The following is a 57,671-nucleotide window of genomic DNA, read 5'->3' as shown; positions in this document are numbered from 1 at the left end:
TCAGCGGCGTGGTGACACCAAAGAATGACATGGCCTGATCGATATTTTTACCCGTCAGCTTCCCTTTCAGACCGGTATTTTCGCCTTCGGCGTTCTGCTTCCAGTCGCCCTGAACATTAAGCCGCGCGACGCCGGTGTCGATGAGGCCATTGCGCAGCATCAGCTGATCGCCCTCAGGCGTGAGATCGGCATTCACTTTGCGGAAGTTTTGTCCGAGGAACCAGCAGGCTTCGCAACGCAGTTGCAGCGCAGGCCAGTTAGCAAAGGAAATCTTACTGGTGGCAAACGGGTTTCCGCCCGACTGACCGCTGCTGGCGACATCGGCCACGGTCCATTGCGGATTGAAATACACATATTTCACGTTCGCCAGCCACGGACCGTTGTCATTCATATTCAACTGGCCGTCAATTTCTTTGCCTTTGGCGATGATTTCCATCCCCTGATGTCCCTGTACCGACGTCAGGGTCAGGTCATTCCATACCTGTCCGCCCAGTGTCAGCGCAGGCGTGGTGAGGGTTATCTGATGCGGGAAGCTGAAACCTGCCAGTTTGCTGCCGGTGCTCTGCGTCGCTTTATCCGGCGAAAGCAAGCCCAGCCAGTTTTCACCATCCAGCGGCGGCAAGTTTAACGTCAGGCTGCTGTCTGCCGGTAATGGCGGCGTTTTCTTCGCATTGGCTTGCCATGAAGCGCGATCCAGCTTCAGCTGTTTGCCCAGCAGCCAGCGGCTGTTAAAGCGGTCTTTCCCGGCCAGCACGCCTTCCAGATTGAAGCTGTGCAGATCGCCTTTCACATTGACCACCAGCGGCATGGTATGTCCGGACTTTTTGCTAAGCGGGTCCGGTAAGTGACTGCTCACATCTTTCAGATCGGCGTTCACATCGACGGTATAAGTCGGGGTGCCTTTGTGGGGCAGTGTAATATTTACATCGCCTTTCCATGGTGTGCCGCCAGAAATTTTGCTGGCTGCCGCTGCCGGCATACCAGGGATTTTCGCCAGCTGCCAGTTGGCATCCAGACCGACCTGAACTTTAAAGTCATTCGCCAGTTCCTGCGTACTGAACATCACGTTCACCGGCTGACCGAACCATTCACCGGTAAGACGGTTACTTTGCAGATTGCCGTTGTCATAACTGAACTGACCACTGAGATGGCTGATTTTGCTGTCCAGCGGTTTAATAAACAGACTGTTGTCATTCAACGTCACACCGCCTGAAGCGCGAACCCTCTCTCCATCCAGTGGAATATCCAGATGTAAGCGACCATTCACTTCGCCGCCAATCTGCAATTCCTGTAGCGCCGAGCCCAGCGAATCATGCAACGGTGTCCCCATGAAGTAATCGCCGATTTCTTTGCCCTGCCCACGCAAATCTGAATCGATAAACAAGCGTTCCTTCAGGTAATCAGGAATATTGGCGACCACATTATTGCCATCAACATTACCCAGTTTGGTATGCGCGGCTTTCATAAACAGGCCGTCATTGAGGAAGTCGAGGTCGATATCCAGATTGGTGAGCGCTGGCCAGCCCGGCTGGAATTCGAATGTTGAGTGGCGCAGTGGAACCCACACTTCAAACTGCCCTTCGTTCTTTTTGAACGGGAAATCATGCGGATTACCGTTGAACGTCAGCGTAGCGTTATCGACCTGACCGGCCTGAATAGCACCACTCAGATAATCCACCAGATGCTTGCCCATCAGCGGCTCAGGGAAATAGCGCCACGCCTGACCGGCGTCATATAAACGGATACCTGCAAGAATATTCAGCCACGGCTGGCCTTCTGTTGGCTGGTGGTAACGGAAATCCCCCTTCGCCCACAGCGCGTTGGCTTTAACATCGACATCTTTACCGGACAGTGCCCAGCCGTCCTTACCGTTAGTCCAGTTAAAGGTGCCGGTTGCTGCACCGATTTCCAGCGGAGCACGGAACATTTCGCCATAAGGTAAAACGCTGTCTTTGAGATTGACTGCCAGCTGACCGCCGGCCACGCTACCTTTAAGGCTGCCGCTAAAATGGTTTACGCCCGGAAGGAGTTCCCAGCGCTGCCAGCTGACATCGTGCCAGCTGGCATCGAAACGGGTCTGGTCCAGCTGCTTGAGCGGAATATCCAGCGCGAGGCGATCGACATTCCCGGCAGGTTTTAAATCCTGCCAGCGTTCCAGCAAGGCCGGTGTCAGGAATGAAATCGCCGGGATCACCGGCCCTAAGCGCTCCAGTTGCAGATTTGTACCGCGGATGCGCAACTCTTCGCTCTGCGAGGGGCCGAGGAAATCAGTATTTTCAGGAAGATAAAGCGCTTCGAGGCGACCTTTTGGCCACGCCACACCGTCAGTTTTCAGGTTCAGTTGCTGCGTTCCAATCTGCCAGCCACTTCCCTGACGGCTGCCGTGCAACGCCAGATTATCAACATCGAGACGGTGTTCATCGGCACCGGTTTTCCAGGTGGCGAACCCGGTTTTCAACAGCGCATCACCAGCATAAATATCGCCGTTGTGCACTGTCAGCCAGGCGGCAAGGCTGAAGTTAGCACTTTCCAGACCGGTGTTGCTGCGCAGCCAACGGCTGAACCAAGGTTTCATATCTATATCATCGGCTTGCAGATATATTTTGCCGTTATTGAGCAAACCGTTTGAGTCATTGAGATCCATACGTAGCTGGACAACGCCGTGCTGGCCGTTAAAGCTCGAAAGGCTGAGCTGCCCTTCGGCGCGGTGGCGATTGCGGGTGTTCAGCCAGGTCAGCTGGGGAATATCGAATTCCGCACGCGGACCGGAAGGCGTAGGGAAGGTAATGCGGCTGTTGCGCAGGTCAAAATGGTCGACCTGACGCAGAAAAATATCGCTGGCACGACCGGGCTTGATGCCGCTGCCTTTATTAGCATGGCCACCGAGGGGGGTATTTAAATCCAGTTGCAGGTTATAGAAGGTGAGATCGCGAAACTGCCAGCGAAAATGCAGGAGTGATTGCCAGACGTCCAGCGCCATGGTGATGCGCTGAACCCGCCATCTGGCATCCGGCATTGTGACCTCAAGGCCACGGACTTCCATGATCGGGCCAAACGTTTTCCAGCTGGCGCTGATTTGCGACAGTTCGATGGGTACGCCGGTGACCGCCTCTACTTTCCCGACCAGTTGATCCTGAAAGCGGCTAAGCTGCGGCAATGCCAGCCGCAAGCCACTGATCACCAAAGCCACTATCACGACAAGGGTTGCGCTGGTGGTTAATAAAATACCGGGCAGTCGCCTCAAACCTCTCTCCTTGTTTTCCATTCCATGCTGGTTTTCAACCGCACAGACGGCAATGGAAACCCTGAACAACCAGATGCTTTAAGCCAGTCATCCGCAGATCACATCATAACGACGTCGAACTGTTCCTGACTGTAGAGCGGCTCAATTTGCACTTTTACCTGTTTGCCGACGAAGATTTCTACTTCAGCCAGTGCATGGGATTCTTCTCCCTTGAGGGCTTCACCCACGGCAGCAGACGCGTAAACCAGGAAACGGTCAGAATCGTAAGCATGATGCACGCGTACAATTTCACGCAAAATTTCATAGCAGACGGTTTCAACGGTTTTTACCGTACCGCGTGCATGACAGGTCGGACAATCGCTGCACAGTACATGCTCGACGCTTTCACGCGTGCGCTTACGGGTCATTTCCACCAGTCCGAGCGCTGAGAAACCGTGAATACCAGTCTTCACACGGTCTTTCGACAATGCCTGCTCCAGGCTGTGCAACACGCGACGGCGGTGATCTTCATTCGACATATCAATGAAGTCGATGATGATAATGCCGCCGAGATTACGCAGACGCAACTGACGGGCAATGGCCTGTGTCGCTTCAGTATTGGTGTTGAAAATAGTGTCTTCAAGATTACGATGGCCGACAAATGCGCCGGTGTTAATGTCCACCGTCGTCATCGCTTCGGTCTGATCGATAATCAGGTAGCCACCGGATTTGAGTTCCACCTTGCGCTCAAGCGCCCGCTGGATTTCATTCTCGACATCGAACAAATCGAAAATAGGCTGCTTGCCGCTGTAATGTTCCAGCTTGCTGGTCATTTCAGGCATGTATTCGCCGGTGAACTCCACCAGCAATTCGTACGTCAGACGGGAATCAACGCGGATCCTGTCCAGCGCTTCACCGGCAAAATCTCGTAAAACACGGTGCGCCAGCGCCAGCTCACCATATAACTTGCACTTGGTTTTGTTGCGACGCTTGCGCTCCATCACCTTGGTCCACAAGCGTTTCAGGTAGGCAGCATCCTGCTTGAGTTCTTCTTCGCCCACGCCTTCGGCGGCGGTACGAATAATGTAACCGCCGTGCTCGTCACAATACTCTGAGACGATGCGCTTGAGACGATCACGTTCCGCTTCACTTTCAATACGCTGCGATACGCCAACGTGCGAAGCTCCGGGCATGAACACCAGATAGCGGGAAGGCAAGGTAATATCGGTCGTCAGCCGCGCGCCTTTGGTACCCAGCGGATCTTTCACCACCTGCACCATCAGATCCTGACCCTGATGCACCAGTTCTGCGATATCACGAACATGGAAATTTTTCTGCTCATCACGCGCGACACACTCGGTGTGAGGCATGATGTCTGAAGCATGCAAAAATGCTGCTTTTTCAAGGCCGATATCGACAAATGCTGCCTGCATACCCGGCAGAACACGGCTGATACGTCCTTTATAAATGTTGCCGGCAATCCCGCGTTTGGTCTCACGCTCAATATGGATTTCCTGCAGAATGCCACCGTCAATGTAGGCCACGCGGGTTTCAGACGGGGTGACATTGACCAGTAATTCAGCTGTCATGTTTTCTCCTAAGCTCGCGTAATGCAGAAAATTCATTTAGCAGTTCCTGAGTTTCCACCAGAGGAAGACCCACAACTGCATAGTAACTGCCGCGAATTTCTCGGACGAAACAACCGCCCTTTCCCTGAATACCATAAGCGCCCGCTTTATCCATGGGCTCACCGCTCAGAATATAGTGTGCAATGTCGTCGGAGGATAGTGAACGGAAGGTGACATCGGTCACAACCAACGTATTGAGGCAATCCCGCCGGTCGGCAAACGCAATCGCGGTCATCACCTGATGCTGTTTTCCAGACAATGCTTTAAGCATAACAGCGGCTTGCGCTTCGTCACGTGGCTTTTCCAACACTTTACCGTCAAGTACCACAATGGTATCTGCGCCTAGCACCGGCAAATCCTCTGCTGCTACCGCCACACCGGCCTGCGCCTTCTCTTTCGCCAGCCGCAGAACATAGTCTTGCGGTACTTCATCGGGCTGACGCTCTTCGGCCACATCCGTAGACAGGCGCTCGAAAGGCAGTTCCAGCAAAGTGAGTAATTCACGGCGGCGCGGCGACCCGGAGGCCAGATAAAGTGCGGTCATAACATCCTCATTGCACGGCAAACTGACGACGAATTTTACGCATCAGCAGGAACAGCCATGGCCACAGAATACCGTCAACCACACTACTCCAGAAAACTTCAGGCCGGAACGAAACGTTAACCACCAGGAATTCACCCCAGAACACCATCACGTCCACGGCCAGTGAAAGCACCATGACAATTAGCGCCTGTTGCCAGAGCGCCAGATTACGGAATAACTGGAATTTGAACGCGACCAGATAGGCGGTGATGGCAAATGCCAGCGCACGGATACCCAGCGTTGAGCCCAGGATAAGATCCATGATGAAGCCAACAACAAAACCGGTACCCACGTTGACGCGATGCGGTAACGCCATCACCCAGTAAATCAGGATCAGCATCAGCCATGATGGCCTGAACATGTAAATCTGTTCTGGCCACGGCATTACCTGCAGCAGCATGGCTATTAAGAAGGATAGCCAAATAATCCAACGCCCGTGGCTCCGGTAACTGTTCATCGTGTCGCTCCCTGAACAGCAGGCGTGCTGACAGGCGCGGTCACCGTGCCGGTAGCCGGTGGCGGAACCGGTGCCGGAGGCCCCATATCACCCGGAGGTGGCAGAACTTGTGGCATCATCTGCATCAGACGTTCATTAGCAACGCGATGGACTTCATCCGGCGGCAGCGGGTGTTCGCCATTACGGTCAGACCCCCACAGGAGCAGTAGATAGCGCAGACGTTGCAGACCAGCGGTCGGGCGCGCCTGAATCACGGTATAAGCACGCTGGTTATCCACTTTGACAGAAGACACCACACCCACCGGATACCCTTCAGGGAATCTTCCACCAAGACCGGATGTGACCAGCACATCGCCGACACGAATATCGGTATTGCTTGGCAGATGCTCAAGCTGTAAGTCATCGGCACATCCGCTACCGGCAGCAATCACGCGGATGTCGTTACGCAGTACCTGGATGGGTAATGCGTGCGAAGCATCACAAATCAGTAATACGCGGCTGGTCAGTGCGGCAACGGCAACAACCTGGCCAACAACGCCTTTGTCGCTGATGACCGGCTGACCAATATACACACCGCTGTTGCTGCCTTTGTCGATCACCACCTGATCACTGTAAGGATCATTACTGGTAGACAGAACCTGCGTCACCATTTTGTGCTCGTCCTGACGCAACGGTGATCCCAGCAGTTCGCGCAGACGGGCGTTTTCTTGTTTGTATTGGCCAAGCATCATCAGATCGCTATTTTTCAGCAACAGTTCCTGACGAAGAGCGCGGTTTTCGAGCTCCATCTGACCACGAGTGGCAAATGTAGAAGAGACCTGATCTAAGAATTCACGCGGGGCATTGGACAAAAAATAGAAGGGACTGACGGCAGTATCCATATAGGTGCGAATTTTAACAAACGTACCTATTTTACTGTCGGCAACAATCAAGACAATGGCCGTGAGAATAGCCAAAAAAAGTCGCAGTTGCAGGGAAGGTCCCCTGCTAAAAATTGGCTTCATAAAATATGCGAGTTCCTCGGCAACAGAAGGTTTCAGCCAGTCGAAGTAAAGACTTCCCCTGACAGAAAAGGCGGCAATCTCATGGGATAGACAAAACACCGGCAAAGCGTTTATCGCTCGGCCAGTGTTTGCACGGATCCACATTGAACACTGCACACTTCACGTTGCAGGTTTTACCTGACGGACAACCACCTTCCTGGGCAGACTGATTTTGTTAACTACGACAAAGCCTGCTTACAGCAAGCCCTGTCCAAAACCACAAGTCTTCGCTCAGATTACTCTTCGCTGAATAAGTCGCCGCCGTGCATGTCGATCATTTCTAATGCTTTACCACCGCCGCGGGCTACACAAGTCAGCGGGTCTTCTGCGACGACAACCGGAATACCGGTTTCTTCCATCAGCAGACGATCAAGGTTACGCAGTAATGCGCCACCGCCGGTCAACACCATGCCGCGTTCGGAAATATCAGAGGCCAGCTCTGGCGGACACTGTTCCAGTGCAACCATCACCGCGCTGACGATACCAGTCAGTGGCTCCTGCAAGGCTTCCAGAATTTCGTTGGAGTTCAGCGTGAAACCACGTGGAACACCTTCAGCCAGATTACGGCCACGAACTTCGATTTCGTGCACTTCATCGCCCGGATACGCAGAACCGATGCTGTGCTTGATACGTTCGGCAGTCGCTTCACCAATCAGTGAACCGTAGTTACGACGCACGTAGTTAATGATAGCTTCGTCGAAACGGTCACCACCAATACGAACAGAAGAAGAGTAGACGACACCGTTCAGGGAGATCACCGCAACTTCAGTCGTACCACCACCGATATCCACCACCATTGAACCGGTCGCTTCAGATACTGGCAGGCCTGCACCGATTGCCGCAGCCATCGGTTCTTCAATCAGGAACACTTCACGAGCGCCTGCGCCTTGCGCAGATTCACGGATAGCGCGGCGTTCAACTTGCGTTGCACCGACTGGCACACACACCAGCACGCGCGGACTTGGGCGCATGAAGCTGTTGCTGTGAACTTGCTTAATAAAGTGTTGCAGCATTTTCTCAGTCACGAAGAAGTCAGCGATAACGCCGTCTTTCATTGGACGAATAGCTGCGATATTGCCGGGAGTACGCCCCAGCATCTGTTTTGCGTCGTGACCAACAGCAGCGACGCTTTTAGGTGAACCAGCACGATCCTGACGAATAGCCACTACAGATGGCTCATTCAGCACGATGCCTTGTCCTTTTACATAGATAAGGGTATTGGCGGTACCCAGGTCGATGGACAAGTCGTTGGAAAACATGCCACGAAATTTCTTAAACATAACGAAAGGATAATCCTGCAAGCTGGGGGCGAAAAATAAAATCCGCCTACTTTACCAACCACGCGAAGCAGCGACAAGGCGCAAAAACGTCCTGCTTCCGTGAAAATTGTCAGCGATGTCGCCATTCACTTGTTGTTACTTTTTGAGGCTGATGGCACTGCGATATAATTCTGTATCGCAGGCTCGGTTTACCTCGGGCAGGCACCCAGGCGAAGTAGCAACACCGCACATAAATTCTTACACTTTTACCGAAATTTTCCGCTTATCTGCGGCCTGATAACAAGCACCGGAGGCCAGGCAAGGGAGTCGGTCAAAAGCTGGCTCATTCTACGTTAAATAATCCCATAACGGTCACTTAAACATCGCGGTTATGTGAATATTTTTTACCGACCGGTTCAACAGGCTCCGGTACAGCAAATAAATCGCCCTGACCGCCGTGGATCCCGCTTTTCAACAGGACTGCCCATTCCTCTTTTGTCCTCACTCCGGAGGCAAAAACCAGGGCCTGAGTTCCTTCACACGCACTGAGCAAACTTTGTACAAAAAGCTGATTTTCAACCCTTTTATCAATATCACGCACTAACCCTGGGTGAAGCTTGACTCTCTCCACCGGGAAAGTTTTCAGATAAGAGGTACTGACGACCGACAAACCCGCCTGCGTAACGGCCAAACGACAACCTAAACCCTGCAATAATCTGATCGCCGGACGCAGTCGGTCGGTATGTTGACAGAGATCTGCCTCTGCAAGTTCAATCAAAATTCGATTTCGTTGTGTTCTTTCGCACTGAAGCAACGTATCGCGCAGCCAGCGAACAAACGAGCGCTGCAATAATGAATCAACCGTCAGGTGAAATGCCAACGTTTCATTCGGCCAGCGGTTAAGTAACGGAATAATCTGACTTAACATCACCCGATCAAAGCTTTGTGACAGGCCAAACTGCACCACCAGAGGAATAAATTCGGCAGCCAGCAGCTCCTGTTCTCCGTCAAAGACGCGGCGCTGTATTTCCCGATGGTCGGGTTTGCCGCCTTTTGAGAATGAAGGTTTCTGATATAAACGCGGGCCACCGCGCGCCAGGGTATTTTCCAGCAAAGTACGCCAGCGAACGCTTCCCCGGCCCTTTTCCGGCACATTTTTATCGTAGATAAACCAGCTGTTACTTCCCTGAAAAGCCGCATGACGTGTAGCCTGCTCGACCATATCCATCACCTGATCCGGCGTTTGTCCGAAACGGTAGGCGCTGATGCCAATGTACATCAACGCGTCGCGGTCGATCAGCGAAGACGTCGGCAACACGCCCAGTGCATTAACCAGCTGTGCCGCCATGACTTCCGCTTCTTTCAGGGTACGGTGCGGTAGCAGTACGGCAAAATCACTATGGAAATAGCGCGCCAGCAAGGCATCAACATGGCGCATGACAAACGTCGACAATAAATTCACCATCGCCGAGCGTAATTCATCCACCACCGCCTGACCGTGGGTTTCGCGCATCAGATCGAAATCAGGTAAACGCAGCAGCATCACCACGCCATGCGCACCCTTTTCTTCCAGCTGCGTGGCGAGCTGGTTATCAAAGAACAGACGGTTACTCAGCCCGGTTTGTGCATCCTGCTGGGCATACGCGCGGATCAGCGTGTCCACGCGGCTACGTTGTTCACGGGCTTCATTAAGGTCCGTCAGCAAAACATCGATGGCACTACTGGCAGAATGCGGCCATTCGCCAACATCACCGGTCAGTCCCTCGCGTTCACCGCGTAAAATCCGCACCGCGCGGTCTTCCAGTTTTTCCACGCCGTCAGTCTCCTGACGCAGCCAGCGGAAACTGAGCAGCAGCATGACTAGCATCACCACAATGGCGAGTCCGATAGCAAACGTAGAGCGCAGGGAACGGATATAAGTGCTGACGGGATCGATATACGACATTTGCAGAGACATCGAATGGTTCTGCATCAGCGGATAAGTTGCCGTGTAATACTCAGGCATTACGCTGTCCCAGGAGCGGTGCATATTGGGACTTTCGTGATACTCATAAACGGTGGTGTTATTGAGTTTAACTTCAATATCAGTGATATCGAGCATGCGCATCGCCTGCGGCAACCAGCGCTGGGCTTCTGCGGGGGTATGAGTCAGAAGCGCCTGATCATACGTCGTCGCCAGAGCCTTAAGATGCTGCTCGGTACTTTGTTTATTGAGATAAAGAAAACTGAAAGTGACGCCCAGCAACATCAACAGCATTGCCAGCGCGACTAACATCGAAATCAGTGCCGATAGTCTGGTAGTAAATCGCATCCCTGTGCCTTACTCGCTACGGTTAGATGAACACAAACCCGTTGACTGAGCCTGCTGCGTAAAAACGCCGCTACTATAAAACAGAACAAGGGGGCGGCTGGAGAAATTTACGAAACAGACTTAATCGGATGTTTCTTCATTTCTGTCGCATCAGGCACCCTTTCATTCCTTTATCTGACTGAAAAATGCCCTTTGCATACATTGATAGCATAGCAACGCAAAAAACAATCAATTCAGAATTCTTATAGAAATGGTCAAAATGAGCCAAAGGCATTTTTTTTTAAATTCGGTATTTGAAGAGTTCATCTCGCAAAACCCCCCGTTTCACGCCATGCTCTGTCTATAACCATAAAAATGAATCATATAAAACAGAATGCCGGAGAATGCTATGTTCAAACCCCGCAAACTCACTGAAGCCGATGTCACACCCGAAGATATTTTCCATGACCGGCGCAAAGTCTTACAGGCACTGGGGATCAGTGCAGCGGCGCTTGCCATCCCGCAAAACGCCAGGGCTGACCTGCTTTCCTGGTTTAAAGGCCACGACCGGCCACCTGCGCCTGCAGGCAAACCGCTCGATTTCACTAAACCTGCTGCCTACCAGAATGATCTGCCGCTGACGCCGGAAGATAAAGTTTCCGGCTATAACAATTTCTATGAATTCGGGCTCGATAAAGCCGATCCGGCAGCCAATGCCGGGCAACTGGTCACATCACCGTGGAAAATCACCATTGATGGCGAGGTCGGCAAGCCGATGACGCTGGATATGGATGACATCATGAAGCGCTTCCCGCTTGAGCAGCGTATCTACAGGATGCGTTGCGTCGAAGCCTGGTCGATGGTGGTGCCCTGGGTCGGCTTCCAGCTCAGTGAAATCCTCAAACTCGCCGAACCGACCAGCAATGCGCGTTATGTCGCGTTTACGACCTTATATGACCCGGAACATATGCCCGGTCAGAAAGACCGGTTTATCGGCGGCGGGCTCAATTACCCCTATGTCGAAGGGTTACGTATAGATGAAGCGATGAACCCGCTGGCGATGATGACGGTCGGAGTTTATGGCAAAGCCCTTCCCCCTCAGAACGGGGCACCCATCCGTCTGACCATTCCCTGGAAGTATGGCTTCAAGGGGATTAAATCCATTGTGAATATCAAATTCACCAAAGATGAACCGCCGACGACCTGGAACCAGATTGCCTCAAATGAATACGGATTTTACGCCAACGTGAACCCGCATGTTGACCACCCACGCTGGTCGCAGGCAACGGAGCGATTTATCGGTTCGGGCGGATTGCTCGACGTGCAGCGCCAGCCAACCCTGCTGTTCAATGGTTATGCCGAGCAGGTGGCGTCGATGTATCACGGTATGGATTTGCGTAAGTTCTATTAAGGAAGGGGAAGTTTCATCTATGCGTCGTTTAAGCCCTGCAAACATTACCTGGCTGAAGGTGATCATCTACCTTTGCGCCGTTTTACCCTTTCTCTGGATTATTCTTTCGATTAATCAGGGCTGGTTTAGTGCCGATCCGGCCAAGGATATTCAGCACTTTACCGGTAGGATGACTCTGAAATTTTTACTGGTCACTCTGCTGGTCACGCCTGTCGCGCGTTACGGTAAACAGCCACTGCTGATCCGCACCCGCCGTTTGCTGGGTTTATGGTGTTTCGCATGGGGTACGCTGCATCTTCTCAGCTATTCTTTCCTCGAACTAGGCATCAATAATCTGCGTCTGCTGGGCAGTGAACTGATTTCACGCCCGTATCTCACGCTGGGGATCATCTGTTGGATTCTCCTGCTGGCACTGGCCTGTACTTCAACACTGTGGGCACAGCGTAAAATGGGGGCAAAATGGCAGAAGTTGCACAACTTCATTTATCTGATCGCGGTTCTTGCACCGATCCATTACCTTTGGTCGGTAAAAGTGTTATCCCCGCAACCCGTCATTTACGCGTTACTGGCACTCATCTTGCTGGCATTTCGCTATAAAAAATTCCGCCAGTGGCTGCGTTAAGCTGCGGAACTTTTATGTGTTCTGCCCCTCAAAATTTCGGCAATCACCCTCACATTCACCTGGCGAGGGTTGATTATCTTCGCTGATAAGACCAGTATTTAGCTGCGAATTGCCACGATATCATTATAATGCCCGACCTCATGCCGAAGAGACGGGACGATTTGCCGCGAAATAGGTGACAAATCGGTGACATCAGGGTATTTTCTACAATCTTTGTCTAATTGCCGGAGATAGGCTCACAATGGCGCATAAGTTTGACATTTTGCTACTAAACGGTCCTAACCTGAATTTGCTAGGGACCCGTGAGCCTGAGACGTACGGACACACCACGCTCAACGATATTGTTAAAGGTTTGGAAATTCAGGCTGCTGCTGCTGATGTAGCACTCAGCCATCTGCAATCCAACGCAGAACATGTCCTGATTGAACGCATTCATCAGGCACGCGGAAACGTCGATTTTATTCTGATCAATCCCGCGGCCTTTACCCATACCAGCGTGGCGCTGCGCGATGCATTACTGGGGGTTTCGATTCCGTTTATCGAGATCCATCTGTCGAATGTACATGCCCGTGAAGCGTTCCGGCATCATTCCTATCTTTCCGACATCGCAGTGGGCGTTATTTGCGGACTTGGCGCAGATGGCTACCACTTTGCATTACAGGCAGCGGTTAACCGCTTGTCAAAAACCCACTAATTTCTACGCAAAAAGAGTACGGAATCACACCCATGGATATTCGTAAAATCAAAAAACTGATCGAACTGGTTGAAGAATCAGGCATTTCTGAACTGGAAATTTCTGAAGGCGAAGAATCAGTACGTATCAGCCGTGCTGCACCTGCGCAGGCTTATCCTATGATGCAACAGGCTTATGCGATGCCTGTACAACAGCCAGGTCTGGCTGCTGCGGTCGCGCCAGCTGCTGCACCAGCAGAAGCGGCTCCAGCTGCAATCAGTGGCCATATCGTTCGCTCACCGATGGTAGGTACCTTCTACCGTACGCCAAGCCCGGACGCTAAAGCCTTCATCGAAGTGGGTCAGAAAGTGAACGCCGGCGATACTCTGTGTATCGTTGAAGCGATGAAAATGATGAACCAAATCGAAGCAGACAAATCCGGTGTTGTTAAAGCAATTCTGGTAGAAAGCGGCCAACCGGTTGAATTCGACGAGCCGCTGGTCGTCATCGAATAACGAGGCGTACCATGGTAGATAAAATTGTTATCGCGAACCGCGGCGAAATTGCCCTGCGTATTTTGCGTGCCTGTAAAGAAATGGGCATCAAAACCGTTGCTGTGCACTCCACCGCTGATCGTGACCTGAAACACGTGCTGCTGGCAGACGAAACCGTCTGTATCGGTCCTGCACCTTCAGTAAAAAGCTATCTGAACATCCCTGCCATTATCGCTGCGGCAGAAATCACTGGCGCGGTGGCTATTCATCCGGGCTATGGTTTCCTGTCCGAGAATGCCGATTTTGCAGAGCAGGTTGAGCGTTCTGGTTTTATCTTCATCGGCCCGAAAGCTGAAACTATCCGCCTGATGGGTGACAAAGTTTCTGCGATCCAGGCGATGAAAGCGGCTGGCGTACCTTGCGTACCTGGCTCAGACGGCCCGCTGGGCGACGACATGGATCAAAACCGTGGCTTCGCTAAACGCATCGGCTATCCGGTCATCATCAAAGCCTCTGGCGGCGGCGGTGGTCGTGGTATGCGCGTTGTACGCAGCGACAAAGACCTCGAGCAGTCCATCAACATGACCCGTGCGGAAGCCAAAGCGGCTTTCAACAACGACATGGTTTACATGGAAAAATACCTGGAAAATCCACGTCACGTGGAAATTCAGGTACTGGCTGACGGTCAGGGCAACGCAGTTTATCTGGCAGAACGTGACTGCTCCATGCAGCGTCGTCACCAGAAAGTCGTGGAAGAAGCGCCGGCACCAGGCATCACTGAAGAACTGCGTCGTTTCATCGGCGAACGTTGTTCAAAAGCCTGTGTGGATATCGGCTACCGTGGCGCCGGGACTTTTGAGTTCCTGTACGAAAACGGTGAGTTCTTCTTCATCGAAATGAACACCCGTATCCAGGTTGAGCATCCGGTTACCGAGATGATCACGGGTGTGGATTTGATCAAAGAGCAGCTGCGCATTGCGTCCGGCCAGCCATTGTCGATCAAACAGAGCGAAGTGAAAGTCAAAGGCCATGCGGTGGAATGCCGTATTAACGCGGAAGACCCTAACACCTTCCTGCCGAGCCCAGGCAAAATCACTCGTTTCCACGCACCTGGCGGCTTCGGTGTTCGTTGGGAATCGCACATTTACGCAGGCTACACTGTGCCTCCGTACTACGATTCCATGATTGGTAAACTGATCACTTACGGCGAAACCCGTGAAGTGGCCATTGCCCGCATGAAAAATGCGCTGGCAGAACTGATCATCGACGGCATCAAAACCAACATTGAACTGCAAATGCGTATTATGGACGACGAGAACTTCCAGCATGGTGGGACCAACATCCACTATCTGGAGAAAAAACTCGGTTTGCAGGAAAAATAATAAGACCGTACCGTCGCGTACATTCTTATCAAGGCCGGATATTCCGGCCTTTTTTTCATTTATGGGGAGGGGGAAATGGATAAACGTTTCTTACAAGCCAACCGTGAAGCCCGCTGGGCGTTTGGGCTGACGATTGCTTATCTGCTGGCATGGAGTGTTGCCGCTTATATTCCTGATGATAAACAGGGCATTACCGGGTTGCCGCATTGGTTTGAAATGGCGTGCCTGCTGGTTCCACTGATTTTCGTGCTTTTAAGCTGGCTGATGGTCCGTGTGATTTTCCGCGATATTCCGCTGGAGGACAGTGATGAAGACTGAAGTTCTGCTGCCACTTATCGCCTATCTGCTGCTGGTATTCGGCCTGTCTGTGTATGCCTACACACGCCGCCAACAGGGCAACTTCCTCACCGAGTATTTTCTTGGCAATCGCTCAATGGGCGGCTTCGTGCTGGCCATGACCCTGACCGCCACCTATATCAGCGCCAGTTCTTTTATCGGCGGTCCAGGCGCGGCCTATAAATTTGGCCTCGGCTGGGTATTGCTGGCGATGATCCAGCTGCCTGCGGTCTGGTTGTCGCTGGGGGTTCTGGGTAAGAAATTTGCCATTCTGGCCCGGCGCTACAACGCCGTCACACTCAACGATATGTTGTTTGCCCGCTATCAGAGCCGTCTGCTGGTCTGGCTGGCAAGCCTGAGCCTTCTGGTCGCATTTCTGGGCGCTATGACCGTCCAGTTCATCGGCGGCGCACGCCTGCTGGAAACGGCTGCCGGAATTCCTTACGACACCGGTCTGCTGATTTTCGGCATCAGTATCGCGTTGTATACGGCGTTTGGCGGTTTTCGTGCCAGCGTACTCAACGATGCCATGCAAGGGCTGGTAATGCTGCTGGGTACCATTTTGCTGCTGGTGGGCGTCATTCATGCCGCGGGCGGTCTGCACAGCGCAGTCGATAAGCTTCAGCAGATTGATCCGAAACTGGTGTCGGTTCACGGCGGAGGTGACGTTCTTTCTCTGCCGTTTATGGCTTCTTTCTGGATTCTGGTGTGCTTTGGCGTAATTGGTCTGCCGCATACTGCCGTGCGTTGTATCTCTTATAAAGACAGCAAAGCGGTGCATCGCGGCATTGTGCTGGGTACGATTGTAGTTGCCATTCTGATGTTCGGTATGCATCTGGCCGGTGCGCTCGGGCGCGCTGTTTTACCGGATCTTAAAATACCCGATCAGGTGATCCCGACGCTGATGATCACCGTGCTGCCTCCTTATGCCGCCGGTATTTTCCTTGCCGCGCCAATGGCCGCGATTATGTCGACCATCAACGCGCAGCTTTTGCAGTCATCAGCGACTATCGTTAAAGACTTATACCTGGGCGTTAAACCGGAACAGCTTAGCAATGAACGCAAATTAAAACGCTTCTCAAGCTGGGCCACGTTTGTGCTCGGATTACTGGTTCTGCTGGCCGCCTGGCGTCCGCCGGAAATGATTATCTGGCTGAATTTGCTGGCCTTTGGTGGACTGGAAGCGGTATTCCTGTGGCCACTGGTGCTCGGATTGTATTGGGAGCGCGCTAACGCTACCGGGGCGCTGAGCTCCATGATTGTTGGCGGCGTTTGTTATACCCTGCTCGCCAGTATCGACCTGCATATTGGCGGTCTGCATCCGATTGTGCCGTCGCTGTCGCTGAGCCTGCTGGCGTTTTATGTAGGCAATAAATTTGGCAGACAGCCACAAGAAACCGTACTCAAGCCGTCCTGATCGGGCGGCACTGATTTTACAGATTGTTAAGAAGAGAATGGCTATGCCTTGGATCCAACTGAAAATTAATACTACCGGTAACGACGCGGAAACGCTGAGCGACGCGCTTATCGAAAGTGGCGCTGTGTCTGTGACTTTCCAGGACACGCACGATAATCCGGTCTTCGAACCCCTGCCGGGCGAAACTCTGTTGTGGGGCGATACCGACGCCATCGGCCTGTATGATGCAGAAACCGACATGGAAGAAGTGATCGCCATACTGGAAAACGAACCGCTGCTGGGCAAAGGTTTCGTGCACAAAATCGAACAACTGGAAGACAAAGACTGGGAACGCGAATGGATGGATAACTTCCACCCGATGCGTTTTGGCGAGCGTCTGTGGATTTGCCCAAGCTGGCGCGATGTCCCGGACCCAACTGCGGTCAATGTGATGCTCGATCCGGGTCTGGCGTTTGGTACCGGCACCCACCCGACCACCGCGATGTGCCTGCAATGGCTCGACAGCCTGGATCTGACGGATAAGACCGTGATCGACTTCGGTTGCGGTTCGGGCATTCTGGCGATCGCAGCATTGAAACTTGGTGCAAAACACGTGGTCGGGATCGACATCGATCCGCAAGCGATCCAGGCCAGCCGTGATAATGCCGAGCGTAACGGCGTTTCAGAGCGTCTGTCACTGTATCTGCCGAAAGATCAGCCCGAGAACCTGTCAGCCGACGTGGTCGTCGCTAACATCCTTGCCGGCCCTCTGCGCGAGCTGGCGCCGCTGATTGGCGTCCTGCCTGTCGCGGGTGGTCATCTGGGTCTGTCCGGCGTACTGGCAAGCCAGGCGCAAAGCGTCGCGGATGCATACAAAGATAAATTCGAGCTGGACCCGGTTGCCGAAAAAGAAGAATGGTGTCGCATAACGGGCGTTAAAAAGGCCTGATTTGCAGCCTCCCGCTTTTTCTGTTTTTGCAGAAAGAGCGGGATCTCCACCCAAAATCCATTTCTGGCCCTCTCACACATTTCACCTGCCCCAAAAAACCCTTACACTTCGCGAGGTTTTTATCACTCCATAAATGAAAGGGATATCTCGTGAAAGGAACAATACTGTTTGCCGCAATGGCCGCACTGATGCTGTCAGTTTCCGCACATACCGCCTTAGCCAACGAAGCGCCACACTGGTCCTACGATGGCGATGCCGCTCCGCAAAACTGGTCGAAACTCAGCCCTGATTTCCACCTGTGTGAGCAAGGCAAAAATCAGTCTCCGATTGATATTAAAGATGCGTTGCAGGTGCACCCCCATCCTCTCAAGGTCAGCTATGAGTTACCGCCGGTGAATGTCATCAACAATGGCCACAGCGTGCAGGTGAATGTTCAGCAGGGTGATTTTGTCACGCTGGACGGGGAGAAATTCGTCCTCCAGCAATTCCATTTCCATTCCCCGAGCGAAAATACCCTCAATGGAAAATCCTTCCCGATGGAAGCGCATTTTGTTCATCTGAATAAAAGCGGAGAAATCGCGGTCGTTGCTGTGATGTTTGAAACCGGCAAAGCCAATCCTGAAGTGGAAAAAATCTGGCAGCAGATGCCAGAACATATTGGAGAAACCCTCGCGCTGAAAGATAAGGTCAGTCTCAAAGGTCTGCTGCCCAAAGATATGACGCATTACCGATTCAGCGGTTCTCTGACCACTCCGCCATGTTCTGAAGGCGTTCGCTGGCTGGTGTTAAAACAACCTGTGACCCTCTCTGAAGCGCAACTGGAAAAATTCCAGCACTCGATGCAACATGCAAACAATCGTCCCGTACAGGACCTTCACGGCCGCACGATTGTCGCTGAGTAATCCTTCCTGACATCAGAGGCACGGAATTTAACGCCGCTGCCTCTTTTCCATTGTTTCTGAAACTGACCTACGCTTACTAAAAATAAGTCACTTTTTAACCAAAAGACGATCTGCGTCACGGAATTTTGTGGTTGTTGCTGCTTAAAACGTCAACCCTGCCCTTAGATTCAACTGATATAACAGGGTGTTTCAGAGAGATATTAGGAATTTGCTTAAGCGCACAATTTGACCACCATCACATAACCCGATGTAAAACCAAGATAAATAATTGAGTTGTGCTGAATTACACCGTTGGCAAGGGATTTTCTTATCGAGTTGCTCAAAGTTTGGCCTTTCATATCGCAACGAAAATGCGTAATATACGCGCCCTTGCGGACATCAGTATGGTCATTCCTAGTTCATGCGCATCGGACACCACCAGCTTACAAATTGCCTGATTGCGGCCCCAATGGCCGGTATCACTGACCGACCCTTTCGTGCCTTATGTCATGCGATGGGGGCTGGAATGGCAGTATCTGAAATGCTCTCCTCCAATCCGGAGGTGTGGCGGACGGATAAGTCACGTTTGCGCATGGTACATAACGATGAACCGGGGATCCGCGCCGTGCAAATTGCCGGTTGTGACCCCGAAGATATGGCGGCTGCTGCACGAATTAACGTGGAAAGCGGTGCGCAAATCATTGATATCAATATGGGCTGCCCGGCCAAGAAAGTGAACCGCAAACTGGCAGGTTCTGCATTACTGCAGTATCCGGATTTGGTTAAACAAATCCTCACTACCGTTGTGAATGCGGTAGATGTGCCAGTCACGTTGAAAATTCGTACTGGTTGGGCACCGGAACACCGTAACTGTGTACAAATTGCCCAATTGGCTGAAGACTGTGGAATTCAGGCCCTGACTATTCATGGCCGAACCCGTGCCTGCCTCTTCAATGGAGAAGCAGAGTACGACAGTATTCGGACAGTTAAGCAGAGTGTTTCCATTCCGATTATCGCGAATGGCGACATAACTGACCCGCATAAAGCCAGAGCGGTGCTCGACTACACCGGAGCTGATGCTCTGATGATAGGACGTGCCGCTCAGGGGAGACCCTGGATCTTCCGGGAAATCCAGCACTATCTGGACACAGGGGAACTGTTACCGCCACCGCCTTTGGGTGAGGTACAGCGCTTGTTAATAGGGCACGTACGGGAATTGCACGACTTTTACGGTCAAGGCAAGGGATTCCGTATCGCCCGTAAGCATGTTTCCTGGTATCTCCAGGAGCATGCCCCGAGTGACCAGTTTCGGCGCTCCTTCAACGCCATAGAGGATGCCAGCGAACAGCTGGAGGCGTTGGAAGCATATTTCGAAAATCTTGCGTAACAAAAAAGAGCTGACAGAACTATGTTCGAACAACGCGTGAATTCTGACGTACTGACCGTTTCTACCGTTAATTCTCAGGATCAGGTAACCCAAAAACCCCTGCGTGACTCGGTAAAACAAGCACTTAAGGGCTATTTTGCTCAATTGAATGGTCAGGACGTGAATGACCTGTATGAGTTGGTATTGGCTGAAGTTGAACAGCCACTGTTAGACATGGTGATGCAGTACACCCGTGGCAACCAGACTCGTGCGGCCCTGATGATGGGTATCAACCGCGGTACGCTGCGTAAGAAATTGAAAAAATACGGCATGAACTGATACTAATCAGTCGATGTCTTAAAAAGGCGCTTTCCGCAAGGAGGGCGCCTTTTTGTTTTCTGCTTTACCAGCAGACCTTTAGCTGAAAATTTGCTCAAAACCTAACCCAGATCAACCCAAATGAGAATAATTCTCCCCTCTGTTTAGCAATTAAGAATTACTTTAGAGAGACAATAAATACGTCTCCCGGAGTCACCATGATGAAGCCACTCTATCTTCGTTTTACCGCCGCGCTGAACAAACCTGATCTGGCCATTTTGCTATTACGCATCACATACGGTCTGCTGATTTTCCATGGCTGGCATAAACTTCACGACGGGCTGGGCGGCATTCAGGGCATGCTGGCGGGTTATGGCATTCCGGCGTTTGTCGCCTATGGCGTAATCATCGGTGAGGTTATCGCCCCGGTCATGATGATGTTGGGGATATTCACCCGCCTCGCCGCTCTGTCTGCAGCAGCGACGATGGTCGTGGCCTGGCTGATGGTCGGCATCCACCATACTTTCGCATTATCACCGGTCGGTGCCTGGGCCATTGAAGACATCGTGTATTACTTCATGGCAGCCATCGTGATTGCTCTGTACGGAAGTGGCCGTTATTCCATAATGAGCAACCCGCTGTACCGCTGATATTACGTTTCAGCATGTCTGATTCGTCGGACATGCTGATACCGCATACCGGCCATTTTAGTTTCCAAAACCTAATCTCTTCTTTGCGTAGCGTTTTCATTCACCCGTCCAAAACTGGACGTAAATAAACGGTAAATAGTGCGTTTATCGGACAATTACCCCCTCCGGTTAGATCAACCAGCATGTTATACTCTACGTAAGGTCGTACTCGCCGCTCAACGCCTACGGACAGCCCTTCAGCTTCGCGATCCCGCCTTTTAACAGTGTCTTGATAGAGTAAAAATTGCGTCAACTTGTGTCTTTTCAAAAACGTTTGCCGACACACGCTGTCCCACTCTTTGTAAGACAATCCGTATCGCGACTGAGGCATCTCCTTACGCGTTACACCGGTTTTTTATGCAGATGATTAGGCTTTTATGACTTCTCCTCGCTTTCGTGCTTCATTTTTACATCCACGCTACTGGCTGACCTGGTTTGGCCTGGGCGTCCTGTTCCTGTTAGTTCAGCTCCCTTATCCGGTGTTAAATCGTCTGGGGATCTGGCTTGGCCGAACGTCGATGCGTTTCCTTAAGCGCCGTGTGTCGATTACCCGCCGCAACCTGCAATTGTGCTTCCCGGAATTGCCTTCTGATCAGGTTGAAGCACGCATCATCAGCAACTTCGAATCTCTCGGCATGGGCTTACTGGAAACCGGTATGGCCTGGTTCTGGTCAGATGCCCGTGTGAAACGCTGGTTTGACGTTAGCGGCCTGCACAATCTGAAAAAAGCGCAGGAAAACAAACAAGGCGTACTGGTGATCGGCGTGCATTTCATGTCGCTGGAACTGGGTGGCCGTGCGATGGGCTTATGTCAGCCGATGATGGCGATGTACCGTCCGCACAACAATAAAGCGATGGAATTCGTGCAGACCTGGGGGCGTATGCGCTCCAACAAGGCCATGCTCGATCGCAAAGATTTACGCGGTATGGTTCACGCGCTGAAAAAAGGCGAAGCGGTCTGGTTTGCACCGGATCAGGACTACGGCCCGCGAGGCAGCGTCTTTGCACCTTTATTCGCGGTTGATCAGGCTGCAACGACCAGTGGCACCTTCATGCTGGCGCGTCTGGCGAAACCTGCGCTGGTCACTGTGGTACTGGTAAGAAAAGCCCTCGGTAAAGGCTATGAACTGGTGATCCAGCCGCAGTTGCAGGATTACCCGATTGATGACGAAATGGCCGCTGCGGCGTACATGAATCGCGTGATCGAGAAAGAAATTATGCGTGCGCCAGACCAGTACCTCTGGCTGCACCGCCGCTTTAAAACCCGTCCGGCAGGAACGCCTTCTCTTTATTGATAAGTGCCAGACGTGATAAAACAGAAGCCCGATGCAATGCGCCGGGCTTTTTCATTGAACGCATCCATAAGAGATTTGTAATTTTCATGGCTAAAAAACCTGACGCGACACCTTCCATCTTTGACCATCTCAAGGAGGAAGACAGTTTTGACCTCTGGGGACGTTCCGGCCTCAGCACAGCACTGAATAAAGCCAGGCCCAAGGCACCGGACAACGAGCAGATTGCCGCCGCGCGTAAGCTCATCAAAGGCAATGCCGACAAAGGCGAATGATGTGTAAGCGTCGCCTGACAGAAACCCACTTCATGTGGGTTTTTTAATGGCTTTTATCTGCGTAAATGAGCTGATGAAAATAATTCTCACGACAGATTAATCGCTTTTCTGTAACCTCTATTTTTACCTGCCCTGGAGAGAAGTGATGAAAACCTCTGTTCGTCTGGCGCTGGTCGGAGACTACCACTGCGCGATCACGGCCCACCAAGCTATCCCCCTTGCTATCGACCTTGCAGCACAACACTTCAGCACTGAAATTCACGCCGACTGGCTCGCAACCGACAACATTACCCCTGAAATTTTGCAAAACTACGACGCTTTCTGGTGTGTTCCCGGCAGCCCGTATCGCTCAACCGAAGGTGCCCTGAGCGCTATCCGTTTTGCCCGCGAAAACCGTAAACCTTTCCTCGGTACCTGCGGGGGTTTTCAGCATGCGATCATTGAATATGCCCGCAATGTGATGGACTGGCAGGATGCCGGGCATGGCGAAACCGACACTGAAGGCCGGCTGGTGATCAGCGCCCTGACGTGCGAAATGGTGGAAGTTAAAAACGCCATCACCTTTATCCCGGACAGCCTGGCAGCACGCGCCTATGGCCGGCTGGAGGTCGAAGAGGGTTATCACTGCCGTTACGGCATAAATCCCGCTTTTCAGACCGCATTGGAAGCGCAACCATTGCAGATGATAGGGCACGATGCCACGGGCGAAGTTCGCGCCATCGAACTGCCCGGCCATCCGTTTTTTGTCGCGACGCTGTTCCAGCCGGAGCGCGCCGCATTAAAAGGTCAGCTTCCGCCGCTGGTGGCTGCACTGATAAAGTCCCTTCTCTGAGCCTGTCTGTTTCTGAATATCTCTCAGGCCATCTGGTCTGAGAGATTTACTCATCGTTTTGCCTCATTTTTTTTCCAAATATGACACCGTATTTCCCTTCCCTTCAAAGACCGCGATCTGCACTCCAATATTGAAATAATCCGCACCCTTTTAAAGCAGCCACATTGACCGCGCACTTAAACAGGGCAATAAGTCTTATAACGCCCGTCAATGTTACTGTGCAATTCCAGTGCGTGACTTGATTGATGAGGCGTTTTTCATGTTGGCACTCCCTTTGCAATGACAGGTGCAGAGGGCGTTGCCCCATAAACAGACAGGGTGCTCCGGCACTCACACAATAATAATTTTCAGTTTTGTCTCACAGGACGCTTTATGAAAAAAATATTGCTCTCAACGCTGATTGCCGCAGCAAGCTTCGTGACACTGGCTGGTCAGGCTCATGCAGGTACCACTCTGGATGCAGTTAAAAAGAAAGGATTTGTTCAGTGCGGCATCAGTGACGGCCTCCCAGGCTTCTCTTATGCGGATTCTAAAGGCAAATTCACCGGTATCGACGTTGATGTCTGCCGCGCGGTGGCAGCAGCTGTTTTTGGTGATTCTGAAAAAGTGAAATACACCCCGCTGACGGCAAAAGAGCGTTTCACCGCCCTGCAGTCCGGCGAAGTAGACATCCTGTCCCGTAACACCACCTGGACCTCTTCCCGCGACGCGGGCATGGGGATGATTTTCGCTGGCGTAAACTATTACGACGGCATCGGCTTCCTGACCCACAAGAAAGCAGGCCTGAAAAGTGCTAAAGAGCTTGATGGCGCAACGGTCTGTTTGCAGGCGGGTACCGACACTGAGCTAAATGTCGCAGACTACTTCAAAGCCAACAAAATGACTTACACCCCGGTGACCTTCGACCGTTCAGACGAAAGCGCCAAAGCGCTGGACTCAGGCCGTTGTGACACCCTGGCATCTGACCAGTCTCAGCTGTACGCACTGCGTATCAAACTGGGCAAACCGGATGATTTCGTGGTTCTGCCGGAAGTTATCTCTAAAGAACCTCTGGGTCCGGTAGTTCGCCGTGGTGACGAAGACTGGCTGGCTATCGTGCGCTGGTCCCTGTTCGCCATGCTGAACGCCGAAGAAATGGGCGTGACCTCTGCCAACGTCGATCAGCTGGCGGCAAACCCGACCACGCCTGATATGAGCAACCTGCTGGGTAAAACCGGGACTTACGGCGCTGATCTGAAAGTGCCGAATGACTGGGTAGTGAAAATCGTTAAACAGGTCGGCAACTACGGCGAAAGCTTCGAGCGAAACGTCGGCCAGGGCAGCGAGCTGAAAATTAAACGTGGTCAGAACGCATTGTGGAATAAAGGCGGGATCCAGTACGCGCCACCTGTCCGTTAAATACCCTTTCTACAAGACGTTGAAAAGTGTTTAAGGAAGCTGATGCACCGGTCGTTCCCCGGTGCATCACTTCCATTGTTTTACCTGCAGGTCGAGGTTTTTATGTCGCAACGCCCAACCGGAAAAGTCTCGTTGTCGCTGACCAACCCAGCTGTACGAGCCTGGATTTACCAAATTTTCGCGGTGGTGTTGCTGGTAGCCTGTCTGGGTTACCTGCTCCACAACACCATTACCAATCTGACTACACGAGGGATCACCTCGGGATTTGCTTTTCTTGAAAAAGGTGCCGGTTTCGGCATTGTTCAGCATCTCATTGACTACCAGGAAGGCGACACTTACGCCCGCGTATTTGTTATCGGTCTGCTGAATACCCTGCTGGTTTCCGCACTCTGTATCGTTTTTGCCTCCATTCTCGGGTTCATTATCGGCTTAGGACGTCTTTCCGATAACTGGTTGATCCGTAAAGTCTCGACGGTGTATATCGAGACGTTCCGTAACATTCCACCCCTGTTACAAATCTTCTTCTGGTACTTCGCGGTACTGCGCAACTTACCGGGTCCTCGCCAGAGCCTGAACGCGTTTGATCTGGCTTTTGTCAGTAACCGCGGCCTGTATCTGCCGTCGCCGGAACTGGCCCCCGGCAGTCTGGCGGGTTTTATCGCTCTGCTGCTGGCGATATTTGGCATTATCGCGCTGCAACGTTATAACCATTTCCGCCAGATCCACACCGGACGCGTCTGGCATATTTGGCCGTGGGCGGTTGTTATGCTGGTGGTGTTTCCGGCGCTGGCGCACCTGATTTTCGGGCCTGCGCTGCACTGGGATGTTCCTGCGCTGCGCGGTTTTAACTTCCGCGGCGGCATGGTGCTGATCCCGGAACTGGCGGCGTTAACGCTGGCACTGTCGGTCTATACCTCAACGTTTATCGCTGAAGTGATCCGCTCCGGCATTCAGTCTGTTTCGCACGGTCAGCATGAAGCCGCCCGCTCGCTGGGGCTGCCGAATCCGGTCACGCTGAGACAGGTGATTTTGCCGCAGGCGATGCGGGTGATCATTCCGCCGCTGACCAGCCAGTACCTCAACATCGTGAAAAACTCCTCACTGGCGGCCGCTATCGGTTATCCGGATATGGTGTCGCTGTTTGCCGGTACCGTGCTCAATCAGACCGGTCAGGCGATTGAAACCATTGCGATTACCATGTCGGTTTACCTGATCATCAGCCTGGTGATTTCGTTCCTGATGAATATCTACAACCGGCGTATCGCGCTGGTCGAGCGTTAAGGGAAACCCATGACGATGACAACACTTCCTCCCGGAGTCAGAGCCGTGAAGCCCGGTACGCCACTGGGTACCGCGGTGCTCTGGGCGCGCAAAAATCTGTTCTCCAGCTGGTTTAACAGTCTGCTGACGCTGTTTTGTCTATGGCTGATGTGGCTGGTGATCCCTCCGCTGCTGAACTGGGTAATTTTCCAGGCCAACTGGGTCGGTACTGCGCGAACTGACTGCACCAAAGCCGGTGCCTGCTGGGTGTTTATCCATGCCCGCTTCGGCCAGTTTATGTATGGCTTATACCCGTTTGATCAGCGCTGGCGCATTAACCTCACGCTGATTATCGGACTGCTCACGCTGGCACCCATTTTCTTTAAAGCGATGCCGCGCCGCGGACGGTATATCGCCTGCTGGATGGTGCTGTTCCCGATTTTCACCTGGTTCATGCTGTACGGCGGATTCTTTGGCCTGAGTCGCGTCGAAACCCGCCAGTGGGGTGGCCTGACGCTGACGCTGATTATCGCTGCCGTCGGTATCGCCGGGGCATTACCGCTGGGCATTATGCTGGCGCTGGCGCGCCGTTCACGTCTGCCGATCGTGCGCATTCTCTCGGTGGTATTTATCGAGTTCTGGCGCGGTGTGCCGCTGATTACCGTGTTGTTTATGTCCTCGGTGATGCTGCCGCTGTTTATGACCGAAGGGACGAGTATCGACAAACTGGTGCGTGCGCTGGTGGGTGTGGTGCTGTTCCAGTCGGCGTATGTCGCCGAAGTGGTGCGCGGCGGCTTACAGGCGCTGCCGAAAGGCCAGACCGAAGCCGCCGAATCTCTGGCACTGGGTTACTGGAAAACGCAGGGATTAGTGATTTTGCCGCAGGCGCTGAAAATGGTGATACCGGGTCTGGTCAACACCATCATCGCGTTGTTCAAGGATACCAGTCTGGTGATCATCATCGGCCTGTTTGACCTGTTCAGCAGCGTACAGCAAGCCACCGTCGATCCGGAATGGCTCGGCATGTCGACTGAAGGCTACGTCTTCGCCGCCGCCGTCTACTGGATTTTCTGTTTTAGCATGTCGCGTTATAGCCAGCATCTGGAAAGACGCTTTCACACCGGACGTTCCGCACACTGAGGTAAACCATGAGCGACCATCAAGTCACTGAAAACCAAAATATGATGATCACGCTGGAAAACGTGAATAAGTGGTACGGACAATTCCACGTATTGAAAGACATCAATCTGAGCGTCAAACCGCGCGAGCGTATCGTGCTGTGCGGGCCTTCCGGCTCGGGTAAATCAACGACCATTCGTTGCATCAACCACCTGGAAGAACACCAGCAAGGGCGCATTGTGGTGGACGGCACCGAGCTGAACGACGACCTGCGTAACATCGAACGCGTGCGTACCGAAGTTGGCATGGTGTTCCAGCACTTCAATCTGTTCCCGCATCTGACCGTGTTGCAGAACTGCACCCTGGCACCGTGCTGGGTGCGTAAGATGCCGAAGAAAGAAGCCGAAGAACTGGCGATGCATTATCTGAAACGTGTACGTATCGCCGAACATGCGCATAAATTCCCCGGCCAGCTTTCCGGTGGTCAGCAACAACGTGTGGCCATCGCCCGCTCGCTGTGTATGAAGCCGAAAATCATGCTGTTTGATGAACCGACTTCGGCGCTTGATCCGGAAATGGTGAAAGAGGTGCTGGACACCATGATCACTCTGGCGGAAGAAGGCATGACCATGTTGTGTGTGACGCATGAAATGGGATTTGCGAGAACGGTAGCTGACCGGGTGATCTTTATGGATCGTGGGGAGATCGTGGAACAGGCACCGCCGCTGGAGTTCTTTGCGAATCCGAAGTCAGCAAGGACGCGGGAGTTCCTGGCACAGGTGATTCATTAAGTGGGTGCCGCAGCCTGACCGGCGTCTGAACGGTGTAGCTTTTAACTCCTCCTCCTGCGAAGGGGGAGGTTGGGAGGGGGTTTTGAATACAAAGCAATGAGTTAAAGCACACGTTGAATTTAGTTTTGACCTTAATACCCCACCCCAACCCTCCCCTTCGCAGGGGAGGGAGCCTTAATCATCACCACATCACCACCCCGATCATCGGCGCAATCACAACCGTCACCACTCCCGCCAGCATCATCACCAGACTCGATACCACGCCTTCTTCTGCGCCCAGCTCATACGCTCGCGCCGTGCCTGCACCGTGCGACGCCGCACCAAAACCAGCGCCTTTTGCCAGGCCGCTTTTCACCGCCAGACGCAAAAACAACATATCGCCGACCGCCATACCGAACACGCCTGTGATCACCACAAACAGCGCCACCAGATCAGGCTGACCGCCCATTTGCTTCGCTGCTGCCAGCGCGAACGGCGTGGTGATGGAACGCACCGCCAGACTGCGCTGGATTTCTTCGGGCAATGTCAGAATGCGTGCCAGCCAGACAGAGCTGCTGACAGCCACCACAATCGCGGTCAGCACACCCGCACTCAGTGACATCCAGTGACGCCGGATCACCGCCATATTCTCGTAAACCGGCACCGCAAAGGCGATGGTTGAAGGTCCGAGCAGCCACAGCAGCCAGTGCGTTTCGCCGATGTAATCCTGATACGACGTGTGCGTCAGCACCAGCAGCACCACCAGCACAATCGGCGTGAATACCAGCGGCATCAGCAGTAAAGTGCGCTTCTGGCGATAGAGTTTTTTATTGGCGTAATACAACCCGAGCGTGATGACAAAACACAAAATGCTGATGAGTAAATCAGTCACGGCTCGCCTTCCTCGCCGCCAGACGTTGTTCCAGCCGGTAAACTTTGTCCACTACCACCGCGGTCGCGCCCAGCGTCAGAATCGTGCTGACACCAATCACCAGAAAGATCTTCCAGCCTTCAATCATCAGCAACTGTGCGTAATTCACCACCGCGACGACGGCAGGCACGAAAAATAACAGCATCTCCGCCAGCAGCCAGCGCGAACCGGCTTTCACCCATTTCACCGGTAAAATGCGGAACATAATCAGCAGCAAAAGCATCAGCATCCCGACAATATTGGCCGGCAAAGGCAGATGTAACGCAGTAACCAGACGATCGGCAATAACGAATAACACCGCATACAGCACCACCTGAACGGGGATCTGACAGCGGGTCAGCAGGGACGGCGCTTTAGTGCGCAACGCCAACAACATGGGAACGACCTCGAAGGAGGGAAAAGTGTGAAAATGAAGTATACGCTGGCAGGAAACCGGTAAAGAAATGAATTAAAATCATAAAAATGATTCCAGTTTGGAATACTTTGTTACTTGCCGATCTGAACGGGAAAACATCAGCCCATGGACGTCCGTACCTTACGCTATTTTGTTGAAGTGGTTCGCCAGCAAAGCTTCACTCGCGCGGCGGAAAAGCTGTTTGTCACCCAGCCGACAATCAGCAAAATGCTGCGCCATCTGGAAGAAGAACTGGAATGCACGCTGATTATTCGTGAAGGACGGCGTTTGCGTCTGACCGACAGCGGACAGGCGCTTTATCAGCGCGGACTGAATATTCTCGAAGAATTCCGCCAGCTGGAAGCCGAACTGGAAGACATCAACTCGCTGAAATCGGGTCATTTACGTCTGGGCATTCCACCCATGGTCGGCACACAAATCGCGCCACTGATCGGCAGTTTCCGCCAGCAATATCCCGGCATTGAACTGATTATCTCTGAGTTTGGCGGCCTGACGGTGCAACAGGCGGTGATCTCCGGCGAGCTGGATCTGGCGCTGACCGCCCTGCCCGCCGATGCGGTGCCATCCATCGCCTCAATTTTGTTGTTCAGCCATCCGCTGTGCGTGGTAGTGCCGCGCACGTCGCACTGGCTGAACCGTACGCGCATCGGGATAAGCGATCTGGCTGATGAAAGCATTCTGATTTATAACGAAGATTTTGCACTGTATCGCCAGCTGATGGATGCGTTTTCCGCCCATGGTTTCACACCCAAAATTGCCGCACGCAGCGGTCAGTGGGATTTCTTAGCCGCGATGGTGCAAACCGGCATGGGCGTGGCGATTCTGCCGGAGCCAATCTGCCAGCGACTGGATAAAAACGCGCTGATGTGGCTGCCGCTGGATCCGCTGATGCCGTGGCAGCTTGGCCTTATCTGGCATCAGGGTAGCTACCTTTCGCACAGCGCGCAGGCGTGGATCACGCTGTGCCGCGACTACTGGAAATAGCTGCCAATAAAAAACCGCGAGCCCCTTTCAGCGCACGCGGTTTTATCATTCCCGGCAGAAATCAGACCTCTTTTTCAACCAGCAACGCTTCAAGCAGATCCAAGTCATGCAGCAATTTTTGCAGCGTTTCGTTGCTGATTTTCTGCGTGGCGCGCAGATGATACAGCTCACCACGTTCAGCACGCAGCGCGGTCAGACGGAAGCGGCGCTCGAGGTTTTCCAGCTTCAGCGCGGTTTCCATGTCATCGCGGTTGGCCGTGCGCCGCCGCAGTGTCCCGATCACCCGTGAGCTGATTTCCCTCAGCGTTTGCTCATCAATGTTTTCTTCAGTATCCGCCGCCAGACGCTCTTCCATCTTATGCAGGCTCTCTATCGCCACTTCCGCCGCGATGGATTTCGCCATGCGTTCTTCTTCGCGATACGTCGTACCGTCAGCCACCACCACGCCCCTGAGCAGGAACGGCAAGGCAATCACGCCCGCAATCAGGGAGAACAGAATGACGCCGGTCGCCAGGAATACCAGCTGATAGCGTGACGGGAACGCAGAACCATCGGCGAGGAATAACGGAATCGACAGCACACCGGCAAGGGTAATCGCCCCGCGCACACCGGCAAAAGAAGCCACCCACAATTCACGCGTACTGTAACTGCCAAACAGCAATGGTTTCTTTTTCAAAAAACGGTTGCTGAAATTCTTCATCACCCACAGCCAGACAAAACGCAGGATCAGCAGCGCAAAATAGATAATCCCGACGTCAGCGAACAAATGCCACGTCACGATTGAGGGGTCATGCGTCGCCTGATCAATCGAATTTTCCAGAATGCCCGGCAATTGCAGGCCCAGCATGATGAACACCATGCCGTTGAACACAAACTCGAGCATCGCCCAGACACTGTTAGCACGCAGGCGCATCGCCAGTGGTGCGTTACGGATAATGCCTGACTGGCTGATGGTCATACCGGCAGCCACGGCGGCCAGAATGCCGGAAACACCGATGTGTTCTGCAATCAGATACGACGCGAACGGCAGCAGCAGCAGAAAGACGATTTGCGTCGCCGGATCATCACCGCTCCAGCGGCTCATGATGCGCAGCGATTTACTGTACAGCCAGGTCACCGCCACGCCGGCCATCAGACCGCCAATCGCCACTTTAAGGAATTCGACTGTTGCTCCGCCGACGGTGAAAATCATGGTGCCCATCGCCACAGCGATAGCGAATTTCAGGGAGACCAGGCCGGACGCGTCATTCATCAACGCTTCACCTTCCAGCACGCCCATGATCGACTTCGGAATACGGCCCTTACCGACAATCCCGCCCAATGCCACGGCATCGGTCGGCGAAAGCACCGCCGCCAGCGCAAACGCGGCCACCAATGGAATATCCGGCACCATCATATAAATCAGATAACCGATACCGACGACGGTGAGTAACACCAGCACCAGCGCCAGCCCGAGAATTTCGCGACCGTGGTGGAGGAATTCACGGGTCGGGGTTTTCCAGCCATCGGCAAACAGCAATGGCGGGATGAACAGAACGAGAAACAGTTCCGGATCGAAGTCCACATGCAGGCCAAAATTGGGCCACGCCAGTAAAGCACCGACGGCAATCTGCATTAATGGAAGAGGAACCTGAAACGGTAACATTCTGGTGACGACACCGGAGAGCGACACCACCAGAATCAAAATCAGAATGGTAAAGAATATTTCCATGCTTTCCTTAGACTCTTGTTTTTATGAATTTCAGCCAGACGCAGGTGAGTGAGTCCGGAGCGAACTAAGGAATAGTAGATCAAAAGGGGATGGGATTTAAATCAGTGCGTGCGGTTACAACTGTGGGATTTACTGCTCCTCCCCCTGCGAAGAGGGAGACCGGGAGGGGGTTTTAATGACAAAATCAATACCAAAGCACATCTCAACCTGTTGATTCGCCATTAATACCCCCCCACCCCTCCCCTTTGCAAGGGAGGGAGAGAACCAACAAATTAGATCGCCCATCCGCCCGCATAAAACACCACGAGCGCGACGGCGATGATCACTGTGCCCAGGTTCAGTTTGCGCCATTCGCCGGAGAAAATACGGCCAATCACCAGCGAGCTGAAACCAAGCATAATGCCGGTCACGATATTACAGGTCAGCACGATGAACACGGCGCACAGCAGGCCGGACATGGCGTCCACAAAATCGTTGAAATCCAGCTTGGTGACGTTGCTGAGCATCAGCAGGCCGACATACATCAGTGCCGGTGCGGTCGCGTAAGCAGGCACCAGATATGACAACGGCGACAGGAACAGCATCAGCAGAAACAGCACGCCGACGACTGTCGCGGTCAGGCCAGTTTTGCCGCCCGCCGCAGTACCGGCTGCCGATTCGATGTAAACCGCAGCCGGAGATGCGCCGACCAGTGAAGCAAAAATGCTGCTCACCGAGTCTGCGGTCAGGGCTTTGCCGCCGCTGATGATCTGGCCGTTTTCATCCAGCAGATTCGCCTGACCGGCGACCGCGCGAATGGTACCGGTGGCATCAAATACCGCCGTCATGACCAGCGCCAGAACGCTTGGCAATACGGCGGCTTTCAGTGCGCCCATAATGTCGAGGTCGAAAATCACCGATTTACCGTCAGCGCCTGCCAGAGAAGGCATCGCGAACAAACCCTGATATTTAACGGCAGGATCGAAAATCAGACCAATAATAGAAATCGCGATAATCACCAACAAAATGCCGCCGGGAACGCGCAGTTTCTCAAGGCCGAAAATCACCGCCAGTCCGAGCAGCGTCATGATCACCGGGAAAGACGTGAACGCGCCCAGTGCGACAGGTAAGCCGTCCAGCGGGTTTTTCACCACCAGGCCGACGCCGTTGGCCGCGATCAGCAACAGGAACAGGCCGATACCGATGCCGGTACCGTGCGCAACGCCGACCGGCAGATTGCGCAATATCCACGAACGAATGCCGGTCACCGAGATAATGGTGAACAATACCCCCATCAGGAATACTGCGCCGAGTGCAACCGGTACACTGATGTGCTGGCCAAGCACCAGACTAAAGGCGGTAAAGGCAGTCAGAGAAATAGCACAACCAATGGCCAGCGGCAGATTAGCCCACAGGCCCATCAGCAACGAGCCAAAACCGGCAACCAGACAGGTCGCGACAAACACGGCGCTTGGCGAAAAGCCCGCTTTGCCGAGCATTGACGGCACAACGATGACCGAATACACCATCGCCAGAAACGTTGTTAAGCCAGCGATCACTTCCTGGCGGACATTACTGCCACGCGCACTGATTTTGAAAAAAGCATCAAACGGGCCTTTTGGCGCAACGGCGCTGCCCGTCTGAGTGTGTTGACTCGACATGGAAAATCCTCTGAATGTCTCTACTGATTAGCCGGCGTGGTCATTATGAAACCGTTTCTGCACGTTCACTTCCTTATTTGTCGCCTGAAATCGCCGAAACAGGCGTCAGAACGGCAAAGCAAACGTTTAACTCGCATCGCGTATGGCGGGACAAAAATTAACGCAAACGATTATCCGGCCTTTACCACTCCCATTTCAACTCCGTTCGCCGACAATTTACCGTTGTCTGGTCAATAAAAACGCGGTTGTGTTGTAAATTTATCCGTCTGGCGGTTTGCTGTGCGGTATCGGTTGCGCACGAAGTTCATCTTCCAGGGATACAGAAGGGCAAATCAGGGTGAATGCACCATGACAAGACACAACCGTGCATAAGGAAAAATAACATGACGTTTATTAAGGGTTATTTTTTGATGGCGTTGACTGCGCGAATTACCGGCCACCAATAAACATCTCTGAATATAAAAAGGGAGGACGTTCCGGCGACGAAAATGCCAAAACGTTTCCCTTTAAATTTATCGGACACTTAAAAAGAACTAACGCAGGATATTCAAAGGGCCACCCGTTTCCAGTGCGCGCTGATAAGCCGGTCGGGCCGTAACATTAGAAAGCCATGCATTTATATGTGGGTATTTTCCAAGACCGGTACGGGCATTGACGGCTTCAATCGGGAAACTCATCTGAATGTCGGCGGCACTGAACTGGTAACCGGCAAAATAAGGATGGGTGGTCAGATGCTGCTCGAGATAATCCAGATGAGTATAAATCTGCTTATCGAGATAGTTTTTCTGCACGCCCTGCCCGATGGCACTGCCGATCGGGCGGATCAGCCACGGCATTGGCGGCTTTCCTAAGCGGCCAAAAATAAGCTTCATGACCAGCAACGGCATCAGCGAACCTTCCGCATAATGCATCCAGTAGCGGTACTGCTGGCGCTCGGCAAACGCCGACGGTTTCAGCGTGCCAGCCTCATCATAGATTTCCTGCAAATACTCGATAATGGCACCGGATTCCGCGAGGATCAGGCCGTTGTCTTCAAGTACCGGTGACTTGCCCAGAGGATGGATTTTCTTAAGCGATGCGGGTGCCAGCATGGTTTCAGCATCACGCTGATATCGTTGAATTTCATAGGGGACACTCAATTCTTCGAGCATCCATAAGATTCGCTGTGATCGGGAATTATCTAAATGATGAACTGTTAACATAAATGTCTTCTGCCCTTTGGTATTTAATTATTTGTTAACTATAGACAACGCTTTCGATGCCGGTATCACAATCGTTTTAAAAACCCTTGTTTTTATCCGGATTAATACCGTGAAAATCTTTTTATTTGATTAAAATCACTTACGGATTAATCTTAATTACACGAAAAAAATTATCGTAACTTCATTCGCCTTTAATAAATCTTAATGCCATTATCGCCGGATAAAAAATCAGCCCGTCGCTTTCGACTCTATGTTTGTGGAGCCTTACATGTTTTCCAGTAATTACAACAATGTGCTTGTCATGTTTTCGTTCATTGTTGCAATGCTTGCCTCTTATACCGCGCTTGATATGGCTGGCCGGGTTGCCACCACGGAGGGAAGGGCTTCCCGACTTTGGTTAATTGGTGGCGCCATTGCAATGGGCATTGGTATCTGGTCGATGCATTTCATCGGAATGCTGGCCTTTAATTCTTCTATGCCAATGGGTTACGACCCGGTTGTTACGCTGCTTTCCATGCTGATCGCGATTATTTCCTCGGCGTTTGCGCTCTGGCTGGTCTGCCTGCAAGAGTTGCCTCTGCGGCGTTTGCTGGCGGGCGCGTTACTGATGGGCGGCGGTATTGCAGCCATGCATTACACCGGCATGTCAGCGATGCTGATGATGCCGCCCATTGTTTATGACTTCCGCTGGGTCACGCTGTCCGTCGTGGTGGCGATTGTCGCCTCCGGCGCTGCGCTGTGGATGGCGTTCCATCTGCGCCAGCAGTCGCCGAATGTCCGTCTGTTGCGCATCAGTGCCGCCGTTGTAATGGGCACGGCGATTGTCGGTATGCACTACATCGGCATGGCTGCCGCCCAATTCCCGATGGACAGCCACAGCATGGCGGCGTTCAGCGGAGTCGATAACAACTGGCTGGCGCTGCTGGTGATAGTGGTCACGCTGGCTATTCTGGCGATCACGCTGATTATTTCTATTCTTGATGGCCGGATGCAGGCGCGCACGTCGATTCTGGCGTCGTCGCTGGCGCAGGCTAACCGCGAGCTGACTCAGCTGGCGCTGCATGACAATCTCACCCGTCTGCCGAACCGCCTGTTACTGGAAGACCGCCTCAGTCAGGCGTTTCAGAAAGCCTCGCGGGGAGAATCTCAGTTTGCGGTGCTGTTTTTGGATCTCGACGGATTCAAGGCTGTTAACGATGCTTTCGGGCACCACATTGGCGATCAGCTGTTAATTTCTGTCACCGAACGGCTGAAATCTCAGCTGCGCGCAGTTGACACGCTGGCCCGTCTGGGCGGCGATGAATTTGTCCTGCTGGTGGAAATCGCCGAGCCAACGGATGCTTCGCAGTTAGCCGATAAACTGGTGCATATGATCGCCCGTCCGTTTTACGTCTCCCGTTACGAACTGCTGGTTTCCGCCAGCGTCGGTATCGCGGTGTATCCGGGAGACGGCGAAAATGAGCGCGAGCTGATGCTCAATGCCGATGCGGCGATGTATCACACCAAAAACTCAGGCCGTAACGGACACAGCTTCTTCCAGCCTTCGATGAATGCCAACGCGCAAAACCAGCTACAGATGCTCAATGATTTGCGCCTCGCTATCGAGCACCACGAACTGCGACTGCATTATCAGCCGAAATTTATCGCGCCTTACGGGCCGGTCAGCGGTTTTGAGGCACTGCTGCGCTGGGAGCGTGACGGCAAAACCCTGAGCCCGGACGGGTTCCTGCCACTGGCAGAAAAAACCGGGCTGATTATTCCGATGGGTGAATGGGTGCTCAATGAAGCCTGCCGCCAGTTGCGCGAATGGCATCTGGAAGGACATACCACCTGGACGGTGGCGGTCAATCTGTCGACGCTGCAATTTGAACAGTCGAATCTGGTCGAAATGGTGATTGAGACCATTGAACGTCATCAGATCCCACCGGAAATGTTGACGCTGGAAGTCACCGAAACCACCGCAATGCGCAATCCGGACGTCAGCGTGGAAATTCTGGAGCGTCTGACCCAATTTGGCGTGAAGGCCTCGATTGACGATTTCGGTACCGGCTACTCCAGCCTGCTGTACCTGAAGCGTCTGCCGGCCAGCGAACTGAAAATCGACGGGGCATTTATTAATGACCTGATTGCGGGCAGCGAAGACGCCAGTATTGTTGCGGCTATTATCGCTCTGGGTCAGACCCTCAATCTGAAAGTGGTCGCCGAAGGCGTGGAAACGACCCAGCAGCAGGATTTCCTGACGCAACTGGGCTGCGACACGTTACAGGGCTATCTGTTGGGGCGTCCGATGACACCACAACAGATTGCCCAGCATCCCGATACCGACTGGGAACCCCAGCTCACCATCAAACAGAAAGCGTAATGACTCTCTGCTTTCGCTGTGCGGGACAACTGCGCAGCGAAAGCCATTCGAGGCATTTATTTCGGTTTACTTCGGTTCAAAGTCCGGCCATAACGGCGCGATGTCAGACATCAGATTTGGCGTTCCGGCCGCCACTGACATATGCCGGTAATTGTCAGTTCCGTCCGGCGTTTTCGCAAATTTCACCACGGTTTGCAGTCCGGCTTCCTGGCAAAGCACTGCGCCACCGGCAATGTCCCACAGCGTTGTGCGGCGTTGCAGATGTCCGTCGATAATGCCTTTAGCGGCAAACACCATGCCGATGGTCGTACAGCGATAGCAATGCACCGACCAGTTAGCGGCGCGGATCCCCTGATAAAATGCCGACGCTTCCTCCAGCTTATCGTCGGAACTGTCGCCGAGGGAAACCACCTGCACATCGCCAAAACGGTCATCACGGCGAAAAGGCTTACCGTTATGGAAAATCCCCTTTCCGGATTCTGCGGCAAACAGGTCGTTTAATACCGGCAGCGCGACAATGCCCATCACTGGCTTTTTGTTCTCCACCAGCCCGAGCGAGACTCCCCACAGCGGCGAACCGCGCAAAAAATTCGACGTGCCGTCAATGGGGTCGATCACCCAGCAGGATGCCTCTGTCAGCACGCCGCCCAGCTCCTCGCCGATAATGGCATCTTGCGGGAAATGTTCTGCCAGCTGACCACGAATGAACTTCTCGACCGCCACATCCGCCTCAGAAACGAAATCCTGCGTGCGTTTACTGCTGACCTCAATGGTCTCCCGGCGGTTAAAAAAACTCAGCGCCAGTTCAGCCGCCTGCGCCGCAATCTGGCTGGCAACGGTCAGACGCGCAGACATCATACTATTCGTCATCACAAATCCTGATTTTTCAGTCTGAAGGGTTTTCAGTTCCAAGGGACATTCACGCATATAGAATGCACCGGTTTTGATGAATAAAAAATGACAACGGGTCGCTTGCCAAAACTGCGTAAAACACTCTATATCTGTGTGCTTAACTTTTCTGCTTTTCGCCGGAGATTCCCATGCCTGATGCCGCCCACTGGATCCCATTCTTACTGATTTGCCTCGGACTGGTGTTAACCCCCGGCCCGAACATGATCTACCTGATTTCGCGTTCACTGTGTCAGGGGCCAAAAGCAGGCCTGATCTCACTCGGCGGTGTGGTGCTGGGATTTCTGTTTTATATGCTGTTCGCCGCGCTGGGTATTACCGCGCTGCTCATGGCGGTACCCTTCGCTTACGACACCCTGCGCATCGGCGGCGCGGCGTATCTGCTGTATATGGCATGGCAGGCGATAAAACCCGGCGGCCGCTCACCGTTTCAGGTTAAAAATCTGCCACGCGACAGCAATAAAAAACTCTTCAGCATGGGGCTGGTGACCAGCCTCCTGAATCCGAAAGTGGCTGTCCTGTATCTGACGTTACTGCCGCAGTTTCTCGTGCCGGGTCAGGGTCATGTGCTGACGCAGTCGCTGATCCTGGGCAGCTCGCAAATACTGATCAGTGCGACCGTTAACGCGCTGATCGCCCTGTCAGCAGGTTATATCGCCGTCTTCCTCGCGGGGCGCCCTTTGTGGATGGTGCTTCAGCGCTGGTTCATGGGCGCGGTTCTGGGCGGACTGGCAGTGCGTATGCTGCTCGAGGGCCGTAAATAACGTTCAATTTATACGAACGGTCCTTTATCACCGGTCATATTCACCTAGCGGTCAACGTTATATAATCCTCTGCACAACGAAACCAGAGGATTTATCCGTGCGCGCATTATCATCCCGCTTTTTACCTTCGGTCGCCCTGATCGGGCTTGCCCTGAGCTTTGTCTCCCCTTCTGCTTTGGCCTCACGCCAGATAACTGACCAGCTTGGCCGTCAGGTCACGATCCCCGATAAAGTTGACCGCGTGGTTGTTCTGCAACATCAGACCCTGAATCTGCTGGTTCAGCTCGATGCCACCAAAGATATCGTAGGCGTATTAAATAACTGGCAGAAACAGCTGGGCAGCGGTTATGTCCGCCTCGCGCCGGAACTTGCCAAAACGCCGGAAGTGGGCGACCTGACCAGTGTGAATCTGGAAAGCGTCGTCGCGCTTCATCCGCAGGTGGTTTTTGTCACCAACTATGCGCCGCAGGAAATGATCGACCAGATCAGCCAGGCCGGGATTGCAGTGGTCGCGATTTCACTGCGTGATGATCCCAAAGGCGAAGAACATAAGATGAATCCGGTGCTGCCTGATGAAGATAAGGCGTACAGCGAAGGGCTGAGGAAAGGCATCGCCCTGATTGGCGAAGTGGTTAATCACCCTAAACAGGCTCAGGAATTGATCGACTATACTTTTTCAGAGCGCAAACTGACCGCCGGGCGTCTGAAAGATATTCCGCCTGAACAGCGGATCCGCACGTACATGGCAAATCCAGACCTGACCACTTACGGTTCCGGTAAATATACCGGGCTGATGATGTCACATGCCGGTGCGATGAACGTGGCTGCCGCCACCGTGAAAGGCTTCAAACAGGTGGCGATGGAACAGGTGATCGCTTGGGATCCGCAGGTGATTTTTGTGCAGGACAGATATCCGGAAGTGGTCGGGCAGATCAACAGTGATCCGAAATGGCAAAGTATTGATGCCGTTAAAAATCATCGTGTTTATCTGATGCCGGAATACGCCAAGGCCTGGGGCTACCCGATGCCCGAAGCGTTGGCGATGGGTGAACTGTGGATGGCGAAAAAACTGTATCCGCAAAAATTCGCAGACATTGACATGCAAAAACAGGCAGACGCTTATTACCAGCGTTTCTACCGGACAGATTTTAAACCCGCGACAGACGCGGCGCGCGCGGGGAAATAACCTCATCCCCGGCGTTTATTGTTGAGGCAATGTGACAAGGAGACCTGATGACAAATTCAATCAAAGTGCTGGCCGCAGGTAGCCTGCGCCGGGCGTGGCAACCGTTGTGTGAGGCCTTTACGGAAAAAACCGGCACGAAAGTCAATGCGGAGTTCGGCCCTGCCGGGCTGTTACGTGAGCGCATCGAACAGGGTGAGAAAGCCGATCTGTTTGCTTCCGCCAATACTTCGCATCCGCTGGCTTTACAGCAGCATGGTAAAGCGCTGTCAGTGGACAATTTTTGCGGCAACAGCCTGTGTGTAACAGCGCGAAAAGTGCCGGAACTGGAAACGCTCAACTGGCTGAAGGTATTACTCGATTCGCGTTTCCGGCTGGCGACATCCACGCCAAAAAATGATCCTTCCGGCGACTATACCTGGCAGATGTTTGAAAATATTGAGCGTCGTCATCCGGGTGCCGGAGAAGCATTGCGCAATAAAGCCTTACGGCTGGTGGGCGGTGAGAAGTCAGCAAAAGTGCCGGAAGGCAAACTGGCGGCGGAATGGCTGATTTGCAGCGGGCAAGCAGATGTGTTTATCGGCTACACCAGTTATGCCACGCTGCTGCGGGAGAATGACGAGCTGGAAGTGTTCAATGTTCCGGCAGATTACAATGTCCGCGCCATCTACGCGCTGGCCACCTGCACCGAAAAAGGAAAACCGCTGGCAGAATTTATTCTTTCAGAAACCGGCCAGCATATTTTGCAGAACGCCGGTTTTTGCGGAAAACATTCGGTGATGCCGGAATAAACACTTAATGATCTAAATCGCGTTCCTTCATTGCCCGCTGACGATCATAATACTCATCTTCGGCGGCAATGATTTCGTCGAGCAGTGAATTCACATCTGCTTTATGCGTATCTTCGGCAAACAGGCCAGTCAGCGGTGACTCCGGTGTCAGTTTACCGTCTTCGTACAATGCCCAAATCTCTTTGGCATAGCGCGTTGCCAGCAACTGCGGCGCGAACTGACCATAATACTCAGTCATATTATTCACATCGCGCTCAAACATCGATTCGGCATGATTATTGGCTGCGGCATCCACGGCTTGCGGCAGGTCGATAATCACCGGCCCGTCGGCATCCATCAGCACGTTAAATTCTGACAAATCCCCGTGAACGATACCGGCGCAAAGCATACGCACGATATTACGGATCATGGTTCCAAAATCCGCAACCGCTTCTTCTTCGGTCAGGATGACATCACTGAGGCGCGGCGCGACGACTCCATCTGCGTCGGTGATGAGCTCCATCAGCAACACGCCATCGAGGCAAATGTAAGGCTGCGGCACACGCACACCGGCATTCGCCAGACGAAACAGTGCATCGACTTCCGCCGTCTGCCAGGACTCTTCCTGCTGCTTACGTCCGAACTTGGTGCCCTTTTGCATCGCACGCGCGTTGCGGCTGTTACGGACTTTACGACCTTCCTGATACTGCACGGCCTGTTTGAAGCTACGTTGCGTTGCTTCCTTATAAACTTTGGCACAACGGATATCTTCACCGCATAAAACGGTGTACACGTCGGCTTCTTTGCCACTTTTCAGTCGACGGACCACATCATCAATCAGGCCGTCATCCACCAGAGGTTGGATTCTATTTGGGATTTTCATGCAGCCTTGTACCTTATTTCAGCGCATGAGGGAATGACCTGCGCAATATTCCCTTCATTACACACCAGACACGCCGTTCGCGTCATCCTTTCTTGATCCTTATCGCTCACTGCCTTCAGGGGTACAGTTTAACGTAGTGGCGAAAGAGTGGATACTTTCTGCACACAGGTTATTGTCATTCTGCGTAAAAAAGAAGATGGACACTGCCGCTGTTTTCCCTCTCAACACCACCGCAGGAAATTTGACTTAAATATTTTATTTACACCTGATAATTATTTCTTACTGTAAATAAGTTCTGCCAGTTATTATATTTTAATGTCGCTGGAACTTTTTACGTGATGTGAACTTTCCGTACTGTTTAGTCTTCGTTTATTAAGGGCAGGGAACGGTATACGCTCCGTTTAGAATTGTGATGGTACTGTGCCGGTAATTTCCCGTTGCAGGTTGTCTATTATGAACACTCTATTAATTACCGGTGCTACTGGTTTTGTTGGCGGAGCTGTTGTTGAATATTTTCTGCGTCAGCAATTAACCACCAAAAATAAACTATTACTTTTAGTCAGGGCTGACGATAATGCGACGGGACTCGCCAGAATTATCGATAATTTAAAGAAATTTGAACTCAATGACGAACAGCTTTCCGCGCTGAGCGAAGCGTCAATATTAACCGGTGATTTAGCTGAACCGGCAAGTTTTATTCTGGATCCGCGTTTAGATAATGTCACCCATGTTATTAACTGTGCCGCCATTGCTTCATTCGGAAATAATCCGGCCATGTGGCGGGTGAATGTTGAAGGCTCGCTGGTCTTTGCCAAACGCATGGCGCAGGTCAAAGGGCTGAAAAGATTTGTTCATGTCGGCACGGCGATGGCCTCCATGCCCGATAAAGACAGCGTATTCTATGAAGGCATGCCGGATAACGAACAGAACGAAGACCTGGTGCAATACACCGCGTCCAAGCGTGCTATCGAAAATCTGGTGCGGGAAGAATGCCCGTCACTGCCGTTTGTCGTCGCACGTCCGTCGATTATCGTCGGTCATACTCAGCACGGCTGCCAGCCTTCGAGCAGCATTTTCTGGGTCTTTATGATGGCGATAAAACTGAAGAAATTTACCTGTACGCTCGACGATCAAGTGGATGTTATTCCGGTAGATTATTGCGCGATGGTACTGGCTAAATTATGTCTGGCGACCGAACTCAGCCATAATTTCTATCATATTTCTTCCGGCGAAGAGATGTGTACGCCCTTCCATGAAATTGATACGTCCGTAGCGAAAGCAAATAATGCCCCGCGTATTATCAGCGAGTATGAGCAGATCAGTTATCAGGAATTCACCGGCATCCGTAAGCAATTTAAAGATGTACTTGGCCCGTGTAATGACAAAATTATTCTGCGTGCTATTAAACTCTACGGCGGCTTTGCTCAGTTAAATGTGAAATTTGATAACTCACGCTTATTGAATATGGGCATTCCTAAACCTGCCGCGTTTAAAAGTTATATTGATAAATGTGTTTCCTCTACGCGGGGACAATCTATCAGTGAACTGATGCGGGTGGATTTTAAATAAATCCAGTTTCAGTGTGAAAAAGTAAAATGATTTAGACAAAAATGACGCAGCACAGGACATTGCTGCGTCATTTTTTTTACTCTCAGAATTTACACAAGACCGTTACGACCATACTGACGAAAACCTTCGCGCTGATTCAGCCGGTCATAATATGCCGTCACTGCCGGTAACGCCGGACGTGGCATCGGCGTCATCGACCAGCGGTTCACCGCCAGCCCGAGCGGAATATCTGCCAGGGTGAAATTATCCCCCAGCACATAATCGCCACTGCGCTGCAGCTGTTCTTCCAGCATCTGCATATGACGGTTCCATTCGCTGACACCGGCATCAATCAACGCCGGGTCCTGATGTTGCGGGCTATTGCGCGCCAGCGCCGGAAATGCATAACGCCAGGCGTTATTCAGCTCACCGGCCTGCCAGTCCATCCACTGTTCCGTCAGCGCACGACGTTTCGGGTCGGATGACAGCAAATCCTCACGCCCTTCCCGCGCCGCCAGATAGCGGCAAATCACGTTGGATTCCCACAGCACGAACTCGCCTTCCAGCACTACCGGCACCATCGCATTCGGATTCAGCGCTTTAAATTCCACGGTCTGCGTGGACTGAAAACCCACACCAAACTGCTCCTGCTCGTAATCCAGTCCCAGTTCGTGGCAGGTCCACAACACTTTGCGCACATTGATCGACGGTGATTTACCCAGAATCTTCAGCATGATGTCCCCTGTTAAGTGGAGCATAAATGGCGGGTCACGACGGACGAACAAAAATCCGCGTGGCCGAGCCGTGATAGGTGGTATCGGTTTTCACCACGAAACCGCATTTTTCCGCCAGACGAACAGAAGCCTGGTGCTCCGGTTCAATAATGCAGCATAGCTGACGATCCAGATTTTTTTCAGCCCAGCGGATCACCGCCTGCGCGGCTTCAGTGGCGTACCCTTTGCCATGAAACGCCGGTGAAACTACCCAGCCCATTTCTGCCATACCATTGAGCGATGGCGTAATGTCGCGCTGATAATCTGCCAGACCGATTTCACCGACAAAAGCCCCTTCTGCACCATCCGTTTTTTCGAACACAATCCAGTAACCGAAACCGAGCATCTGCCAGTGACCGGGATAACGCAGCAGGCGACTCCAGCTGGTTTCGCGACTCGAGGGTGTACCGCCGATATATTTCACCACAGCCGGATCGGCCCATTGCGCGGCAATATGTTCAAAATCATCAACCTGATGGGCACGTAATATCAGGCGTTCGGTTTCAATAACAGGCGCTTGGGTCAGCATAGTTTTCTCTGAATAAAGTGAATTTCCATTAACTTAGCACTGGAATTACACGGACCGGAAGAGGGGTTTTAACGGGAAATGAAAATCAGACAATAATGCCGCCGCGCATCGTCGGCAGCGCCCATTGCAGATGGGTGTAATTTTTGACCAGATGCGCCAGCAGCAGATTAGCCGCGCTGCTCAGCATCAGCTGATTGCTGTTTTCCTGCCACTGACCGCTGAGCAAAAAGTGGCGATACAACAGCGTAATCTGCGGATCTTCTTTGAACGTGCGTTCTTCCAGATCAATTGCCGCCGGACTGCGATCCCAGGTTTGCTCAACCAGATGGCGCAGATGCTCATCGGAACAATACAGATGTACAAACGACAAATCGTCGCGCACGTCCCAGCTCGACATGCTGCCTTTGGGCATCAGACAAAAGCGATCCGGCCCGCCGCCATTGCGCCAGCCGCCACGGGCTGGATGTGCTTTCCACTAATACTTACGCGATGTTCTACGGCACCGCAGTGATGGGCGCACTGAGTCTGGTGCAGGGCGCTTCTTTCGCCATTGACCTGACACCGAAATATCTTGGCTCGCTGGTCTATCTTTCGGTGTTTGGCTCGGTGCTGGCCTTCGGGATTTACTTCACGCTGGTCGGGCGTATCGGTGCCAGTCAGGCCGCCTACAGCACGCTGCTTTTCCCGCTGGTCGCGCTGACGGTTTCCACGTTTTATGAAGGTTATCAGTGGCACGCTAATGCGGTAATCGGGCTGGCACTGATCCTGCTCGGGAATCTGGTGATGTTCTGCCGCCCCTCGTGGCTGGAGATGTTTCGCAGAAAGGCGGTAGCGGGTTAAAGCGGGTTACCGGTACGTACAAAAAATCGCTCGACAGACCGGCTCCTCGTGTTGCATACCTGAAAGGCCGCATCCTGAGAGATGCGCGCCCTACAGAAAATAACGAGGAGAATAAAATGCCATTTGTACGTATTGATATGGTGGAAGGAAAACCCGAAACCTACCGCAAAACCGTCGGTGATGTGGTCTACGACGCCATGCGCTCCACGCTGAACGTGCCGGAAAACGACAAGTTTATTGTCATCTCCGAACACTCTCCGGCAGAAATGATGATTTCGCCGGACTATCTGGATATCCAGCGCAGCCCGAACTGCATCGTGATTCAGATAACCCTCAACACGGGCCGCACGACAGACATGAAAAAAGCGTTCTATCACGCCGTGGCCTACGGACTGCACGAAAAAGTCGGCTTACGCTTAGAAGACGTATTCATCAGCCTGGTCGAAGTGCCGAAAGAAAACTGGTCCTTCGGCAACGGTGAAGCCCAGTACGCGTGATCACAACCGCTTAAATAATCCCGCCATTCGCCTTCAGCGTCTGACCGTTGACCCATGCGCCATCAGGACCGGCGAGAAACGCGACGACGGAGGCGATATCTTCCGGCTGGCCGAGGCGTTCAAGCGGGGAAGTTTTGGCGATGGTTTCGACTAACTGATCCGATTTGCCGTTAAGGAATAAATCCGTTGCTGTCGGGCCGGGCGCAACGGTATTGACGGTTATCTGGCGGCCGCGCATTTCTTTGGTCAGCACGCGACTCAGCGCCTCGACAGCGGCTTTGGTCGCGGCATACACGCCGTACGTCGGCTGGTATAAACCGACGACAGTCGATGAGAAATTGATGATACGCCCACCGTTGTGCAGATGTTTCGCCGCTTCACGCAGCGTGTTGAAAGTGCCTTTCAGGTTGATGTCGATGAGGCGATCAAATGCCGCATCGTCGGTGTCGGCAATCGCCGAAAGCGTCATAATGCCCGCGTTATTCACCAGTACATCCACACCACCAAACGCCTGTTCTGCGCTGGCAAACATCCGGCTGACCGCGGCTGCGTCGCTGACATCCGCCTGCGCGCTGATGGCCTTGCCGCCTGCCTGCTCGATTTTACTGACCACCGCGTCGGCTTCTGCTGCACCGCGTGAATAGTTCACAATCACGGTAAATCCGTCGCGCGCCAGGCGTTCTGCGATGGCTGCGCCAATACCGCGTGATGCGCCGGTGACCAGCGCGACTTTCTGTTTGGATGAAGTCATGATGCGTTTCCTTTTTTCAGTGATTCGGATCTGTTGTCGATGAAGAAAGAGTAGCCGATTGACGCTGCCGGATAATTCCCTGATATTCGTTATCACTATCCGGAAAAAGCGAACAATCATTATGGATAAACTCGACAGCATGCAGCTGTTCACCCGCGTGGTGGAATTGCGCAGCTTTACGCAGGCCGCGCAAGCGCTGAACCTGAAACGTTCGACCGTCACTGACGCGATAAAGCAGCTGGAAACCCGGCTGAACATCCGGCTTTTGCAACGCACCACCCGTCACGTCAGCCCGACGCTGGATGGCGAAGCCTATTACCAGCGCTGTCTGCGCATTCTGGCGGATGTAGAAGATGCCGAAATGGCCTTTGCCGGTGCGCAGCCTAAAGGGCTGTTACGGGTAGATGTGCACGGCTCGATGGCGCGGCATTTTCTGCTGCCCGGCTTACCGGATTTTCTGGCGCAGTATCCTGACATTGAGTTTTACATGAGCGAAGGCGACCGGCTTGTGGATCTGGTGCGTGAAGGGATAGATTGCGTGATCCGCGCCGGAGAGCTGAAAGACAGCGATATGGTCGCGCGTGCGCTCGGTACGCTGCCTGAAATGACCTGCGCCAGCCCGGAGTATCTACGGCGTTTCGGCACACCCGCTACGCCGGACGATCTCGCTGGTCACCGGATGATTGGTTTCCGTTCCAGTGCCACCGGAGGCCTGTTGCCACTGGTTTTTCAGGCGCAGGGCAAAACGCGTGAAATTCTGCTGCCGACCAGTTTGTCGGTCAACGGCGCGGAAAGCATGAAAGAAGCGGCGCGGCGCGGAATGGGGATTATTCAGGTGCCGCACTACGGTCTTCTGGAGGATCTGGCGCAGGGAAGTCTGGTGCAAATCCTGGCGGATTATCCGGCCGGTTCGCTGCCGGTTTCCCTGCTGTATCCACGTAACCGTCAGCTTTCGCCACGCGTGCGGGTGTTTATCGACTGGATGGTGAAAGAGTTTGCGCGGCGGGATCCGCATCCGCTTACAGCGTGACACCCTGCAGGCGCAGCTGGCCGATATCCTGCAACGGCGGCGCGCCAAACGACCGGCGGTATTCGCGATTGAACTGTGACGGGCTTTCATAGCCGACACGAAACGCCGCCGTCGCCGCGTCGATATTCCCGCTCAGCAACAGGCGGCGCGCTTCGAGCAGGCGGATTTGTTTCTGGTATTGCAGCGGACTCATCACCGTCAGCGCTTTAAAACGGTGATGCAGATTGGAAACGCTCATGCCGACCGTTTTCGCCAGTTCGTCCATGCGCAGCGGATGAGCGAAATTAGCTTTGATCCACTGAATCGCCTCACTGACGCCCCTCCCCTGATAATATGACAGCAGATGCTGATAAAAATGACCGCCTTCCGGCGCGGTGATCAGCCGGTAAAAAATCTCTTTTTTCACCAGTTGTCCGAGCGCCTGCAAGTCCTGCGGAATATCCAGCATCGTCACCAGCCGTAAAAATGCATCCGCCAGAAAATCATCCGATTTCGCCACATAGGTCGCGCTGCCGGATTTAGGGATCAGCCGCTGATCGAGCTGCATGTCGATCATCAGATCCGCCATCTCTTTCAGATCCAGATCGATACGGATCCCCAGATACGGATGATCCTCTGATGCCTGCGTCACCTGCCCAGAAACCGGCATGTCGATGGCGGAAAACAGATAACTGCCCGCACCGTATTCCACCACGTCAGTGCCGATCAAAACCTTTTTCTGCCCCTGTAAAATCAGGCACATTGACGGTTCCAGCATGCCTTTATTGAGCGCGGTCGGATGGGTGAAACGGATAAAAGACAGCCACGGCAGCGCCGTCGGGCAGGAATTCTCTTCCGGCGGCAGAGGGGAAAAGGCGCGCAACACGCGCGCGCTCAGGGAAATCATGGACGTCATTGAAGTCATCGCGCCTCACTCATCGTCGATCAGGGTCTTCGGCTCAAGATACGCTTCCAGCCCGTAAGTGCCAAATTCGCGCCCTAAACCGGATTGTTTGAAGCCGCCAAACGGCGCATCCGGCTCGTCATACATGCCGTTGACGAACACCCGTCCGGCTATAATCTGCGCTGCCACTTCGCGCGCCTGCTGGCGGTTTTCCCCGCTGACATACGCCTGCAAGCCGTACACCGTATCGTTCGCCATCCGCACGGCTTCTTCGACAGTGCGGTAGGTCAGCACCGAAAGCACCGGTCCGAAAATCTCTTCGCGGGCGATGGTCATATCAGGCGTAACGTTCACGAAGACCGTCGGTTTGACGAAATAACCGCTGTCCAGTCCTTGCGGCCTGCCTTCGCCGCCGCACAGCAGTTCCGCCCCTTCTTCAATCCCCAGACGAATATAATTCTGCACGCGGGCGTATTGTTTTGCGGTCACCAGCGGACCGATTTGGATATCTGCCTGCATCGGATCGCCGACTTTTACATTCGCCACCGCCTGCAACAGATGCGTTTTCACTTCCTCCAGCCGTTCCTGCGGCACCAGCAGACGCGTTCCGGCGATGCATGCCTGACCGTTATTCATGGTGCCGACCGCCAGCGCCAGCGGAATGGCTTTTGCGAGGTCGGCATCCGGCAGCAAAATATTGGGCGACTTGCCGCCGAGTTCCAGCGTGACGCGTTTCAGGGTATCAACCGCGTCGCGGGCAATGGTTTTGCCGACCAGCGTCGAACCGGTAAACGAGATTTTGGCGATATCCGGATGACGGGTCATTTCGGCGCCCACCACATCGCCACGACCAGTGACGATATTAAATACGCCCACCGGTAATCCTGCGGCGTGCAGGCATTCGGTCAGCACCTGCGTTTGTCCCGCGCTCAGTTCGCTGGGCTTGATCACCACCGTGCTGCCCGCCGCCAGCGCGGTCGCCATTTTGTTGCAGATGAAACCGTAATTCGCATTCCACGGCGTAATCAGCCCGACTACGCCAAGCGGCTCCATCACCACTTTTGCCCGGCCAATGTGGTGCACAAAATCGTATTCATTGAGGAGTTTTATCGCCTGCAAAAAAGCACCGGAAGACCGCGCCACCGTGCCCTGCACCATCGCCAGCGAGCCGCCATATTCTGCACTCATTACCGCTTCCAGCTCATCCGCCCGCGCCAGTACGGCATCGTGCAGTTGCTGTAAATACTGAATGCGCTGTGCTTTTGAGGTGCGCGAAAAGGTTACGTACGCGGCTCTGGCGGCGGCAATCGCCTGGCGGGTATCAGTTTCATCAGCCAGACGAACCTGAGCCGTAACCTGTTCGGTCACAGGATTGATCAGGTCCATCACTTCATTGCCGTGCGGGGTGACGAATTCGCCGTTAATATAGATTTGATTAATCTGTTTCATGAATGCCTCCGATGAATGAGCTTTCATGCTAAGACTTGTGCGCAAATCTCAGATAGACCAATACTGTGCAAGCATTGCCTGATCCTGCTGTCGGGAAATAAATCAGAACGCTAATGATTGGGAGAAACCGATGACCACACCTGCTGTATTGCTGCATATCGGCGGCGAAGAAACGCGGGTTATCATCCGAAATGATGATAACGAAGATACAAATTTGCTCCTGACACTGGGCTCACAGCTGACGTCCGTCGGCTATTTCCGCCATTCGCCGCCGACGCCGGATGAAATGGAAACCGCCATTATGGTGGTCGAGGACGAAGTGATCCGCATCCGGCATGACATTCCGGCGGGCGCCAAATTATTCAGCACGGATAACGATATCCGCGCGCTGGCCCGTATTGCCGGTGAGGCAGAAAACGAAGTAATGATCCTATCGCTCGACGCCGTGGAACGCACTTTCGACCGTCTGGCGCTGGTGATAAATGGCCGTCCCGCACATTTCGAAGGGATCCCCGACGGCAATGATTTCGCCGCCACTTTATTGATTTTGCGCGAGTTTATGCATCATCTGCAATTTGACGAAATCGTGGTGAAAGGCACAAAGTTTGAAATATAAGCCTGCGATAAAGCCCTAAAAAACAGCCTCTGACGAGGCTATTTTCGTTTTATCTGCACTAATTAAGACCGGTTTTTCAACTGTGCAGGATCAGATTCCATCAGCACCAGACTGCTGAGATCCGGCAGTGTCTGATGATTCAGATAATCCTGGAATGACATCCGCGGCGCATTATTTTCCCAGGCTGATTGCAGCTTACCGAGCAGATCAGTGGTTTTCGACACGGATTCCGGTGTGGTGGTATCGGACTCCAGCGCGCCTTTCACATATTTCTGAATATGCGTTAAGTGGCTGGCCGACTGATCGACCGACGCACTGACCAGCGCCCCTTTGTGATACTGAACAGAGGTCGTGCTTTCTGACTTATCATCAATCTGGTAATACAGGTAATTCTGCGAGTTCCGGTCACTGGTCAGGTTCAGCTGTAGACCTGGTGTCAGCGACTGATGATAACTGGCGACCAGATGTGACTGCTGCTTCTGCGTGATATTACGATCCTGCGTACTGGTGCCAGTAATGGTGCTGGACTGCGAAAGCTGATAGGAGAACGTATCGGTTTCATCCGGGCGCATCGGATTGGTGGAATCGACAGGCGTTTGCGAAATGGACGCCGTAAAATCCGCCAGCCCGGTCATCATGTTTTTATCGGTTTTAGTCAGCGAGAAATACACCGGTTCAGAACCCCGGCTTTTATAGGTCGTTGCCGTATCGCCGTAATTGCTGTTCAGCGCGGTAAAGGCATCTTTGAACATCGCCATCAGCGAATCATCGGCACTGCCCCGATTGCCTGCGCTGTTGATCTGCTTCAGATAACTGTTCAGCGCCTGTTTCTGCTGGGTATCCGTACCCAGGAGCGCGCGTTTGCTCATGTCGACGCTGATATCTACCGTGCCGGCAATACCGGTGGATTTCACCGAGCGCGTACTGGCATCAGCATGGAAATCCAGCGTCTGGGTATTGGTGGTGCCGAGCGTGGCGTGTAAATCCACCGACGACAGCACCGAGCTGTCGAATTTTGTCAGGCCAGTCAGATCCAGCTTTGGCGGCTGCGCGGTCAGGCCATCAATCGCTTTCTGAAAACCTTCTGCCAGCCCGGCCAGTGCTTTGCGATCGGCATCGCTGAGCGTGCCTTTGCTGACATTCACCTGCACGCCCAGACCGTCATCATCACTGCCGAGCGTGATATCCACCAGCGCGCCGCTGGCAGTTTTAATGCTCAGGCTTATCTGGTTATCGGCTTTGGCATGAAGCTGATTTTGGGCGGCGACGTTGCCCGCTGAACTGGCTGATTGAGCTGAAGTTTGTTTCATCACCGATTGCGAGTAACTGCTGCTGTCAGTGGTAAAACGCTCAAGCAGCGCCGCACCGAGCCCGGTAAAACGCGCCGCGTTACCGGCATTGCTGAAGTTCGAGGCGAGCTTTGAAGACATCAGGTCGCCGGAAGAACGTTCCCAGACCAGTGCCGGTTTGGTGATGTTATAGACCGGCGACGGGGTGTCGGTCTGGCCGATCATCACCGAGGTGGATTGCGCCGAAACCTGCTGCTGACGGGTCGCAGAAGTGACCGCCGTCAGTGATTTTGTCGCCGTAACCAGCGTGTTGAGCGCCTGATTACCTGTCGCAGAGATAACTGTCATCCTGATGAGTCCCTATGTTTTATGCGTCACAGCGCCAGTGGATACCTTGATCCTTCTGATGCTATTTTCGGCAAAAACACAGGGAACTTTAAGGATATGTAAAAAGTTATTTCCTGCGAATAAAAAACTATTCCAGCGGCCCGCCCAGAATGGTTTCGCACATACCGGAAAGAATGCGTTCACCGGTTTCAGTTTTTAAATCTTCATACCATTGTTCAGTGACGGCCATTTCTTTGCCGTGGGTGACATCGCAGCGTTTACGCGCTTTCAGCACCAGATCCTTCACGCGATACGCGCGCTTTTCCTGATAACGTAGCAGCGCATCTTCAATGCCTAATGAATTGGTTTGCAGCATATTGGCCAGCACCACCGCATCTTCCATCGCCGCACAGCCACCCTGCCCGATATCCGGCGTGGTGCTGTGGCCGGAATCACCGAGCAATGCAATACGGCCTTTAACCAGTTGCATAAAGGGTTCGATGTCGTGAATTTCAACGCGGTTGGTGGTCTGCGGATCAATCTGACTGATCAATTTCTGCACCGGTTCTGCCCAGCCCGCAAAATAGCCCTGCAAATCGTCGCGCACGGTGGTGCGATCCTGCGGCAAACCTTTTGGCAGCGGCACATCAAAGAAGAAGTAGAAACGGTTGCCGCTCACCGGCATCAGCGAAACCCGTTTGCCTTCGCCGACAAACGTCGTCCATTGATCCGCAGGTGCAATGCTTTCGTCGATTTCCACCAGACCGTTCCAGTTAACGTAACCGGCGTAGCGGCGCTCCGTGGCATAGCCCAGAACGTGCTGGCGGATAATAGAATGGGTGCCGTCGGCAGCGATCAGCAAATCGCCGGTCGCAGAGGTGCCGTCGTCAAACCAGGCGGTGACGCTGTCGGCGGAATCTTCAACGTGTGTGACGCGTTTGCCAAACTGCACCTGATCGCGGCCATAGGTATCAAGCAGCATCGACTGAAGTTCCGCGCGCGCTACCGGATACGGCTGCTCGCCGACGCTTTGGATCAGCGGATCCATGCTGAAACGCGTCATGGTCTGACCCTGCTGATATTCTTTGTAGGCCATAAAACGCATGTTGCCACCCAGTTGGCGCAGCGCGTCTTTCATACCCAGATAGTTCAGGCACTTCACGCCATTTGGCCAGATCGAAATCGCCGCGCCCACCGGTTTGATCTCCTTCACCGCCTCGTATACAGCCGTTTCGATACCAAAACGCTTCAGCGCAATCGCCGCACACGTACCGCCAATACCGCCACCAATCACGATCGCTTTCATATTTTTCTCCCCTGAGTCATACAGGAGAAAAGCAATTTCTGTACCAGAAAGACATTTTGCCGCCGAAGCCTTGTATACAATCTTAAGTGAAATCAGAAACTGCCGGAGCGCGGGAGAAATGCCCTAAAACGAGGCGTTCTTTTGGAGCAGGAGGCGCGAAATCCCCACGCAATGAGTCAGTGTGGTGCGCGGGCCTGAAGGTTGGTACTCTGGGTAGTATTGATATTTCGAATACATTAAACATAAGTATTTATAAAATGAATCGCTATCCGATGTTCAGCCCGCAGCAGTTACTCAGTTTTGTCGCCGTATGCGAAACCGGCAGTTTTACCCGCGCCGCCGACCGCGTTTATCTGTCGCAATCGACCGTCAGCCAGCAGATCCGCAGGCTGGAAGAAGCGCTGGGCAAGCCGCTGCTGGAACGCACTTCCCATCAGGTGCAGCTCACCGAAGAAGGCGAACGGCTGCTCGGCTATGCGCGGCGCATCATTGCGCTCAATGGTGAAGCACACGATGCACTGAGCGACCAGTGGCCGGACGGCGTGGTGCGTCTCGGCGTGCCGGAAGATTTTGCGGCAGCGACCACAACGCTGCTGGCGCAGTTCAGCCGCGCCCATCCGCAGATCCGCCTCGACGTCACCAGCGGCCTGAGCCACGAACTGCGCCGCGCCTGGCAACAGGACATGCTGGACATCATTCTGGTGAAGCAGCTGACCGGCGAGAAAGCCAATGCCTCGCGTCCCGAGCCGATGCTGTGGCTCGACAGCGCCGCGTTTCCGGCATTTGAACGGGATCCGATCCCGCTGGTACTGTTTCCGCTCAACGGCTTATACCGCGAAGAATTGTGTCATGCGCTGGATTCCCTCGGGCGCAGCTGGCGCATCAGTTACAGCAGCGCCAGCCTCGCCGCGCTGGTCGCTGCCAGTGCCGCAGGACTGGGGGTGACATTATTACCGGCCAGCTGCCGTCTGCCGGAACACCGGATTTTAGGTGCGGAAAGCGGATTGCCTCAGATTGATAACGTCGAACTGGCGCTGTTTTACCGCCCCGATGCGACGCCAGCACAAATCGCACTGGCCGGAAAATTAAAGGATTTTTGCCAGCTCAGTTAGGCATTAGGTTTCCCACTGACAGGCAGTGGGAAAAATCGCAGCCGGAACCGGCGATATCTTTTAGGGTGAAAGGGAAGCAGCATCCTCCCGCATCATGATTAAGGAATTCGACGTGCAAAATCCTCAGCAACAAAGCCGCAGAAACTTTCTCTCTCATAGCGCCAGAATCACCGCCACCGGCGCACTGCTCACCGCAGGGATGGCCTCCGGCTTCGCATCGGCCTCGCCGTTTAAAGCAGGCGCAATGAACGAAAAATGTGACGATGCCAGCCAGATCAACGCCATTTCTGCTCCGCACTACCAGCTGCGTAATGTCCGGCTGGAAGAGGGTTTTGAGCGCGAAGGCGATATCGTTATTGCCACGAAAACCGGGTTGTACAATCTGGAGATCAACAACGGAAAAATTGTTGCGATCCAGCCAGCAAAAGATGCACCGGCCACTACGTTGCCTGCCTTTGATGCGCGGGGATTACTTCTGCTGCCCGCCACGCGTGACATGCATATCCACCTCGACAAGACCTTCTACGGTGGCAAATGGGAAGCGCCGCGCCCGCGTAAAGGCAAAACTATCATGGACATGATTGCCCGCGAACAGGTGCTGATCCCGCAACTGTTACCGACGTCAGTAGAACACGCCGAAGCAATCATCGGCCTGCTGCATTCCAAAGGTACGACCGGGGCGCGCAGTCATTGCAATATCGACCCGGTCAGCGGCCTGAAAAGCCTGGAGCATCTGAAACTCGCACTGGAAAAACATCAGCAGGATTTCAGCTGTGAAATCGTGGCGTTCCCGCAGCACGGATTACTGCATTCGAAAGTCGACGGCCTGATGCGCGAAGCGATGCAAATGGGCGTGCAGTACGTCGGCGGGCTGGATCCGACTAATGTGGACGGCGCGATGGAAAAATCCCTCGACGCAATGTTCCAGATTGCACTGGATACCCAGAAAGGCGTGGATATTCATCTGCATGAAACCACACCCGCAGGTATTGCGGCGGTGAAATACATGATTCAGACCGTGGAGAAAAACCCGCAGCTGAAAGGCAAAGTGACGCTCAGCCACGGTTTCGCGCTGGCGATGATGCAGGGTGCAGAACTTGAAGAAGTGATCGCCGGACTTTCCGAGCAGCAGTTCACCGTCGCCTCCACCATTCCGCTGGGCAAACTGAACATGCCGCTGCCGCAGCTCAGCCAGAATGGTGTTTTCGTGATGACCGGCACCGACAGCGTGATCGACCACTGGTCGCCGTTTGGCACCGGCAGCATGCTGGAAAAAGCCAGTCTCTACGCCCAGCTCTACGGCAACTCCGACGAATTTGGCCTGACGCGCTCCCTTGCTATCGCCACCGGCAACGTCCTTCCACTCGATGACAGCGGCAAACGCCAGTGGCCCGCAGTGAACGATAACGCAGAGATGATCCTGGTCGACGCCAGCTGTTCCGCCGAAGCGGTCGCGCGGGTGTCAGACGTGAAAGCGACGTTCCATCAGGGCAGATTAGTGTTTGGTGCTGTGGGGAAAGTGTGAGGGGTCAGAGATCCCTGAATGCCGGACAGCAAAAAGCCCCTTTCGGGGCTTTTTGTTTTTCTGACACGATGTCTGACATTGATGCCCGAAGGCAACCCATCAGAACGGGATATCGTCGTCGAAATCCATTGGGGGTTCGTTGTTCTGTGCTGGCGCGTTGTTCTGCGCAGCCGGACGAGCCTGCTGGCCGCCGCTGAACTGGTTGCCGCCTTGTGGCTGCTGAGGCTGACCCCAACTGCCCTGCTGGCCGCCTGCGGATGGCTGACCGCCACCTGCTGGAGCGCCGCCGCCGGCACGACCGCCGAGCATCTGCATGGTGCCACCCACGTTAACGACGACTTCGGTGGTGTATTTTTCAACGCCAGCCTGATCGGTCCATTTACGGGTTTGCAGTGCACCTTCGATGTAAACCTGAGAACCTTTCTTCAGGTATTCACCCGCGACTTCCGCTAATTTGCCGAACAACACCACACGGTGCCATTCCGTTTTTTCTTTCTGCTCGCCGGTGGCTTTGTCACGCCAGCTTTCAGAGGTTGCCAGAGTGATATTGGCAACCGCGCCGCCGTTAGGCATGTAGCGGACTTCCGGGTCTTGTCCCAGATTACCGACGAGAATAACTTTGTTTACGCCTCTGCTGGCCATGTGGATTCTCCTGATGATGTATGTCGTGGTTGAAACCACAATCCGAGGTGTGGAAGGTCACACTTTGCAGCATTATAACCATAAAACGATACCTTCGTACCATGGATGTCTGAGGATGCGGCATTCTTTCCAGATTGTTCAGCAAACATTCCATTGTTACATCGAGTACTGGATATACATTCAGGTTTTGGGGTGGCATGGGCTGTGATTTGTGTCATAATTGCGCGTTACGTTCTTCTCTGTGCCCGATTCGATGGCTGGCGCGAAGCTGTATTTCACGACGGTCACCGGCACGGTGAGCTATCAAGTTAAACCGGGAATGATGAATGGATAAGATCGAAGTTCGGGGCGCACGCACCCATAATCTCAAGAATATCAACCTGATTATCCCGCGCGACAAACTGATTGTTGTCACCGGCTTATCCGGTTCAGGCAAGTCCTCTCTGGCGTTCGATACGCTGTACGCCGAAGGCCAGCGCCGCTATGTCGAGTCGCTGTCTGCCTACGCACGCCAATTTTTATCCTTAATGGAAAAACCGGACGTCGACCATATTGAAGGTCTGTCTCCGGCGATTTCGATTGAGCAAAAATCAACGTCGCATAACCCGCGTTCTACCGTCGGGACGATCACCGAAATCCACGACTACCTGCGTCTGCTGTTTGCCCGCGTAGGCGAGCCGCGCTGCCCGGATCATAATATTCCGCTGTCAGCCCAGACCGTCAGCCAGATGGTGGATAACGTGCTGGCGCAGCCGGAAGGTCAGCGCCTGATGTTGCTGGCGACTATCGTTAAAGATCGCAAAGGCGAGCACACCAAGACGCTGGAAAACCTGGCGTCGCAGGGCTATATCCGC

Annotated in this window: 53 protein-coding genes and 2 pseudogenes (2 of these 55 cut by a window edge); 32 read left to right on the top strand and 23 right to left on the bottom strand. The window is 53.3% G+C overall.

Features of this window, described 5'->3' with window-relative positions; genetic code table 11:
• The 7 genes from yhdP to csrD all read right to left on the bottom strand — a co-directional run.
• A protein-coding gene (yhdP, locus tag D5398_RS14890) for an AsmA2 domain-containing protein YhdP (protein WP_120508335.1) crosses the window boundary here: on the bottom strand, positions 1–3,244 show its 5' portion. 584 nt of this gene lie to the left of the window's left edge; 3,244 of the gene's 3,828 nt are visible here — the first part of the coding sequence; the start codon lies at positions 3,242–3,244; its stop codon lies beyond the left edge, outside the window.
• Positions 3,245–3,342: 98 nt separating this feature from the next.
• On the bottom strand, positions 3,343–4,812 hold the full coding sequence (rng, locus tag D5398_RS14885) for a ribonuclease G (RefSeq protein ID WP_120508334.1): 1,470 nt from the start codon (positions 4,810–4,812) through the stop codon (positions 3,343–3,345).
• Positions 4,802–5,395 carry a Maf family protein gene (locus D5398_RS14880; RefSeq protein ID WP_120508333.1) on the bottom strand — a complete coding sequence of 198 codons (594 nt, stop codon included), beginning with the start codon at positions 5,393–5,395 and terminating at the stop codon, positions 4,802–4,804. The genes rng and D5398_RS14880 overlap by 11 nt, the downstream gene beginning before the upstream one ends.
• 7 nt (positions 5,396–5,402) lie before the next feature.
• The gene (mreD, locus tag D5398_RS14875) at positions 5,403–5,891 is read right to left on the bottom strand and encodes a rod shape-determining protein MreD (RefSeq protein ID WP_120508332.1); all 489 of its coding nucleotides are present in this window, start codon (positions 5,889–5,891) and stop codon (positions 5,403–5,405) included.
• Complete coding sequence (mreC, locus tag D5398_RS14870; protein ID WP_120131549.1) at positions 5,888–6,895, bottom strand: rod shape-determining protein MreC; 1,008 nt, start codon at positions 6,893–6,895, stop codon at positions 5,888–5,890. Before mreC ends, mreD begins: the two co-directional genes overlap by 4 nt.
• Positions 6,896–7,170: 275 nt before the next feature.
• Entirely contained in the window at positions 7,171–8,214 is a 1,044-nt protein-coding gene (mreB, locus tag D5398_RS14865) for a rod shape-determining protein MreB (RefSeq protein ID WP_013577291.1), read from the bottom strand.
• 355 nt (positions 8,215–8,569) lie between these two features.
• Complete coding sequence (gene csrD, locus D5398_RS14860) at positions 8,570–10,504, bottom strand: RNase E specificity factor CsrD (RefSeq protein WP_120508331.1); 1,935 nt, start codon at positions 10,502–10,504, stop codon at positions 8,570–8,572.
• A gap of 388 nt (positions 10,505–10,892) precedes the next feature.
• On the opposite strand from csrD, the gene msrP reads away from it, so the two are divergent.
• The 19 genes from msrP to D5398_RS14765 all read left to right on the top strand — a co-directional run bounded on the left by msrP (position 10,893) and on the right by D5398_RS14765 (position 27,967).
• Complete coding sequence (gene msrP / locus D5398_RS14855; RefSeq protein ID WP_120131547.1) at positions 10,893–11,894, top strand: protein-methionine-sulfoxide reductase catalytic subunit MsrP; 1,002 nt, start codon at positions 10,893–10,895, stop codon at positions 11,892–11,894.
• A 19-nt stretch (positions 11,895–11,913) separates the two neighbouring features.
• The gene (gene msrQ / locus D5398_RS14850) at positions 11,914–12,516 is read left to right on the top strand and encodes a protein-methionine-sulfoxide reductase heme-binding subunit MsrQ (protein WP_120508330.1); all 603 of its coding nucleotides are present in this window, start codon (positions 11,914–11,916) and stop codon (positions 12,514–12,516) included.
• A gap of 241 nt (positions 12,517–12,757) precedes the next feature.
• Positions 12,758–13,210, top strand: coding sequence for a type II 3-dehydroquinate dehydratase (aroQ, locus tag D5398_RS14845; RefSeq protein ID WP_120508329.1), 453 nt, complete (start codon positions 12,758–12,760; stop codon positions 13,208–13,210).
• 32 nt (positions 13,211–13,242) lie between these two features.
• Entirely contained in the window at positions 13,243–13,704 is a 462-nt protein-coding gene (gene accB, locus D5398_RS14840) for an acetyl-CoA carboxylase biotin carboxyl carrier protein (RefSeq protein WP_095924387.1), read from the top strand.
• A gap of 11 nt (positions 13,705–13,715) precedes the next feature.
• The gene (gene accC, locus D5398_RS14835; RefSeq protein WP_120508328.1) at positions 13,716–15,065 is read left to right on the top strand and encodes an acetyl-CoA carboxylase biotin carboxylase subunit; all 1,350 of its coding nucleotides are present in this window, start codon (positions 13,716–13,718) and stop codon (positions 15,063–15,065) included.
• Positions 15,066–15,140: 75 nt separating this feature from the next.
• Entirely contained in the window at positions 15,141–15,383 is a 243-nt protein-coding gene (locus D5398_RS14830) for a YhdT family protein (protein WP_120508327.1), read from the top strand.
• Positions 15,373–16,818 carry a sodium/pantothenate symporter gene (gene panF / locus D5398_RS14825; RefSeq protein ID WP_120508326.1) on the top strand — a complete coding sequence of 482 codons (1,446 nt, stop codon included), beginning with the start codon at positions 15,373–15,375 and terminating at the stop codon, positions 16,816–16,818. Before D5398_RS14830 ends, panF begins: the two co-directional genes overlap by 11 nt.
• Before the next feature lie 43 nt (positions 16,819–16,861).
• The gene (gene prmA, locus D5398_RS14820) at positions 16,862–17,746 is read left to right on the top strand and encodes a 50S ribosomal protein L11 methyltransferase (protein WP_120508325.1); all 885 of its coding nucleotides are present in this window, start codon (positions 16,862–16,864) and stop codon (positions 17,744–17,746) included.
• 149 nt (positions 17,747–17,895) lie between these two features.
• Positions 17,896–18,648, top strand: a complete 753-nt coding sequence (locus tag D5398_RS14815; RefSeq protein ID WP_244216772.1) for a carbonic anhydrase — start codon at positions 17,896–17,898, stop codon at positions 18,646–18,648.
• Positions 18,649–19,048: 400 nt separating this feature from the next.
• Positions 19,049–20,014 (top strand): tRNA dihydrouridine synthase DusB, encoded by a 966-nt coding sequence (dusB, locus tag D5398_RS14810; RefSeq protein WP_120508324.1) that lies wholly within the window; start codon positions 19,049–19,051, stop codon positions 20,012–20,014.
• 21 nt (positions 20,015–20,035) lie between these two features.
• Positions 20,036–20,332 (top strand): DNA-binding transcriptional regulator Fis, encoded by a 297-nt coding sequence (fis, locus tag D5398_RS14805; RefSeq protein WP_004097144.1) that lies wholly within the window; start codon positions 20,036–20,038, stop codon positions 20,330–20,332.
• Between the two features lie 197 nt (positions 20,333–20,529).
• Positions 20,530–20,961 carry a DoxX family protein gene (locus tag D5398_RS14800; protein WP_415838477.1) on the top strand — a complete coding sequence of 144 codons (432 nt, stop codon included), beginning with the start codon at positions 20,530–20,532 and terminating at the stop codon, positions 20,959–20,961.
• 416 nt (positions 20,962–21,377) lie between these two features.
• A complete protein-coding gene (gene lpxP, locus D5398_RS14795) occupies positions 21,378–22,295 on the top strand; it encodes a kdo(2)-lipid IV(A) palmitoleoyltransferase (RefSeq protein ID WP_120508323.1) in 918 nt (305 codons plus the stop codon).
• Positions 22,296–22,381: 86 nt separating this feature from the next.
• The gene (locus tag D5398_RS14790; RefSeq protein WP_120508415.1) at positions 22,382–22,567 is read left to right on the top strand and encodes a hypothetical protein; all 186 of its coding nucleotides are present in this window, start codon (positions 22,382–22,384) and stop codon (positions 22,565–22,567) included.
• A gap of 145 nt (positions 22,568–22,712) precedes the next feature.
• Complete coding sequence (locus D5398_RS14785; protein WP_120508322.1) at positions 22,713–23,399, top strand: CTP synthase C-terminal region-related (seleno)protein; 687 nt, start codon at positions 22,713–22,715, stop codon at positions 23,397–23,399.
• A gap of 372 nt (positions 23,400–23,771) precedes the next feature.
• Entirely contained in the window at positions 23,772–24,797 is a 1,026-nt protein-coding gene (locus D5398_RS14780) for an amino acid ABC transporter substrate-binding protein (protein WP_120508321.1), read from the top strand.
• Between the two features lie 102 nt (positions 24,798–24,899).
• Positions 24,900–26,078, top strand: a complete 1,179-nt coding sequence (locus D5398_RS14775) for an amino acid ABC transporter permease (protein ID WP_120508414.1) — start codon at positions 24,900–24,902, stop codon at positions 26,076–26,078.
• A 9-nt stretch (positions 26,079–26,087) separates the two neighbouring features.
• Complete coding sequence (locus tag D5398_RS14770; RefSeq protein ID WP_415838476.1) at positions 26,088–27,197, top strand: amino acid ABC transporter permease; 1,110 nt, start codon at positions 26,088–26,090, stop codon at positions 27,195–27,197.
• An 8-nt stretch (positions 27,198–27,205) separates the two neighbouring features.
• Positions 27,206–27,967, top strand: a complete 762-nt coding sequence (locus D5398_RS14765) for an amino acid ABC transporter ATP-binding protein (protein ID WP_120508320.1) — start codon at positions 27,206–27,208, stop codon at positions 27,965–27,967.
• Positions 27,968–28,148: 181 nt separating this feature from the next.
• Here D5398_RS14765 and D5398_RS14760 read toward each other — a convergent pair whose 3' ends face one another.
• Positions 28,149–28,838 carry an LrgB family protein gene (locus D5398_RS14760; protein WP_120508319.1) on the bottom strand — a complete coding sequence of 230 codons (690 nt, stop codon included), beginning with the start codon at positions 28,836–28,838 and terminating at the stop codon, positions 28,149–28,151.
• The gene (locus tag D5398_RS14755) at positions 28,831–29,253 is read right to left on the bottom strand and encodes a CidA/LrgA family protein (RefSeq protein WP_120508318.1); all 423 of its coding nucleotides are present in this window, start codon (positions 29,251–29,253) and stop codon (positions 28,831–28,833) included. Before D5398_RS14755 ends, D5398_RS14760 begins: the two co-directional genes overlap by 8 nt.
• A 144-nt stretch (positions 29,254–29,397) precedes the next feature.
• Between D5398_RS14755 and D5398_RS14750 the strand changes: the two genes are divergently transcribed.
• Positions 29,398–30,276 carry a LysR family transcriptional regulator gene (locus D5398_RS14750; RefSeq protein ID WP_120508317.1) on the top strand — a complete coding sequence of 293 codons (879 nt, stop codon included), beginning with the start codon at positions 29,398–29,400 and terminating at the stop codon, positions 30,274–30,276.
• Between the two features lie 61 nt (positions 30,277–30,337).
• Here the strand turns inward: D5398_RS14750 and D5398_RS14745 are convergent, their stop codons facing one another.
• The 3 genes from D5398_RS14745 to D5398_RS14730 form a co-directional block, all read right to left on the bottom strand.
• Positions 30,338–31,987, bottom strand: coding sequence for a Na+/H+ antiporter (locus tag D5398_RS14745; RefSeq protein WP_120508316.1), 1,650 nt, complete (start codon positions 31,985–31,987; stop codon positions 30,338–30,340).
• 272 nt (positions 31,988–32,259) lie between these two features.
• Positions 32,260–33,627, bottom strand: a complete 1,368-nt coding sequence (locus tag D5398_RS14740; protein WP_120131529.1) for an NCS2 family permease — start codon at positions 33,625–33,627, stop codon at positions 32,260–32,262.
• A gap of 533 nt (positions 33,628–34,160) precedes the next feature.
• Positions 34,161–34,829 (bottom strand): glutathione S-transferase family protein, encoded by a 669-nt coding sequence (locus D5398_RS14730; RefSeq protein WP_120508314.1) that lies wholly within the window; start codon positions 34,827–34,829, stop codon positions 34,161–34,163.
• Between the two features lie 268 nt (positions 34,830–35,097).
• Here D5398_RS14730 and D5398_RS14725 point away from each other — a divergent pair, with 268 nt between their 5' ends.
• On the top strand, positions 35,098–37,191 hold the full coding sequence (locus tag D5398_RS14725) for a putative bifunctional diguanylate cyclase/phosphodiesterase (RefSeq protein ID WP_120508313.1): 2,094 nt from the start codon (positions 35,098–35,100) through the stop codon (positions 37,189–37,191).
• A 66-nt stretch (positions 37,192–37,257) separates the two neighbouring features.
• On the opposite strand, the gene D5398_RS14720 is transcribed toward D5398_RS14725, so the two are convergent.
• Complete coding sequence (locus D5398_RS14720; protein WP_120508412.1) at positions 37,258–38,061, bottom strand: inositol monophosphatase family protein; 804 nt, start codon at positions 38,059–38,061, stop codon at positions 37,258–37,260.
• Positions 38,062–38,231: 170 nt separating this feature from the next.
• Here D5398_RS14720 and D5398_RS14715 point away from each other — a divergent pair, with 170 nt between their 5' ends.
• The 3 genes from D5398_RS14715 to D5398_RS14705 all read left to right on the top strand — a co-directional run bounded on the left by D5398_RS14715 (position 38,232) and on the right by D5398_RS14705 (position 40,838).
• Complete coding sequence (locus D5398_RS14715; RefSeq protein WP_120508312.1) at positions 38,232–38,864, top strand: LysE family translocator; 633 nt, start codon at positions 38,232–38,234, stop codon at positions 38,862–38,864.
• A gap of 97 nt (positions 38,865–38,961) precedes the next feature.
• The gene (locus D5398_RS14710) at positions 38,962–40,050 is read left to right on the top strand and encodes an ABC transporter substrate-binding protein (protein ID WP_120508311.1); all 1,089 of its coding nucleotides are present in this window, start codon (positions 38,962–38,964) and stop codon (positions 40,048–40,050) included.
• A 47-nt stretch (positions 40,051–40,097) separates the two neighbouring features.
• On the top strand, positions 40,098–40,838 hold the full coding sequence (locus D5398_RS14705) for a molybdate ABC transporter substrate-binding protein (protein WP_120508310.1): 741 nt from the start codon (positions 40,098–40,100) through the stop codon (positions 40,836–40,838).
• Positions 40,839–40,842: 4 nt separating this feature from the next.
• Here the strand turns inward: D5398_RS14705 and D5398_RS14700 are convergent, their stop codons facing one another.
• A complete protein-coding gene (locus tag D5398_RS14700; RefSeq protein WP_120508309.1) occupies positions 40,843–41,700 on the bottom strand; it encodes a PA4780 family RIO1-like protein kinase in 858 nt (285 codons plus the stop codon).
• 453 nt (positions 41,701–42,153) lie between these two features.
• On the opposite strand from D5398_RS14700, the gene D5398_RS14695 reads away from it, so the two are divergent.
• Positions 42,154–43,269 (top strand): SDR family oxidoreductase, encoded by a 1,116-nt coding sequence (locus tag D5398_RS14695; RefSeq protein WP_120508308.1) that lies wholly within the window; start codon positions 42,154–42,156, stop codon positions 43,267–43,269.
• 89 nt (positions 43,270–43,358) lie between these two features.
• On the opposite strand, the gene D5398_RS14690 is transcribed toward D5398_RS14695, so the two are convergent.
• The 3 genes and pseudogenes from D5398_RS14690 to D5398_RS14680 form a co-directional block, all read right to left on the bottom strand.
• Positions 43,359–43,982 (bottom strand): glutathione S-transferase family protein, encoded by a 624-nt coding sequence (locus tag D5398_RS14690; protein WP_120508307.1) that lies wholly within the window; start codon positions 43,980–43,982, stop codon positions 43,359–43,361.
• 34 nt (positions 43,983–44,016) lie between these two features.
• The gene (locus D5398_RS14685; RefSeq protein WP_120508306.1) at positions 44,017–44,550 is read right to left on the bottom strand and encodes a GNAT family N-acetyltransferase; all 534 of its coding nucleotides are present in this window, start codon (positions 44,548–44,550) and stop codon (positions 44,017–44,019) included.
• Between the two features lie 94 nt (positions 44,551–44,644).
• Positions 44,645–45,004, bottom strand: a pseudogene (locus tag D5398_RS14680) (AraC family transcriptional regulator); the annotation flags it as partial.
• Between D5398_RS14680 and D5398_RS14675 the strand changes: the two are divergent.
• A pseudogene (locus D5398_RS14675) lies at positions 45,001–45,390 on the top strand (EamA family transporter); the annotation flags it as partial. The pseudogenes D5398_RS14680 and D5398_RS14675 sit on opposite strands and share 4 nt — an antisense overlap.
• 116 nt (positions 45,391–45,506) lie before the next feature.
• On the top strand, positions 45,507–45,887 hold the full coding sequence (locus D5398_RS14670) for a tautomerase family protein (protein WP_120508305.1): 381 nt from the start codon (positions 45,507–45,509) through the stop codon (positions 45,885–45,887).
• Between the two features lie 10 nt (positions 45,888–45,897).
• Here the strand turns inward: D5398_RS14670 and D5398_RS14665 are convergent, their stop codons facing one another.
• The gene (locus D5398_RS14665; RefSeq protein WP_120508304.1) at positions 45,898–46,638 is read right to left on the bottom strand and encodes an SDR family oxidoreductase; all 741 of its coding nucleotides are present in this window, start codon (positions 46,636–46,638) and stop codon (positions 45,898–45,900) included.
• A gap of 121 nt (positions 46,639–46,759) precedes the next feature.
• On the opposite strand from D5398_RS14665, the gene D5398_RS14660 reads away from it, so the two are divergent.
• Positions 46,760–47,668: a LysR family transcriptional regulator gene (locus tag D5398_RS14660; RefSeq protein WP_120508303.1), complete on the top strand. Its 909-nt coding sequence runs from the start codon at positions 46,760–46,762 to the stop codon at positions 47,666–47,668.
• Here D5398_RS14660 and D5398_RS14655 read toward each other — a convergent pair.
• Complete coding sequence (locus D5398_RS14655) at positions 47,658–48,572, bottom strand: AraC family transcriptional regulator (protein ID WP_120508302.1); 915 nt, start codon at positions 48,570–48,572, stop codon at positions 47,658–47,660. The two genes, D5398_RS14660 and D5398_RS14655, sit on opposite strands and share 11 nt — an antisense overlap.
• 6 nt (positions 48,573–48,578) lie before the next feature.
• Complete coding sequence (locus tag D5398_RS14650; protein WP_120508301.1) at positions 48,579–50,000, bottom strand: aldehyde dehydrogenase family protein; 1,422 nt, start codon at positions 49,998–50,000, stop codon at positions 48,579–48,581.
• A gap of 130 nt (positions 50,001–50,130) precedes the next feature.
• Between D5398_RS14650 and D5398_RS14645 the strand changes: the two genes are divergently transcribed.
• Positions 50,131–50,616 (top strand): hypothetical protein, encoded by a 486-nt coding sequence (locus D5398_RS14645; protein WP_120508300.1) that lies wholly within the window; start codon positions 50,131–50,133, stop codon positions 50,614–50,616.
• Positions 50,617–50,678: 62 nt separating this feature from the next.
• Here the strand turns inward: D5398_RS14645 and D5398_RS14640 are convergent, their stop codons facing one another.
• Positions 50,679–52,253 (bottom strand): hypothetical protein, encoded by a 1,575-nt coding sequence (locus tag D5398_RS14640; protein ID WP_120508299.1) that lies wholly within the window; start codon positions 52,251–52,253, stop codon positions 50,679–50,681.
• A gap of 127 nt (positions 52,254–52,380) precedes the next feature.
• Positions 52,381–53,538: an FAD-dependent urate hydroxylase HpxO gene (gene hpxO, locus D5398_RS14635; protein WP_120508298.1), complete on the bottom strand. Its 1,158-nt coding sequence runs from the start codon at positions 53,536–53,538 to the stop codon at positions 52,381–52,383.
• A gap of 257 nt (positions 53,539–53,795) precedes the next feature.
• On the opposite strand from hpxO, the gene D5398_RS14630 reads away from it, so the two are divergent.
• Both D5398_RS14630 and D5398_RS14625 read left to right on the top strand, forming a co-directional pair.
• Positions 53,796–54,650, top strand: coding sequence for a LysR family transcriptional regulator (locus D5398_RS14630; protein ID WP_120508411.1), 855 nt, complete (start codon positions 53,796–53,798; stop codon positions 54,648–54,650).
• 94 nt (positions 54,651–54,744) lie between these two features.
• Positions 54,745–56,175, top strand: coding sequence for an amidohydrolase family protein (locus tag D5398_RS14625; protein WP_120508297.1), 1,431 nt, complete (start codon positions 54,745–54,747; stop codon positions 56,173–56,175).
• Positions 56,176–56,274: 99 nt separating this feature from the next.
• Here the strand turns inward: D5398_RS14625 and D5398_RS14620 are convergent, their stop codons facing one another.
• Positions 56,275–56,817, bottom strand: a complete 543-nt coding sequence (locus D5398_RS14620; protein ID WP_120508296.1) for a single-stranded DNA-binding protein — start codon at positions 56,815–56,817, stop codon at positions 56,275–56,277.
• 326 nt (positions 56,818–57,143) lie between these two features.
• Here D5398_RS14620 and uvrA point away from each other — a divergent pair, with 326 nt between their 5' ends.
• Positions 57,144–57,671, top strand: the 5' end (the start) of a protein-coding gene (gene uvrA, locus D5398_RS14615; protein WP_120508295.1) for an excinuclease ABC subunit UvrA. 2,328 nt of this gene lie beyond the right edge of the window; only the first 528 of its 2,856 coding nucleotides appear in the window; it begins with the start codon at positions 57,144–57,146; the stop codon falls past the right edge of the window.

The sequence above is a fragment of the Rahnella bruchi genome, assembly GCF_003614975.1.
Taxonomy (GTDB): domain Bacteria; phylum Pseudomonadota; class Gammaproteobacteria; order Enterobacterales; family Enterobacteriaceae; genus Rahnella; species Rahnella bruchi.
The sequence above is the reverse complement of the archived record's forward strand: the minus strand, read 5'-3'. Positions and strand labels throughout refer to the sequence as shown.

Excerpts from the sequence above, each read along its gene's own strand:
- rng (WP_120508334.1), bottom strand. The coding sequence starts at position 4,812 with ATGACAGCTGAATTACTGGTCAATGTCACCCCGTCTGAAACCCGCGTG.
- D5398_RS14880 (WP_120508333.1), bottom strand. The coding sequence starts at position 5,395 with ATGACCGCACTTTATCTGGCCTCCGGGTCGCCGCGCCGCCGTGAATTA.
- mreD (WP_120508332.1), bottom strand. The coding sequence starts at position 5,891 with ATGAACAGTTACCGGAGCCACGGGCGTTGGATTATTTGGCTATCCTTC.
- mreC (WP_120131549.1), bottom strand. The coding sequence starts at position 6,895 with ATGAAGCCAATTTTTAGCAGGGGACCTTCCCTGCAACTGCGACTTTTT.
- mreB (WP_013577291.1), bottom strand. The coding sequence starts at position 8,214 with ATGTTTAAGAAATTTCGTGGCATGTTTTCCAACGACTTGTCCATCGAC.
- csrD (WP_120508331.1), bottom strand. The coding sequence starts at position 10,504 with ATGCGATTTACTACCAGACTATCGGCACTGATTTCGATGTTAGTCGCG.
- msrP (WP_120131547.1), top strand. The coding sequence starts at position 10,893 with ATGTTCAAACCCCGCAAACTCACTGAAGCCGATGTCACACCCGAAGAT.
- msrQ (WP_120508330.1), top strand. The coding sequence starts at position 11,914 with ATGCGTCGTTTAAGCCCTGCAAACATTACCTGGCTGAAGGTGATCATC.
- aroQ (WP_120508329.1), top strand. The coding sequence starts at position 12,758 with ATGGCGCATAAGTTTGACATTTTGCTACTAAACGGTCCTAACCTGAAT.
- accB (WP_095924387.1), top strand. The coding sequence starts at position 13,243 with ATGGATATTCGTAAAATCAAAAAACTGATCGAACTGGTTGAAGAATCA.
- accC (WP_120508328.1), top strand. The coding sequence starts at position 13,716 with ATGGTAGATAAAATTGTTATCGCGAACCGCGGCGAAATTGCCCTGCGT.
- D5398_RS14830 (WP_120508327.1), top strand. The coding sequence starts at position 15,141 with ATGGATAAACGTTTCTTACAAGCCAACCGTGAAGCCCGCTGGGCGTTT.
- panF (WP_120508326.1), top strand. The coding sequence starts at position 15,373 with ATGAAGACTGAAGTTCTGCTGCCACTTATCGCCTATCTGCTGCTGGTA.
- prmA (WP_120508325.1), top strand. The coding sequence starts at position 16,862 with ATGCCTTGGATCCAACTGAAAATTAATACTACCGGTAACGACGCGGAA.
- dusB (WP_120508324.1), top strand. The coding sequence starts at position 19,049 with ATGCGCATCGGACACCACCAGCTTACAAATTGCCTGATTGCGGCCCCA.
- fis (WP_004097144.1), top strand. The coding sequence starts at position 20,036 with ATGTTCGAACAACGCGTGAATTCTGACGTACTGACCGTTTCTACCGTT.
- D5398_RS14800 (WP_415838477.1), top strand. The coding sequence starts at position 20,530 with ATGATGAAGCCACTCTATCTTCGTTTTACCGCCGCGCTGAACAAACCT.
- lpxP (WP_120508323.1), top strand. The coding sequence starts at position 21,378 with ATGACTTCTCCTCGCTTTCGTGCTTCATTTTTACATCCACGCTACTGG.
- D5398_RS14790 (WP_120508415.1), top strand. The coding sequence starts at position 22,382 with ATGGCTAAAAAACCTGACGCGACACCTTCCATCTTTGACCATCTCAAG.
- D5398_RS14785 (WP_120508322.1), top strand. The coding sequence starts at position 22,713 with ATGAAAACCTCTGTTCGTCTGGCGCTGGTCGGAGACTACCACTGCGCG.
- D5398_RS14780 (WP_120508321.1), top strand. The coding sequence starts at position 23,772 with ATGAAAAAAATATTGCTCTCAACGCTGATTGCCGCAGCAAGCTTCGTG.
- D5398_RS14775 (WP_120508414.1), top strand. The coding sequence starts at position 24,900 with ATGTCGCAACGCCCAACCGGAAAAGTCTCGTTGTCGCTGACCAACCCA.
- D5398_RS14770 (WP_415838476.1), top strand. The coding sequence starts at position 26,088 with ATGACGATGACAACACTTCCTCCCGGAGTCAGAGCCGTGAAGCCCGGT.
- D5398_RS14765 (WP_120508320.1), top strand. The coding sequence starts at position 27,206 with ATGAGCGACCATCAAGTCACTGAAAACCAAAATATGATGATCACGCTG.
- D5398_RS14755 (WP_120508318.1), bottom strand. The coding sequence starts at position 29,253 with ATGTTGTTGGCGTTGCGCACTAAAGCGCCGTCCCTGCTGACCCGCTGT.
- D5398_RS14750 (WP_120508317.1), top strand. The coding sequence starts at position 29,398 with ATGGACGTCCGTACCTTACGCTATTTTGTTGAAGTGGTTCGCCAGCAA.
- D5398_RS14745 (WP_120508316.1), bottom strand. The coding sequence starts at position 31,987 with ATGGAAATATTCTTTACCATTCTGATTTTGATTCTGGTGGTGTCGCTC.
- D5398_RS14740 (WP_120131529.1), bottom strand. The coding sequence starts at position 33,627 with ATGTCGAGTCAACACACTCAGACGGGCAGCGCCGTTGCGCCAAAAGGC.
- D5398_RS14730 (WP_120508314.1), bottom strand. The coding sequence starts at position 34,829 with ATGTTAACAGTTCATCATTTAGATAATTCCCGATCACAGCGAATCTTA.
- D5398_RS14725 (WP_120508313.1), top strand. The coding sequence starts at position 35,098 with ATGTTTTCCAGTAATTACAACAATGTGCTTGTCATGTTTTCGTTCATT.
- D5398_RS14720 (WP_120508412.1), bottom strand. The coding sequence starts at position 38,061 with ATGACGAATAGTATGATGTCTGCGCGTCTGACCGTTGCCAGCCAGATT.
- D5398_RS14715 (WP_120508312.1), top strand. The coding sequence starts at position 38,232 with ATGCCTGATGCCGCCCACTGGATCCCATTCTTACTGATTTGCCTCGGA.
- D5398_RS14705 (WP_120508310.1), top strand. The coding sequence starts at position 40,098 with ATGACAAATTCAATCAAAGTGCTGGCCGCAGGTAGCCTGCGCCGGGCG.
- D5398_RS14700 (WP_120508309.1), bottom strand. The coding sequence starts at position 41,700 with ATGAAAATCCCAAATAGAATCCAACCTCTGGTGGATGACGGCCTGATT.
- D5398_RS14695 (WP_120508308.1), top strand. The coding sequence starts at position 42,154 with ATGAACACTCTATTAATTACCGGTGCTACTGGTTTTGTTGGCGGAGCT.
- D5398_RS14690 (WP_120508307.1), bottom strand. The coding sequence starts at position 43,982 with ATGCTGAAGATTCTGGGTAAATCACCGTCGATCAATGTGCGCAAAGTG.
- D5398_RS14685 (WP_120508306.1), bottom strand. The coding sequence starts at position 44,550 with ATGCTGACCCAAGCGCCTGTTATTGAAACCGAACGCCTGATATTACGT.
- D5398_RS14670 (WP_120508305.1), top strand. The coding sequence starts at position 45,507 with ATGCCATTTGTACGTATTGATATGGTGGAAGGAAAACCCGAAACCTAC.
- D5398_RS14665 (WP_120508304.1), bottom strand. The coding sequence starts at position 46,638 with ATGACTTCATCCAAACAGAAAGTCGCGCTGGTCACCGGCGCATCACGC.
- D5398_RS14660 (WP_120508303.1), top strand. The coding sequence starts at position 46,760 with ATGGATAAACTCGACAGCATGCAGCTGTTCACCCGCGTGGTGGAATTG.
- D5398_RS14655 (WP_120508302.1), bottom strand. The coding sequence starts at position 48,572 with ATGACTTCAATGACGTCCATGATTTCCCTGAGCGCGCGCGTGTTGCGC.
- D5398_RS14650 (WP_120508301.1), bottom strand. The coding sequence starts at position 50,000 with ATGAAACAGATTAATCAAATCTATATTAACGGCGAATTCGTCACCCCG.
- D5398_RS14645 (WP_120508300.1), top strand. The coding sequence starts at position 50,131 with ATGACCACACCTGCTGTATTGCTGCATATCGGCGGCGAAGAAACGCGG.
- D5398_RS14640 (WP_120508299.1), bottom strand. The coding sequence starts at position 52,253 with ATGACAGTTATCTCTGCGACAGGTAATCAGGCGCTCAACACGCTGGTT.
- hpxO (WP_120508298.1), bottom strand. The coding sequence starts at position 53,538 with ATGAAAGCGATCGTGATTGGTGGCGGTATTGGCGGTACGTGTGCGGCG.
- D5398_RS14630 (WP_120508411.1), top strand. The coding sequence starts at position 53,796 with ATGAATCGCTATCCGATGTTCAGCCCGCAGCAGTTACTCAGTTTTGTC.
- D5398_RS14625 (WP_120508297.1), top strand. The coding sequence starts at position 54,745 with ATGATTAAGGAATTCGACGTGCAAAATCCTCAGCAACAAAGCCGCAGA.
- D5398_RS14620 (WP_120508296.1), bottom strand. The coding sequence starts at position 56,817 with ATGGCCAGCAGAGGCGTAAACAAAGTTATTCTCGTCGGTAATCTGGGA.